Annotated in this window: 50 protein-coding genes (1 of these 50 running past the window's edge); 27 read left to right on the top strand and 23 right to left on the bottom strand. The window is 44.6% G+C overall.

From position 1 onward, the window contains the following. The 6 genes from ribB to ACED25_RS15715 form a co-directional block, all read left to right on the top strand. Positions 1–356 carry the 3' portion of a 3,4-dihydroxy-2-butanone-4-phosphate synthase gene (ribB, locus tag ACED25_RS15740; RefSeq protein ID WP_017097981.1) on the top strand. The gene continues 301 nt to the left of window position 1, outside the view, so 356 of the gene's 657 nt are visible here — the last part of the coding sequence; the start codon falls outside the window, past its left edge; the stop codon is at positions 354–356. 347 nt (positions 357–703) lie between these two features. Then, positions 704–2,239, top strand: a complete 1,536-nt coding sequence (locus ACED25_RS15735) for an ABC transporter substrate-binding protein (RefSeq protein WP_102258231.1) — start codon at positions 704–706, stop codon at positions 2,237–2,239. Continuing rightward, positions 2,232–3,245: an ABC transporter permease gene (locus tag ACED25_RS15730; RefSeq protein ID WP_135385449.1), complete on the top strand. Its 1,014-nt coding sequence runs from the start codon at positions 2,232–2,234 to the stop codon at positions 3,243–3,245. The genes ACED25_RS15735 and ACED25_RS15730 overlap by 8 nt, the downstream gene beginning before the upstream one ends. Then, positions 3,242–4,120 (top strand): ABC transporter permease, encoded by an 879-nt coding sequence (locus ACED25_RS15725; protein ID WP_371695631.1) that lies wholly within the window; start codon positions 3,242–3,244, stop codon positions 4,118–4,120. Before ACED25_RS15730 ends, ACED25_RS15725 begins: the two co-directional genes overlap by 4 nt. After that, on the top strand, positions 4,117–5,577 hold the full coding sequence (locus ACED25_RS15720) for an ABC transporter ATP-binding protein (protein ID WP_371695630.1): 1,461 nt from the start codon (positions 4,117–4,119) through the stop codon (positions 5,575–5,577). Before ACED25_RS15725 ends, ACED25_RS15720 begins: the two co-directional genes overlap by 4 nt. A gap of 410 nt (positions 5,578–5,987) precedes the next feature. Next, the gene (locus ACED25_RS15715; RefSeq protein WP_371695629.1) at positions 5,988–6,836 is read left to right on the top strand and encodes a hypothetical protein; all 849 of its coding nucleotides are present in this window, start codon (positions 5,988–5,990) and stop codon (positions 6,834–6,836) included. A 146-nt stretch (positions 6,837–6,982) separates the two neighbouring features. Here ACED25_RS15715 and ACED25_RS15710 read toward each other — a convergent pair whose 3' ends face one another. Next, the gene (locus ACED25_RS15710; protein WP_371695627.1) at positions 6,983–7,879 is read right to left on the bottom strand and encodes a LysR substrate-binding domain-containing protein; all 897 of its coding nucleotides are present in this window, start codon (positions 7,877–7,879) and stop codon (positions 6,983–6,985) included. A 154-nt stretch (positions 7,880–8,033) separates the two neighbouring features. Here ACED25_RS15710 and ACED25_RS15705 point away from each other — a divergent pair, with 154 nt between their 5' ends. After that, positions 8,034–8,672, top strand: a complete 639-nt coding sequence (locus ACED25_RS15705) for an NAD(P)-dependent oxidoreductase (RefSeq protein WP_371695626.1) — start codon at positions 8,034–8,036, stop codon at positions 8,670–8,672. Positions 8,673–8,749: 77 nt separating this feature from the next. Here the strand turns inward: ACED25_RS15705 and ACED25_RS15700 are convergent, their stop codons facing one another. Together ACED25_RS15700 and ACED25_RS15695 are read right to left on the bottom strand one after the other, a co-directional pair. Then, on the bottom strand, positions 8,750–9,403 hold the full coding sequence (locus tag ACED25_RS15700; RefSeq protein ID WP_371695625.1) for a cupin domain-containing protein: 654 nt from the start codon (positions 9,401–9,403) through the stop codon (positions 8,750–8,752). A gap of 133 nt (positions 9,404–9,536) precedes the next feature. Next, positions 9,537–10,304 (bottom strand): SDR family NAD(P)-dependent oxidoreductase, encoded by a 768-nt coding sequence (locus tag ACED25_RS15695; RefSeq protein WP_061025935.1) that lies wholly within the window; start codon positions 10,302–10,304, stop codon positions 9,537–9,539. Between the two features lie 105 nt (positions 10,305–10,409). On the opposite strand from ACED25_RS15695, the gene ACED25_RS15690 reads away from it, so the two are divergent. Beyond that, complete coding sequence (locus ACED25_RS15690; RefSeq protein WP_004733017.1) at positions 10,410–10,748, top strand: helix-turn-helix domain-containing protein; 339 nt, start codon at positions 10,410–10,412, stop codon at positions 10,746–10,748. Between the two features lie 47 nt (positions 10,749–10,795). Here ACED25_RS15690 and ACED25_RS15685 read toward each other — a convergent pair whose 3' ends face one another. Further along, entirely contained in the window at positions 10,796–11,701 is a 906-nt protein-coding gene (locus tag ACED25_RS15685; RefSeq protein WP_004733015.1) for a LysR family transcriptional regulator, read from the bottom strand. A 227-nt stretch (positions 11,702–11,928) separates the two neighbouring features. On the opposite strand from ACED25_RS15685, the gene ACED25_RS15680 reads away from it, so the two are divergent. After that, positions 11,929–12,648 carry an SDR family oxidoreductase gene (locus ACED25_RS15680; protein WP_009846263.1) on the top strand — a complete coding sequence of 240 codons (720 nt, stop codon included), beginning with the start codon at positions 11,929–11,931 and terminating at the stop codon, positions 12,646–12,648. A 111-nt stretch (positions 12,649–12,759) separates the two neighbouring features. Here the strand turns inward: ACED25_RS15680 and ACED25_RS15675 are convergent, their stop codons facing one another. The 3 genes from ACED25_RS15675 to ompW all read right to left on the bottom strand — a co-directional run bounded on the left by ACED25_RS15675 (position 12,760) and on the right by ompW (position 16,539). Then, positions 12,760–14,673 carry a TRAP transporter fused permease subunit gene (locus tag ACED25_RS15675; protein ID WP_017103532.1) on the bottom strand — a complete coding sequence of 638 codons (1,914 nt, stop codon included), beginning with the start codon at positions 14,671–14,673 and terminating at the stop codon, positions 12,760–12,762. A gap of 73 nt (positions 14,674–14,746) precedes the next feature. After that, the gene (locus ACED25_RS15670) at positions 14,747–15,679 is read right to left on the bottom strand and encodes a TAXI family TRAP transporter solute-binding subunit (RefSeq protein WP_017102057.1); all 933 of its coding nucleotides are present in this window, start codon (positions 15,677–15,679) and stop codon (positions 14,747–14,749) included. Between the two features lie 212 nt (positions 15,680–15,891). After that, entirely contained in the window at positions 15,892–16,539 is a 648-nt protein-coding gene (gene ompW / locus ACED25_RS15665) for an outer membrane protein OmpW (RefSeq protein WP_012601085.1), read from the bottom strand. 400 nt (positions 16,540–16,939) lie between these two features. On the opposite strand from ompW, the gene glgC reads away from it, so the two are divergent. From glgC to ACED25_RS15650, 3 genes are all read left to right on the top strand, one after another. Continuing rightward, positions 16,940–18,160, top strand: a complete 1,221-nt coding sequence (gene glgC, locus ACED25_RS15660; protein ID WP_029223955.1) for a glucose-1-phosphate adenylyltransferase — start codon at positions 16,940–16,942, stop codon at positions 18,158–18,160. 442 nt (positions 18,161–18,602) lie between these two features. After that, positions 18,603–18,959 carry a ribosome hibernation-promoting factor, HPF/YfiA family gene (hpf, locus tag ACED25_RS15655; RefSeq protein ID WP_009846260.1) on the top strand — a complete coding sequence of 119 codons (357 nt, stop codon included), beginning with the start codon at positions 18,603–18,605 and terminating at the stop codon, positions 18,957–18,959. A gap of 283 nt (positions 18,960–19,242) precedes the next feature. Then, on the top strand, positions 19,243–19,398 hold the full coding sequence (locus ACED25_RS15650) for a DUF3012 domain-containing protein (protein ID WP_004732998.1): 156 nt from the start codon (positions 19,243–19,245) through the stop codon (positions 19,396–19,398). Between the two features lie 50 nt (positions 19,399–19,448). Here ACED25_RS15650 and dgcA read toward each other — a convergent pair whose 3' ends face one another. The 4 genes from dgcA to ACED25_RS15630 form a co-directional block, all read right to left on the bottom strand. Further along, complete coding sequence (dgcA, locus tag ACED25_RS15645) at positions 19,449–20,435, bottom strand: N-acetyl-D-Glu racemase DgcA (protein ID WP_371695624.1); 987 nt, start codon at positions 20,433–20,435, stop codon at positions 19,449–19,451. Positions 20,436–20,492: 57 nt separating this feature from the next. Then, entirely contained in the window at positions 20,493–21,500 is a 1,008-nt protein-coding gene (gene dgcN / locus ACED25_RS15640) for an N-acetyltransferase DgcN (RefSeq protein ID WP_371695623.1), read from the bottom strand. A 91-nt stretch (positions 21,501–21,591) separates the two neighbouring features. Continuing rightward, positions 21,592–22,482: a LysR family transcriptional regulator gene (locus ACED25_RS15635; protein WP_371695622.1), complete on the bottom strand. Its 891-nt coding sequence runs from the start codon at positions 22,480–22,482 to the stop codon at positions 21,592–21,594. Positions 22,483–22,621: 139 nt separating this feature from the next. Next, positions 22,622–23,458: an SGNH/GDSL hydrolase family protein gene (locus ACED25_RS15630; RefSeq protein WP_371695621.1), complete on the bottom strand. Its 837-nt coding sequence runs from the start codon at positions 23,456–23,458 to the stop codon at positions 22,622–22,624. Between the two features lie 278 nt (positions 23,459–23,736). Between ACED25_RS15630 and ACED25_RS15625 the strand changes: the two genes are divergently transcribed. Beyond that, positions 23,737–25,797 (top strand): alpha-amylase family glycosyl hydrolase, encoded by a 2,061-nt coding sequence (locus tag ACED25_RS15625; protein WP_371695620.1) that lies wholly within the window; start codon positions 23,737–23,739, stop codon positions 25,795–25,797. Between the two features lie 111 nt (positions 25,798–25,908). Here the strand turns inward: ACED25_RS15625 and ACED25_RS15620 are convergent, their stop codons facing one another. Continuing rightward, a complete protein-coding gene (locus ACED25_RS15620) occupies positions 25,909–26,421 on the bottom strand; it encodes an RNA methyltransferase (protein WP_371695619.1) in 513 nt (170 codons plus the stop codon). Positions 26,422–26,694: 273 nt separating this feature from the next. Between ACED25_RS15620 and ACED25_RS15615 the strand changes: the two genes are divergently transcribed. Then, positions 26,695–28,356, top strand: a complete 1,662-nt coding sequence (locus ACED25_RS15615) for a methyl-accepting chemotaxis protein (protein WP_371695618.1) — start codon at positions 26,695–26,697, stop codon at positions 28,354–28,356. Positions 28,357–28,511: 155 nt separating this feature from the next. Here the strand turns inward: ACED25_RS15615 and ACED25_RS15610 are convergent, their stop codons facing one another. Continuing rightward, positions 28,512–29,381 (bottom strand): LysR family transcriptional regulator, encoded by an 870-nt coding sequence (locus ACED25_RS15610; protein WP_371695617.1) that lies wholly within the window; start codon positions 29,379–29,381, stop codon positions 28,512–28,514. A gap of 320 nt (positions 29,382–29,701) precedes the next feature. Then, positions 29,702–31,339, bottom strand: a complete 1,638-nt coding sequence (locus ACED25_RS15605) for a methyl-accepting chemotaxis protein (protein ID WP_102582891.1) — start codon at positions 31,337–31,339, stop codon at positions 29,702–29,704. Positions 31,340–31,597: 258 nt separating this feature from the next. Between ACED25_RS15605 and ACED25_RS15600 the strand changes: the two genes are divergently transcribed. Then, positions 31,598–32,023 carry a DUF3010 family protein gene (locus ACED25_RS15600; protein ID WP_009846243.1) on the top strand — a complete coding sequence of 142 codons (426 nt, stop codon included), beginning with the start codon at positions 31,598–31,600 and terminating at the stop codon, positions 32,021–32,023. 105 nt (positions 32,024–32,128) lie between these two features. Here the strand turns inward: ACED25_RS15600 and ACED25_RS15595 are convergent, their stop codons facing one another. Next, entirely contained in the window at positions 32,129–33,028 is a 900-nt protein-coding gene (locus ACED25_RS15595) for a DMT family transporter (protein ID WP_371695616.1), read from the bottom strand. Between the two features lie 122 nt (positions 33,029–33,150). Here ACED25_RS15595 and ACED25_RS15590 point away from each other — a divergent pair, with 122 nt between their 5' ends. Together ACED25_RS15590 and ACED25_RS15585 are read left to right on the top strand one after the other, a co-directional pair. Further along, positions 33,151–34,581 carry a PLP-dependent aminotransferase family protein gene (locus tag ACED25_RS15590; RefSeq protein WP_371695615.1) on the top strand — a complete coding sequence of 477 codons (1,431 nt, stop codon included), beginning with the start codon at positions 33,151–33,153 and terminating at the stop codon, positions 34,579–34,581. Positions 34,582–34,832: 251 nt separating this feature from the next. Continuing rightward, entirely contained in the window at positions 34,833–35,996 is a 1,164-nt protein-coding gene (locus tag ACED25_RS15585; protein WP_371695641.1) for an amino acid permease, read from the top strand. A 152-nt stretch (positions 35,997–36,148) separates the two neighbouring features. Here the strand turns inward: ACED25_RS15585 and ACED25_RS15580 are convergent, their stop codons facing one another. Beyond that, positions 36,149–36,586, bottom strand: coding sequence for a MarR family winged helix-turn-helix transcriptional regulator (locus ACED25_RS15580; RefSeq protein ID WP_041473174.1), 438 nt, complete (start codon positions 36,584–36,586; stop codon positions 36,149–36,151). A 127-nt stretch (positions 36,587–36,713) separates the two neighbouring features. On the opposite strand from ACED25_RS15580, the gene ACED25_RS15575 reads away from it, so the two are divergent. Then, the gene (locus ACED25_RS15575) at positions 36,714–37,136 is read left to right on the top strand and encodes an organic hydroperoxide resistance protein (RefSeq protein WP_371695614.1); all 423 of its coding nucleotides are present in this window, start codon (positions 36,714–36,716) and stop codon (positions 37,134–37,136) included. A 116-nt stretch (positions 37,137–37,252) separates the two neighbouring features. Here the strand turns inward: ACED25_RS15575 and ACED25_RS15570 are convergent, their stop codons facing one another. Continuing rightward, a complete protein-coding gene (locus ACED25_RS15570) occupies positions 37,253–39,232 on the bottom strand; it encodes a methyl-accepting chemotaxis protein (protein WP_371695613.1) in 1,980 nt (659 codons plus the stop codon). A gap of 425 nt (positions 39,233–39,657) precedes the next feature. Between ACED25_RS15570 and ACED25_RS15565 the strand changes: the two genes are divergently transcribed. Both ACED25_RS15565 and ACED25_RS15560 read left to right on the top strand, forming a co-directional pair. Continuing rightward, the gene (locus tag ACED25_RS15565; protein WP_012601113.1) at positions 39,658–39,831 is read left to right on the top strand and encodes a hypothetical protein; all 174 of its coding nucleotides are present in this window, start codon (positions 39,658–39,660) and stop codon (positions 39,829–39,831) included. Between the two features lie 126 nt (positions 39,832–39,957). After that, positions 39,958–40,542 carry a TetR/AcrR family transcriptional regulator gene (locus ACED25_RS15560; protein WP_012601114.1) on the top strand — a complete coding sequence of 195 codons (585 nt, stop codon included), beginning with the start codon at positions 39,958–39,960 and terminating at the stop codon, positions 40,540–40,542. A gap of 111 nt (positions 40,543–40,653) precedes the next feature. Here the strand turns inward: ACED25_RS15560 and ACED25_RS15555 are convergent, their stop codons facing one another. Next, positions 40,654–42,519: a fructose-specific PTS transporter subunit EIIC gene (locus ACED25_RS15555; RefSeq protein WP_012601115.1), complete on the bottom strand. Its 1,866-nt coding sequence runs from the start codon at positions 42,517–42,519 to the stop codon at positions 40,654–40,656. 242 nt (positions 42,520–42,761) lie between these two features. On the opposite strand from ACED25_RS15555, the gene ACED25_RS15550 reads away from it, so the two are divergent. Both ACED25_RS15550 and ACED25_RS15545 read left to right on the top strand, forming a co-directional pair. After that, positions 42,762–43,064, top strand: coding sequence for a PTS fructose transporter subunit IIB (locus ACED25_RS15550; protein ID WP_009846233.1), 303 nt, complete (start codon positions 42,762–42,764; stop codon positions 43,062–43,064). 7 nt (positions 43,065–43,071) lie between these two features. Further along, positions 43,072–43,845, top strand: coding sequence for a PTS sugar transporter subunit IIA (locus tag ACED25_RS15545; protein WP_371695640.1), 774 nt, complete (start codon positions 43,072–43,074; stop codon positions 43,843–43,845). Positions 43,846–43,940: 95 nt separating this feature from the next. Here ACED25_RS15545 and ACED25_RS15540 read toward each other — a convergent pair whose 3' ends face one another. Then, positions 43,941–44,780 (bottom strand): helix-turn-helix transcriptional regulator, encoded by an 840-nt coding sequence (locus tag ACED25_RS15540; RefSeq protein ID WP_009846231.1) that lies wholly within the window; start codon positions 44,778–44,780, stop codon positions 43,941–43,943. Between the two features lie 378 nt (positions 44,781–45,158). Between ACED25_RS15540 and ACED25_RS15535 the strand changes: the two genes are divergently transcribed. The 4 genes from ACED25_RS15535 (at position 45,159) to ACED25_RS15520 (ending at position 50,550) form a co-directional block, all read left to right on the top strand. After that, on the top strand, positions 45,159–47,063 hold the full coding sequence (locus tag ACED25_RS15535) for a fructose-specific PTS transporter subunit EIIC (RefSeq protein WP_371695612.1): 1,905 nt from the start codon (positions 45,159–45,161) through the stop codon (positions 47,061–47,063). 131 nt (positions 47,064–47,194) lie between these two features. Further along, a complete protein-coding gene (gene manA, locus ACED25_RS15530) occupies positions 47,195–48,412 on the top strand; it encodes a mannose-6-phosphate isomerase, class I (protein ID WP_371695611.1) in 1,218 nt (405 codons plus the stop codon). A gap of 259 nt (positions 48,413–48,671) precedes the next feature. Further along, positions 48,672–49,112 (top strand): PTS sugar transporter subunit IIA, encoded by a 441-nt coding sequence (locus tag ACED25_RS15525; RefSeq protein ID WP_371695610.1) that lies wholly within the window; start codon positions 48,672–48,674, stop codon positions 49,110–49,112. A 13-nt stretch (positions 49,113–49,125) separates the two neighbouring features. After that, positions 49,126–50,550 (top strand): fructose-specific PTS transporter subunit EIIC, encoded by a 1,425-nt coding sequence (locus ACED25_RS15520; RefSeq protein ID WP_371695609.1) that lies wholly within the window; start codon positions 49,126–49,128, stop codon positions 50,548–50,550. A 107-nt stretch (positions 50,551–50,657) separates the two neighbouring features. Here ACED25_RS15520 and ACED25_RS15515 read toward each other — a convergent pair whose 3' ends face one another. Then, positions 50,658–52,283 (bottom strand): ABC transporter substrate-binding protein, encoded by a 1,626-nt coding sequence (locus ACED25_RS15515; protein WP_371695608.1) that lies wholly within the window; start codon positions 52,281–52,283, stop codon positions 50,658–50,660. 324 nt (positions 52,284–52,607) lie between these two features. Here ACED25_RS15515 and mpaA point away from each other — a divergent pair, with 324 nt between their 5' ends. After that, the gene (gene mpaA / locus ACED25_RS15510; RefSeq protein ID WP_371695607.1) at positions 52,608–53,318 is read left to right on the top strand and encodes a murein tripeptide amidase MpaA; all 711 of its coding nucleotides are present in this window, start codon (positions 52,608–52,610) and stop codon (positions 53,316–53,318) included. A gap of 82 nt (positions 53,319–53,400) precedes the next feature. Here the strand turns inward: mpaA and ACED25_RS15505 are convergent, their stop codons facing one another. The 3 genes from ACED25_RS15505 to ACED25_RS15495 all read right to left on the bottom strand — a co-directional run. Continuing rightward, on the bottom strand, positions 53,401–54,645 hold the full coding sequence (locus ACED25_RS15505) for an ISL3 family transposase (RefSeq protein WP_371695606.1): 1,245 nt from the start codon (positions 54,643–54,645) through the stop codon (positions 53,401–53,403). 287 nt (positions 54,646–54,932) lie between these two features. Next, positions 54,933–56,609 (bottom strand): hypothetical protein, encoded by a 1,677-nt coding sequence (locus tag ACED25_RS15500; RefSeq protein WP_371695605.1) that lies wholly within the window; start codon positions 56,607–56,609, stop codon positions 54,933–54,935. Between the two features lie 825 nt (positions 56,610–57,434). Next, positions 57,435–57,671: peptide deformylase (locus tag ACED25_RS15495; RefSeq protein WP_371695604.1), on the bottom strand; the 237-nt coding region annotated here is incomplete at its 5' end.

Here is a 57,671-nt window from a genome sequence, read left to right as displayed (position 1 = left end):
AAGCAAAAGTCGGCGTAACAACAGGTGTTTCTGCCGCTGACCGTGTAACAACGATCAAGACAGCTGCAAACCCAACGGCTAAGCCTAGTGACCTAGCTCGCCCTGGCCACGTATTCCCACTGCGTGCGCGTAAAGGTGGTGTACTAGCTCGCCGCGGTCACACAGAAGGTACTGTGGATCTAATGCAAATGGCAGGTCTTCAATCGGCAGGTGTACTGTGTGAAGTTACCAACCCAGACGGCACGATGGCAAAAGCGCCAGAGATCGTTGCTTTCGGTAAAATGCACAACATGCCTGTACTGACCATTGAAGATATGGTGATGTACCGCACTGAGTTCGACCTAAAACTGGCTTAATGTTTAATATTTAATGCTTAATGCTTAGTGCTTAGTGCTTAGTATCCCGATATTAACTCAAGCGCATTGACCTAAACAGATCTAGGCTCACCAATGGAGCCAAGCTTATTTTAAACAGGGCATAGTGACTGTCACTCAAACAGCTTTTACAGCTGACTGATACCGTCCAATAAAGCCTGTTAGAATCAGAACCGCATACAAAAATTAGAGCCTCACTGATTTAAGTGGGGCTTTTTTCATACTCACGTCCGATAAAAAACCGAGCCAATTAGCAACTATTATCATTAACAATACATAATTGTTATGTTATAACATCGCAAATAATTACTCATAACTAGGACAAAAGCATGAAAAAGCTTGCCGCACTGGCGTTACTTTCCATCAGTGCACTACTCATATGGATATTTTTACCATCAAAAGAAACACAACCAACAACGCTAAACATTTCTGGCCCCTTTGAATTTACCGACCAAGATTTATCTAAAAACGGCTATTTATTTACACGGTTACAAGTCGTTGAAGCGCTTACTGCTATCGATAAGTCAGGCAACGTCACCCCTTTATTAGCGAAAGAATGGACAACTAACGCAAACAATTTACGCTGGGAATTCACATTGCGCCCAGACGTTGTGTTCCACGATGGCTCCCCGCTTACCGCGCAAGCTGTTCAAACTTCTCTTTCTCACGCTTTAAAAAAACCTGGCGTATTAAAGCGTGTACCTATCAAAGAGGTATCAGCTTCAGACAACCTTCTAGTGATAGAACTATCTCAACCTTATCGACCATTGCTGGCAGTGTTAGCTCATTACACAGCAGCGATTGCAGCACCAAGTTCGTTTGATCAACAAGGAAATGTTGCACAACTGAGTGGTACAGGTCCTTATAAAATCCAAGAGTTACAGGCTCCTCATAAAGCGCATGTTGTCAAAAATGCTGACTACTGGGGCACAAAAGCCTCGATTGAACATGTTCACTACCTTGCAGGTCATCGCTCTGAAAGCCGTGCTTTGTTAGCACAAACCGGTCAAGCCGATCTGGTTTACACACTCGACCCAGCCAGTATCGACCTGCTTGAGTCAGCAAAGAATGTTGAATTGGTGATGGAGTCCATCCCAAGAACGATCCTAATTAAGTTGAATAATGAACACCCACTTTTGAATCATTCAGATGTGCGTCAAGCTATCAGTCTAGCTTTGGACCGAACGGGTATTTCAAAACAAATTGTCCGCGTTCCAGGCTCTGAAGCCTATCAACTGTTTGCCCCTTCTCTTGGCGCATGGCACATCAATAACCTTGAGCAAACTCAGCGCAATATCGACCAAGCGAAAACATTACTTGCAGGGCAAGGTTGGCAGGAAAATGAGGAAGGTCTCCTTTCGCGAGAAGGCAAAACATTCGATATTACTTTAACTACCTACTCAGACAGACCAGAGCTGCCTATCGTAGCTACCGCGATTCAAGCTCAGCTTAAAGAAGTCGGCATTCAAGTGAATGTTTCTATCGATAACTCAAGTGCAATTCCATCAAAGCACAAAGACGGCACATTAGAAATGGCGCTCGTGGCGCGTAATTTTGGCACTACGGCGGATCCTCTAGCCTTACTGATGCGAGATTTTGCTAGCCATAAAGGCAGTGACTGGGGACCAATGAACTGGTCTTCTGATGAGTTCAGCAGCTTACTTCAACGTCTATCGGTTGAACCAAACCAAGAACAATATAATCTAATGACTCAAGAGGCTTCATCCATATTAGCGGAAGAAATGCCGCTGATTCCTGTGACTTTCTACACTCAATTAGTCGCGGTGAATGAACGTGTTAACCACTTCTCATTTGACCCATTTGAAATCAACTATCGCATCTCAGAGATGACGATTAATGATTAATATCTTAATCCGAAGAGTACTCCAAGCCGGCTTTGTGGCTTGGAGTATCGGAACACTCACTTTCATTTTAATGCGCTTGTTACCCGGCGACTTTGCTTTTCGAATTGCAGCGGGTCGCTATGGGTATGATTATGTGGATGCGGATGCGGCACAAGCGGTTTATCAAGAGCTAGGGCTTGATCGTTCGGGCTTGCAGCTATACCTCGAATGGCTATGGGATCTTCTCCATTTTGATTTGGGAACATCATTGATTAGTGGCACCCCCGTCATTGATGAAATCAGCCACCAGCTCGGGCATTCCATTTTATTGGCAGTCGTCGCGACCGTCATTTCTCTTCTCATTGCCATCCCAATCGGTATTTATTGTGGAAAACGGACCGACTCTTTTGCAGACCATTTCTCGCTATTAGGTTCCATCATCTTAAGAGCTCAGCCTGTATTTTTAATAGGTTTGGCCTTGGTGATTATATTTGCGTTACAGCTGAATTGGCTTCCTGTGGCAGGCTTTGGTCGAGTCGAGTTTATCGTTCTGCCCGCCCTCGCCTTAGCACTATCGCTGGCTGCAATGTCTAGTCGCCTTATAAGAAATGCCACTCATGATGCCATCACAGCACCGCACTTTTTATTCGCTCGTTTAAAAGGACTCAGTGAGGCGCAAGCTTTTCAGCATCACGCTCATAAACACATCGCTTTACCTGTTATTACTTTTGTTGGTGTTCAAGCAACCGGGTTAATTGAAGGGATCATTATGATCGAGTCATTATTCTCTTGGCCGGGTATTGGTCACGCATTAGCGCATGCGATTTTCCGTCGAGATATTCCAATGATCCAAGGTTCTGCTCTGCTAATGGGGCTTTTGTTTGTGGTCATCAATACCTTAGTCGATCTTGTTAACTACCAATTAGATCCAAGGCAACGCGCGAATAAAACTTCAGGTTTATTTTCAAAATTCGCGCCTAATAGACCACAAGCAGAATCCGAAAAAAAGAAGGTTAAGATCGTATGAATTTAACAAAGCCGCAATGGTTAGGTCTGATTATCTTAGCCGCTTTATTATGCCTAGTCATGCTAGAACGGACTGTCTATCAAGGTGATATTGCCAAGCAAAATTTAGACCTTGCATTCACAACGCCTTCTGTCGAAGAACCTTTAGGCAGAGACCATTTTGGACGCAGTAATTTAGCGAGATTAAGCCACGCCATTACCACCTCACTTTCCATGGCATTAATCAGTATTACCACGGCTGCGTTGTTAGGGACGTCAATGGGAGTAATAGCCAGCTGGAAACAAGGATGGTGGGATAAAATCTTTTCATTCAAGGTGAACATGATACTCGCCATGCCCGGCTTAATTCTTGTTTTACTTTTTGCGGCTATGGTTCCGGGATCATTCCTCATTCTGTATATCGCCATATCGCTCATGCTGTGGGTGGACTTTTTCCGTGTATCACGCAACCGAACGTTGTCACTCATTCAGTCACCTGCAGTAGAAGCGTCTCGGCTTTATGGGTTCAACCACTGGTATATATTCAAGCGTCACTTATGGCCAGATTGCCGAAATGATTTATTCACCCTGTTCTGTTTTGGTACGGGTAATTCAATACTGGCACTCGCGTCTTTAGGCTTTCTGCATGTTGGGCTCAAGCCGCCAGAAGCTGAGCTCGGCTTAATGATGGTTGAACTATTCCGTTACTACCACCAAGCCCCTTGGGTTTTAATTCAACCGGTACTGACCGTTTTTCTTCTGGTATTAAGCTTTCATTTATTAGCTCAAGGAAAACGTCACACGCAATCCTCAAAAAACCATGCGCATAATGAACCAAGATCTAAACAAGAAAAACTGCAACTAGGTAAACAAGCGGATAAGGGAGTAACAGCATGAACGCAATGTTAAAAATTGAAAACCTGTCGATTCATACTGATACTCAAACCTTAGTCCAGAGCTTAAGTTTAGATTTATATCCTCAGCGTCCGCTCACCATTTTGGGAGAAACAGGCGCGGGGAAAAGCCTAATCGCGGCTGCTATCGCCGGCACATTACCTGATGCCTTAAAACCAGAGGGCGACATTACTTTGTTTGATGAGCTTAACCCTTTAAATCGAGAACAGTTTTGGGGCAAAGAAATAGCTTTGTTACCTCAAGAACCTTGGTTAGCACTCAATCCGCTTCGGACTATAGGATCGCAGATAAGCGAAGTTCATAAGCTGGTTTTAAACGAAGGTCGTTCCCAGAGTGACACACTCACCCATCATGCACTTCAACAAATGGATCTGGGCAAAGATGGAGATAAACACCCATTTGAACTCTCGGGCGGAATGGCGCAACGTGCTGCGTACTTATGTGCGACTCAAGCTGGAGGCAAACTGTTAATTGCCGATGAACCCACAAAAGGCTTAGACGAAAGCCGACGTGATCACGTTGGGCAACTTCTCCTTTCTCACTGCCAACAACTTGAAAATGGCAAACCCGGTGGCCTGCTCACCATCACTCACGACATTAAGCTGGCTAAAATGCTAGGTGGTGACATCATTGTCATGAAAGAAGGCGAAATTGTTGAAAGGGGAAACGCTAAAGCCATTTTAGATCAGCCACAAGCGACCTACACAAAAGCTCTCATCCGAGCGCAACCTGAGTATTGGTCTCTTGATCAGCCAACTTCCTCGCAACCTTCAAATGAATCAAATAGTCACGCTACTCCCTCAGAGGTTGGCATACAAAGCGGGCAGAAGCCATTGCTTGAAGTTGAAGGTTTAGCTATTTACCGCGATCAAAGAACACTCTTTTCAGATCTGACGTTCTCATTATCACAAGGTGAAATACTGGGAGTTTATGGTGACAGCGGGTGCGGAAAGTCTTCTCTCGCCGATACTTTACTAGGGTTGCATCACGACTTTTCTGGCAATATCGACTGGCTTCAAAAAATCGAAAAAGGACAACGCCTCAAGCTTTACCAAGATCCACCCAGTGCGCACTCCCCTCACACAACACTAAAAACGTTGCTTGATGACTTGTGTGCGCTTCACAAGCTAAATCGCTCCAAGATCCCCGTACTTCTAGATAGATTGAGCCTTAACTCTGCTTTGCTTGAACGTCCATCAAGCCAAGTATCCGGAGGAGAATTGCAGAGGTTTGCGATTTTACGAGCGCTACTGATGAGCCCAAAACTGTTAATTGCAGATGAACCCTCATCACGATTAGACCCCATCACAGCAGCCCAAACGCTAAAGCTGATTGTTGAAGTATCGAAAGAAGCTAACTGCGGCCTAATTTTGATCAGCCATGATCAACTGGCTTTGAGTAAGCTATGCAATAAAGTGATCGACTTATCGCGCTATTGATTTATCTAGCTATTGATTTCTGGATCGATCGACTTATTGGGCTATTGGGCTATCGACCTAAACGAGCTTCGCGGTTATCTGTCTTCTCAGTGGTACATTCGCCGTAAATCTTTAGTCATACCTTCACTATCTACTCACTGAATGTACATCTCTGTGTAACCCAATCTGACTAACCTTGCATAAGAGGTTAGCCAGATTGTAGCTATTTGTGCTTCAGCCATAGCAAAGTCTAGAAACTATAAAAACCTCTAACCTCTTCTATCGCACTCACTCGAATGGTGAGGTGATGCACCAGTATTGGTCATCCACAAGCGGGCTTAAAATATAAGTCGTTGAAATATAATGTTTATCAATTTTGGCACAAATCGTGAACTACCACTAAGTAGGTATTAAGATATTAGGAGTTGAATATGTTGGTCGTTATTTCAGTGGGTTTATCCCTATTAGTACTTGCAGCGCTGTTTCATTTCTCAAAGAAGAGACAAACAGCGCTATCACACCGGTTTGAAACCTTAGTTCTACTCAGACAGTTATTGTTGCTATCACGTAAACATCGCGCTGCAACGCATTACGCTCTGGCGTATAAATTGTCTAGCGACTCGATTCGTAAAGTGAACGAGATTTACGACAACATACTTGAGGTCTCTGAATTGCTTCAATCTCATGTTTCGTTTGATAGTCGCCCTATGTATCGCATCTATCACCTTAAGCTCATTGCCATGCACAGCGACTGGCAAAACCGCAGCTTGGTGCGTAACCAATCGATTCATGGCAAAACAATTCGCCACAGCATGTTCTTGATGGATGAAGTGATGATCATCTGGCTGATCCAGTCTGAGCGAGAAGACATGAGTAGTGAATACCACATGAATTGGCAACAGATCTTAGACTGCATGGAGATCTTGACCAAGCTGAGAATGTGTATACCTGATATGGAGAAGCCTGAGGAGTATGCGAGATTCAAATTCTACGCATCTCAGACACACCGCAAACTCAACCAATTATCGATTATCTGCCCTATCAGCAGTGGGTCACCCATTTGTACACGTGCGATGCATGCACTTACCGAGATCGCATCAAGTACTAAAGCGACCCAGCCAGCAGATAGCATGTACGAGTTAACCAGTGATATCTCTACTGTGGTATCGCAAGTCTACGACCAAGTATTATCAGACATTACCAAAAGCTTGTATCAGCCTTTACCTAGCATCAGCGATAAGGTGATAAATACCCGATTATCCGTACATCATTACATGTAAAGACTTCGTGAGAGGAGAGCGTGCTGGAACTCTGAATTATTGAGTTCAAATCCGATATCACCTTTGATATCGGATTTTTGTATTTATGGGCTTATATATTTATTTGGTTCTATTTTAGGACGAGACAAGTTATGAGCGATGTAAGCTTAAACGTCTCCAGATTTGATATCGCTAGACCAAGCTTCTGCCGCAAAATCAATGAACTGACGAACAACAGGCAGCTGATAACTGCGAGACAAGTACACCGCCCAAAGCACACTACTCGGTGAAACAAAATCATCCAAAATTCGTTTCAGCTTCCCTTCAGCAATCAACGGATTCGCTAAATCACAAGGTAATCGAACAACCCCTTTGCCATGCTGTGCGGCGCGAGCTAACACCCCAACATCGTTGGCCTTAATAGTCCCCGACACCTCAACCGAATAATGTTGGTTATCCTTAACAAAATCCCACTTAGAAACACTCAAATGACGAAAACAATTGTGTTGTCTAAGCGCTTCAACCGTTTCAGGTTCACCGTGTTTGTCTAGGTAGTCTTGTGAGGCACACACCACCGAATCAATTTCCATTAGCTTTCGAGCAATCAAACTATCGTCAGGTTGATCGGTATAGCGCAGCGCAATATCGATTCTGTCGTCCACCAGCTGAGCAAAATGGTCAGAAGCAAAAAGCTCTGCTGTGATACTGGGATGAAGCTCTGTGAACTGTTCAACCACATCCAACAACATGTGCTGAGTCAAGCCAATTGGGGCTGCTATTCGAATGGTTCCGGAAAGAGCATCGGTTTGATTAAGTGCAGTGACTTCTAGCTCCGCCGTTTCATGGAGTATTTTTTCGCAACGTTGTAGCGCAATCTCCCCTGCTGTCGTCAAACTTACCTTACGAGTCGTTCTGTGTAATAGCCTCTGCTTTAACCACCCTTCGATCTCTTGGACATGCCGTGAAACCTGTAAACGGCTCATGTCCAAATGCTCTGCTGCTTGAGTAAAACTGGCGCAATTTGCGACTTCAACAAAGCTACGCATCGCCTTCAACCTGTCCATCCCACTCTCCCTTACCGACTTAACCAAGCTTATTAGATAACTATATAGATACAATCTACATCATTTTACGATATTTATTGCAACCTAGTGAGCTATTAGACTGCAATGGCTGTCGAGAAACAGACTCAATAAATTAGATAATTGGAGAGACATTATGAAAATTGCAGTATTAGGCGCATCAGGTTGGATTGGTAGCCACATCGCTCAAGAAGCTCAATTTCGCGGACACGAAGTTGTTGCTGTTGTAAGAGATGCAAGCCGCGTAGAAATCAGCGATGTTGAAGTTCGTTCATTTGATTTACAAGATGAAGCGGCAAGTCTAGCGACCGCTTTCTCAGGCGTTGATGCGGTAATTGCTTCGATTGGTGGACGCGCTCTAGGCAATCACGACATCGTAATAAACACAGCAGCTAAGTTGCTTGATACATTGCCAAGCATTGGCATCGAACGTCTACTTTGGGTGGGAGGTGCAGGCTCATTAGAAGTGGCGCCAAACGTACCGTTAGTTACCGTTCCTGACTTCCCTGCGGACTACAAAAACGAAGCGCTAGCACAAGGAGAAGCCCTTGAAGTGTTCAAACAATCTAATGACAAGGTTAACTGGACATTCGTGAGCCCTGCTGCGGAAATCTTCCCGGGCGATAAGCTATCAACCTACCGCACAGGTGGTGATCAACTGCTCACTGACGAAGATGGCAACAGCAAAATATCCGTCAGCGACTACGCTATCGCGATGATTGATGAGCTCGAAGCTGGCAAGTTCCCACGCCAACGTATTGGTGTCGCTTACTAGTCAGCTCATATATAAAAACTAAAAAAGCCGCTTGTTCAAAACAATGCGGCTTTCTCATCTTTATATTGAGCATTCCTTTAATCCAATGGCAAATGACCCGTTTTCACTAGGATAACCGTCTCTTCTTCCACATAAGGGAAATGCTCGCTCATATGAGGGCTACGCATCCAAGTGTGTTTTGGATACACGCCATGTTCATCTTTAAAAGTGCCTGACAACACAAAGATCTCTTCACCACCAAAATGACGGTGTGGCTGAAAGCGCTCACCAACGGGCCATTTCACCAAGGCCACATTTTCGTGCTCAAAACCATGCAGCGGCATCACTTGTAAGCCACCGATGCCCGGAAGCCATTCCGTTTCTAGAGTATTAATGCGCACTTGAGTTAAGTCTCTCGCATCAAACTGGTTGAGCTTCACCAAGATCATGCAGCCATTTTTGCTTGATGGAGAATGCGCACTGCCCGGGGGATTACGGATATAAGTACCGGCAGGGAAATCTCCAGTTTCATCTGAGAACACACCGTCTAACACGAAGATTTCTTCGCCTTGTGGGTGCGGGTGCTCAGAAAACGAAGATTCAGGATCGTACTTCACAACACTGGTTGTGTGGCCCGACTCTTTATCTTCTCTTTCTAGCGGCTTACGCCATACCCCTTTGGCAGGGCTCGCGATCCAATCTAATGTCTCGGTTTCTATAACCAGTCTCTTTAAAAAGTCCATGTTGAACATAATGGCGACCTTACTCTTGTTATCGTTTTAATTATTATTGTTGTCTTTTCGTTTCTATTCTACGCGAATACTCATCAAGGAGGCCATCTCGCTGCTATTTGCCTACGCGACAGCCTCCTGAAAAGAAGCCTAATTAATTGCGGCCAGCGATCACACCGCCATCAACATCCCAGATTGCACCCGTGACCCAATCAGCACTGTCTGACAGTAAGAAAGAGATGCTATTGGCGATGTCTTTCGGCAAACCAACTCGACCAATCGGATGGAATGCGTTGAAACCTTCTAACGCTTGATCCACATCTTCAGGTTTGATGAAAGATTCGTAAATCGGTGTTTTAACCACAGCCGGGGAAACCGCATTCACACGAATGTTATGCTCAGCCAGTTCCATTGCCATGTGTTGTGTTAATGCGTGCAGGCCAGCTTTAGCCATTGAATAGGCAGAAGATGGCGTCGCTTTGATTGCTTGCTTACCCCACATAGAACCAACGTTAACCACACTGCCACCGCCGTTCTTGATCATCAATTTACTTATCGCTTGAGTGATGAAGAAGGTTGCTTTATTAAGCTGCATGTATTGCTCGTAATCAGATTCTTGGTGCTCAATAAACGCTTTAGGGTTGAAGTAACCTGCAGCATTAACAAGGTAACCAATACCTTCTTCGAGCGACTCTAAATGCGCAATAAGGCGAGACACACTCGCATCATCATAAAGGTTAGCTTGCCAACCAGAAGCGTGGCCTAGTGATTGAAGTTCTGACACCGCTTTATCTAACTTAGTTGGGTTATTGCCGACAACCAACACATGGATGTTTTGAGCGACTAACTGCTTCGCTGTTTCAAAGCCCATACCGCTCGTGCCACCGATTACTACTGCAATACCATTTTTAGTGAAGTTCATTTTGTTATCTCCTAAGTCATGTGAACGTGGTAATCTTAGGCCTTGAACTAACACTATGAATAGTAAGTACAAATCGGTTAGGTAGGTACTTATTGGTACATCTTTATGAAAAATCAGGAAAACTTTTTTTCAAGAAAATCAGCACCAGAGCGCTCAGCTCGCATGGTAGAAACCATCTACGGCTGTAAATGGTCGCTAACGGTCTACCAATTGCTCGCAAATGGCATTAATCGCCCTGGTGAAATGGTGCGCTCGGTCGAAGGGTTATCGACCAAGGTATTGAATGAATGTTTGAAGCGAAATGTAGAATTTGGGATTTTAGATAAGCAAATGTTCAACGAACTGCCACCAAGAGTTGAATACCAAGTGACTCCGTTCGGCGAGAAGTTTTTGTTGATTCTAGACCAGCTGGAAAACCTACAAAACGAAATCGACGAGATGTAAGCCCACGCTAATCCGCTCTATTCCAAATAATGGACAGCACGCACTATTTAGCTGACTGGCATTTGCTCAAAACGGCCTTTCACAAAATCAATAAAGGTTCTAATTCGACTTGGTTGATAGCGGTCTCGATGGTAGATCGCTGAAAAGTCGACCTTAGGCACCACCCATTCTTCAAACACTTGCAGCAATTGCCCGTCGTTGAGTTCTTGTAAGCAATAGATGGTTGGTACACGAATAATTCCGTTGCCCGACTTCGCGCCCTGCACCAACACTCGGCCATTTTTACATTGCAGTCTGCCCGTCACATGCACATCGACCGTTTTCTTGGTGTCATCTAGCGCTTGAAAGCTCCACTTACGCACAGATCCCGTTAAGCAGTCATGGTGGATCAGATCTTTAGGATGACTTGGCTTTCCTTTACGAGCGAAATACTCAGGGCTCGCGAGCGTTCCCATCTCGATGTCTAATAGCTTTCTAGCGATAAAGCCCGCATCTTCTAAGCTCCCCATACGAAAAGCGATATCAAAGGCATCTTCAATCAAATCGACTCGGTTACTACTGAAATCAAGGCTGATGCTGATGTCTGGGTAGAGCTGCATAAACTCATTGACTAGATCCGCGATGATCACCTCACCCAAATAACCGCCAACACAGTTTACTTTTATGTCGCCACGTACTTCTTCGACATCGTCGACAGCAGCAATCAAGGCTTGGTCTATATTATCTAAGGCTTGTTCACATCTCGCGTACAGATCTTGCCCCGCATGCGTCAGTCTTAAGGTTCGAGTAGTACGGATAAACAGTGTCACACCCATCTGCTTTTCTAAACTACTTACTTGGCGCGACACGTGGGAGCGCGACACATCAAGCTCCTCCGCCGCTTTGGTGAAGTTACCTAAACGAGCGATAAGCACGAAAGAACGAATATCAGACAGGTTAATTTGATTGAGCATGGTCGCCAGCTTAGTTGTGAGATTTAAAAAGTGATGAAGTAATAAAGTGCACACATTTATTGTTGCACTACAGCAACAGTGTTTCAAGTAAAGCGCTATATATCAACAATGCTATTTTCCTTAATATACCTCCATCGCAACGAAGCAAGGCAACAAGCACTTGATTCGAATGCCCTTAAACAATACGTCGTAGCCAACCGACGCAATAAAAGTACAGAGGAAATAAAATGAAAAAACTAATCGTAATTACAGGTGCAAGCTCTGGTATTGGTGAAGCAATCGCTCGTCGTCTAAGCGATGAAGGTCACCCTCTTCTACTTTTAGCTCGTCGTGTTGACCGCCTTGAAGCGCTTAACTTACCAAACTCTCTATCTGTGAAAGTAGACGTAACAGACAAAGCGTCTTTTGATGCAGCAATCGCACAAGGTGAAGCGAAATTTGGCCCTGTAGACGCGCTTATCAACAACGCTGGTGCAATGCTTCTTGGTCAAATTGATACTCAAGATGCTCAAGAGTGGAAGACAATGTTCGACGTGAACGTGATTGGTCTTCTAAACGGCATGCAATCTGTACTTGCTCCAATGATGGAACGCAATACAGGTACTATCATCAACATCAGCTCAATTGCGGGTAAGAAAACATTCCCAAGCCACGCGGCTTACTGTGGTACTAAATTCGCGGTACACGCTATCTCTGAGAACGTTCGTGAAGAAGTAGCAGCTTCAAATGTTCGTGTTACCACTATCGCACCGGGTGCTGTAGAAACTGAACTTCTGTCTCACACAACATCTCAAGAAATCAAAGACGGTTACGATTCTTGGAAAGAAGACATGGGCGGCGTACTGGCTGCTGACGATATTGCTCGCGCGGTATCGTACGCTTACCAACAACCACAGAATGTATGTATCCGTGAGATTGCTCTAGCACCAACTAAGCAACAACCGTAAGTTTCAGTGATTAACTTACGTAACGTCTTTGTTTAATTGACGTATAGAGAAAGGGACTTTTACTATACATAGTAAAGGTCCCTTTTTTCTTTTGTCCGAACTCGATAAACACTAGGTTTGTTTTGCGACCTCTCGACCACGCCATTGAATCACAATCAGTGCGACAATAATTACAATCCCCAAAGGTCCTAGCCCGAATGGATTGAGTAACAATAGTGGAATGGCAAGTAATGCTGCTAAGCGCTCAACCATGCTCAGTGAACGAATCAAATACCCTTCAATTGCGATCGCTATCGCGACAATAATAGTCAGCGTCTGGACGATTGACAAAAGCAACGCTGGCATTCCGTCGTCAGGATTCACAAGGCTTGTGTATGCCATCATAATTGGGATGATGAACAGACCACCCGCCAACTTGAACGCTTCTACCGAAGATTTCATTGGGTTAGCATTCGCTACACCAGCCCCAGCAAAAGCAGCCAAGGCTATAGGTGGCGTTACGTTCGAGGTTTGAGACAGCCAAAATACGATAAGGTGAGCAGTTAACAATGGTAAGCCAAAATCGCTTAGCATTGGTACAGCCATAACCGCCAACACAATATACGCCGCTGTTACAGGTAAGCCCATACCCAAAATTAAAGCCACTAAACTGATTAAGCCCAATGCAATAAGCATGTAGCCACCAGAGAAGTCCATCACAAACTGAGTAAACTGCAAACCGATTCCTGTTTGCCCTACCACACCAACAATAATGCCCGCCGCACCACACGCTGCAGAAATCGGCAACGCCATCAGTGCACCATTTTTCATCCCTTCAATGAATTTCTTCAATCCGATTCGACTGTGTTTACGCAGCGCCGCGGTTAGTAGAATTGCACTGCAACCCGCAACACCAACTAGCAACGGTGAGTAAGCCATCATTAAGAGTGCCGTTATCAAGATCAACGGAATCAGGTGGTGAGCGCCATCTTTCATCACCGAAATCACGGCTTCTGTTCTGCTTACAGCTTTGAGGTTCAACTTGCACGCCATTAGATGAACGTAAAGCAAAGTACAGAAAAAGTATAAAATAGCAGGAGCAATCGATGCGATCATGATTTCGCTGTAAGGCACACCAGTAAACTGCGCCATCACGAACGCACCAGCCCCCATAATTGGTGGCATAATTTGCCCACCCGTAGAGGCGGCAGCTTCAATACCTGCGGCTTGCTCTGGTTTATAACCGAGCTTCTTCATCATAGGGATCGTAATTGAGCCTGTGGTCACCGTATTCGCTATCGCAGAACCAGAAATAGAACCCAAACCTGCCGATGCCAATACCGCGGCTTTCGCAGGGCCGCCACGGTATTTACCGGCGATTGAGAATGCGAGATCAATAAAGAATTTACCGGCTCCGGTCACCTCTAGAAATGCACCAAACAACACAAAGATGAATACCGTTGTCGCGGCGATCCCTAACGCAGAACCAAATACACCATTAGCGGAGTAAATCTGGAACTGAATCAGCTCTTGTAGCGTGTAAGCCTTAATAGAAAAACCACTTGGCAGCATGTCACCGAACGCGCTATACGCAAGGAACAACACTGCGATTAACACCATCACCCAACCAACAGTACGTCGGCATCCTTCTAGCAGCAGTACCAACAAAGCACTACCAGCAAACATGTCAGCAAATTGAAGGCCATAAAACAGATGATTGATGTCGTTATAATCGAATATCCATAAACGGTAGCCAGCAAACACCACCACGGCACACAAGATCACATCGATCAGCTTGCCCACAATAAAGAGCTTGTTCTTTCGGTTAGAGATCAATGGAAAGTGAAGGAAGATCAATACCAATACCCAACACAAGTGGATGGGTCTAAAATAGGTTGCCGAGATCGTTGAACTCACGCCTTGCCATATCTGAAAAGCCGACAGTGCTACTGCAACAACTAAAGTCAAATAGCCCATTGTTTTCACGAGTTTTTCATAGGGTAATAGTTGGGGTGACGCATTTTGATTATCAGGGGTAATATCCATATTAATGCCTGCTGGATAAGAACGAATTGATAAAAAGGGCAAGTGAGATTTCACTTGCCCTGAGGTAGAGATGTTACTTGCTTACCGAATCTAGGTACTTCTGAGCACCAGCATGAATCGGTACGCCTTGCAGTCGAGAAGCATTCTCTGGTGTGGTCATTTCAGCCATTTTCACGACTTTACGAATATCACCGATGTTCTCAAAAGCGGCTTTAGTCAGATTGTAAGCCATGTCATCACTCATGTTGGCATTAACCACCAATACGTTCCACACACTAAGTGTCGATACTGGATCAACCTTATTGTAAACACCTGCTGGAATGTCGTAAGCACTGTAGGCTGGATATTGTCTCATGAAGTTAGCACTCTCTTCTTCAGAGATAGAAATCACCTTAACGTCGTGAGTTAACGCAATCTGTGTTACAGCGCCAACACCTTGACCACCAACAATGAAACCCACATCGATTTGACCATTCGCCAAAGCATTAGTGGTTTCTGAGTAATTAAGGTAAACCGCATCAATATCTTTTTTCACATCAATACCCATCGACTCAAGTAGTGCTGCAGATGTTACTGCCGTACCACTAGCAGGGGCCCCAAGGGAAACACGTTTACCTTTGAGTTGCGATAATGAATCAATACCAGAGTTTTTAAGAGTGATGGTATGAACTAGATTTGGATATAGAGCAAACAGCGTTTTCACTGGCATTTTCTTAGGAAATTTACCTTCGCCATTGTAGGCATCCAGAACCACGTTACCCATTGCAATCCCGGCGATCATATCGCCACGTACAACCTTGATGGTGTTCTCGACTGACGCTGCTGTCACTTCTGCTTTTGCATTCACATCCGGTACGTTTTCAGACCAGACTTTAGCTAATGCGCCACCAAATGGGTAATAGATACCACTTTGACCGCCTGTACCGATTGAATAGTTTTCTGCACTTGCCATCGTAGGCAGAATCGCGAGTAAAGCTACTAATAAGTTACGTTTAAGCACAATCATCTCCTTGATTATTAACCGTAATTAGATATACACCTAACTACAGGCTTTATTTTCTGTTCGTTTTTTGAGCCGTTCAAACATTACATGCGATCGAATATTGTGCAATTAAATACTATGCAATTGTGAAGCAAGTGTTAAATTGATCACTTATCAATAAAAAAGCGCCCAAGCTGGCTGGTGCTTGAGCGCTTTTAACAAACTAAAGATGTTGATTAGAAGTTGTAACCACCACCAATCATGAATACCCATGGATCAATATCAACGTCTGTTGAGTACTGTTTCCCACCAGCCTTGTACTTGGCTGTAGTATCGATGTCTGCGTACCAGACGGATGCGTTTAAAAACCAGTCGTCGTTGATCATGTAATCCATGCCAACATTCGCAGCCAGTCCCCACGAATCATCAAGGGACAAGTCACTTAAACCAGCATCTTTAGCCGCACCATTGAGCTCTTCGTCAAAGAATACGGTGTAGTTAATACCAGCACCTACGTAAGGACGGAACTTGCTGTTTGCTTCGCCGAAGTAGTACTGAACCATCAACGTTGGTGGTAAATGTTTTGTCTCGGCGATATCACCTAAACCACCATGGTTTGTAGAAATTGTATGGGAGAACGGCGTCGCTGCAAGAATCTCGAGACTGATGTTGTCTGTAAACATGTAGCCAAATGTCAATCCAAGTTGGGTGTTTGAATCCACACCAAATTTTGAACCCGATGTCTCCAAAACATCTCCACTGCTATCGTTAGGAGACACTATTGCGGCACCAGCACGGATGATGAAATCACCTTCTTTATGAGCAAAAGCACTAGTTGACATAAGAGCCGCAACAACCGCAATACCACATACTGTTTTTTTCATTATAATTTCCTTTTGAGAGCTTAATCGTTATTGGTGAATGAGTAATCATTTCTTATTTTGCGTGCAAGGTAGCATATAATAACCCTACTTTATTGATGGAAATCAATTTGTGAAAACTTGTGAGAACTTATGTAAATTTGCATCAATTTGATCACTTTATCGCTTCATTTTATTGACAGTTTTGTAATGCGACTTTCCCGTGCGTCATTTTGTTAATTTAACCCCTTCACCTTGCCCGGGTCTATTTGGATCAAAATAGAGCAAGCCAACACCTCGTACGCATCAACTTGGTGCAATCTCGCAGAATTCATTCTCATCTCGTTTAATATTCAATGAGTTACATTTGGCTCAACGCTTGCAAGTCTATGTTCATAATCATAAATACATTGAGGTTCTGACCATGCAAGACACTCTTACAATCGTTCTGGCCGGCGGTGTAGGCTCTCGGCTTTCTCCCCTTACCGATAACCGTGCAAAACCTGCGGTACCTTTTGGCGGTAAATATCGAATCATCGATTTCACGCTCGCGAACTGCTTACACTCTGGGCTGCGCCAAATTTTGGTGCTGACTCAGTACAAGTCTCACTCTTTACAAAAACATTTAAGAGATGGTTGGTCGGTGCTTAACCCCGAGCTCGGCGAATACATCACCAATGTCCCCCCACAAATGCGTACAGGTGATAGTTGGTATAGCGGTACTGCCGATGCGATTTATCAAAACTTGTATCTGCTTTCTCGTAGCGAAGCTAAGCATGTAGTGGTGTTATCAGGCGACCATATCTATCGCATGGATTACGCGCCAATGCTCAAGCAACATAAAAAGAACGAGGCCGATCTAACCGTAGCGTGCATGGAGGTTTCGATTGATGAAGCCAAAGAATTTGGTGTGATGGAAATAGATGAATCTCTAGAGATCAATAACTTTACCGAAAAGCCACATTACCCTGCATGTGTCCCCGGTAGGCCGACTCGAAGCATGGCTTCAATGGGTATTTACGTCTTTGATAAAGAGGTGTTAACACAAGCGCTACTGGCGGATGCCGAAGATCCGAACTCAAGCCATGATTTCGGTAAAGACATTATTCCTAAATTGGTCGGCAACAACAGTGTTTACGCGTATAAGTTTGGCGACGAAGAAGGCCGAGTGACCCAAGATGCGTACTGGAGAGATGTGGGTACCATCGACTCTTACTACCAGTCCAATATGGATCTGTTAAAGCCAGCCTCACCTATAGATTTATACCAACCAGATTGGGCGATTCGCACCTACGAGCCGCAACTGCCACCTGCACGCACCATTGCTTCTGTAGAAGGAAACCAAGGAATATTCATCAACTCGATGATAGCGAATGGCGTAGTGATCGAAGGTGGCTCTGCGCAAAACTCTATCTTCTTCCCGAAAGTGAAAGTCAGTAATGCCGCGATTGTGATTGATAGTATTCTGTTTGAAGATGTTGAGATTGGGAAAAATTGCCATATTCAAAACTGCATCATAGATAAGAACGTCAAAGTGCCAGATGGCACCCAAATCGGTATTGATAACCTTGCCGACGCTAAACGCTTTCACATATCGAAACAAGGCGTCATTGTGGTGCCCTCTTCTTACCAATTTGAAGAATAGCTATCGCTAAAACCAGATGGCGCTATAAGGGCAGCCAAGAGTTGCCTTATTCAATAGTCGTATTCACGGAGCTTTGCTTTTTTATATAAACCACACTTTTTATATCAACTGCAGTGATTTAAAAAGAAAGCATTATCGGCATCAAACTAGCAATGATTTACAAAACTTAAACTAGAATAAGTATTTGAGCTGACGTTTGGTTAAGGCGATAAAACCTAGGCTGGCAAGGTAGATTAGAGGAATGCTTCGCGAGTGAGGTATTTTTGAACATGTATTGAAAACACGAAACATAATATGCGATCAGTTCTTCGGACTTTCAAGGGAGTAAAGGGAGATTATTTGATAACACTGAAGTGAATCACACATGTGCTATTTCGCAGTTGGTTAAACTAACCGATGTTTGCTACGTTTAAATGACACAGTCATTGGAAAGGTATGATTTATGAAAATAAATGTTCAAACACATCATGTATCAATTAACGACGAGTCACGCAAAGACATCGAAGGTAAATTCGAGAAGATATCTAACCATTTCCCATCACTGATCAGCTGCGACATCATCATCACAAAAGAACATGGTCAACACCAGGTTGAAGTGTTCACCAACTACGAAGGTGTACGTGTAAACGCAAAAGCTACAGATGACGTTATGTATCCAGCTATCGCTTCAGCACTCAAGAAACTTGAAGCAGGCCTAAGTAACCGTAAGGGACAATTGAAATCAGACTTACACGAGAAACCAACGAGCACGAAGCCAGAAATTGCTTCAGACATCATCCAAGAGATGAAACTGGTATAACTCGACTAATAGTTAAAGCGCACTGACGAATAGAAGCGCACAAGAATTCCAAAGCCAGCATGCGTTGCTGGCTTTTTCGATCTACACCTCAATCAATTTATCAATCAACCTATTGCTTTGATTTGACTGTCACGACTGTCTAACACGCGTTCGCTTCCAACCTTAAAACACAGCCCAATCCTAGATCGTTTTGACCAACTTATGTCACTGACTGCTATAACAATCCTTAGTAGTATTTGATACAGTTATAAGCAAGAATTTAAACAACAAAGGAATGTTTATTATGAAAAAAATTGCATTAATTCTATTTCTCGCGACTCAACTTATGGCCTGTACAGAAGTGGGCAGTGAAGCTTGGTGTACTGATATGAAAGAGAAACCGAAAGGCGACTGGACTGCCAATGAAGCCGGTGACTTTGCTAAGCATTGTGTCTTCTAGTCACTTTATTTTGCCCATTTTTTATTTCTAATGGGCAATCCTAAATCATCTTAGATAATGATCATCCCATCTCGATAAGTCAGTGCTGGCGAAACGTCTTGCCCAAGTAATACAGGGCCATCGAGGTCGACGATTTCAGATTGAACGGCGATAGGCAGCGCCGCTCGCATTGCCAATGAGGTGCCTAGCATACAACCCGACATCAGAGTAAATCCTAGCCTTTGAGCTTCTTCAGCAAGTACCAATGCTTCGGTCAAACCACCCGTTTTATCGAGCTTGATGTTGACCATTTCATACTTACCCAACAGCGATGAGAGCTGTGAAGTGGTATGACAGCTTTCATCAGCACACAGTGGGATCGGGTGCTTGATGTGTGCCAGTGATGCATCGTGCTGCTGTGGAAGAGGTTGTTCGATCATCGCAATATCAAACTCTGTTAGTTGATTAAACAACTCTTCGAGATTCAGCCCCGTCCACGCTTCATTGGCATCCAGTACAATCTGAACATCGGGTGCCACTTCTCGTACCGCGCAAACACGCTCTATCACTTGCTCTCCATCAAGCTTCACTTTTAAGAGTTTCGCTCCATTTGCGACATAGTCTCGAGCCTGAGTCGCCATCGCTTCTGGAGTGCCAATCGAGACTGTCATTGCAGTCACTATTTGAGCAGGTAACTCAAACAAGCTATTTGGAAACACCTGTTCTTTCTGCTTAGCTTCGAAATCCCAAAGCGCACAATCGACCGCATTTCGCGCTGCCCCTCCGGTCAATAAAGACTGAAGATGATCTCTTAGCTCTGCGGGATCGGTAACGCCTCGCTCAAACATACCTTCAAGGGCACTAGACGCTTGTTGGATTTGCGCTAACACAGACTCCGATGACTCGCCGTATCGTGGGTAAGGCGTGCATTCGCCCTGAGCTTGTTTGCCATAATGTTCAATATAAACACGAACAACGTGACACTCAGTTCGGCTGCCACGAGAGATGCGAAAAGGTGTTTGCATCGCGATAGTAATAGGTTCTGCTGTAATCTTCATAATTTCACTCGATTGATGTTCGCTTTAACAAATGGAAACGTAGAAATGATGAAATCGTTAAAGTGAATGTCGCAAATGATCAGTAATATTTTGTACACCAAAACGAACCGGGTCCGTCACGGGTACTTGATAGAGTGTGGTCCATTCTTGGCATAATGTCTCAGCGTCTTCAGTGCTAATCGCCGACGTGTTCAAACAAATGCCAACCAGTTTCACGTCTGGATTGGTCAGTCGCGCTGCTTGCAAGTTGGCTTCAATCGTCTGTTCTATGCTTGGCAATTGAGCATGAGGAAGGTTACGAATATGAGGTCGCCCAACTTCATGACACAGCACTAAGGCATCCGCTTGTGCGCCATGTAAAAGACCCAAACTCACGCCTGCAAACGAAGGGTTGAACAAAGAGCCTTGCCCTTCAATGATATCCCAATCGTGGTCGGTAAAATCAGGGCTAATCGCTTCAACTGCGCCAGAAATAAAATCCGCAACCACAGCATCAATCGAAATACCGCAGCCTTCAATCAAGATACCCGTCTGCCCTGTCGCTTTGAACTGAGCGGATGTACCTGACTCTTTAAGCGACTTTTCGATAGCTAAAGCTGAAAACATTTTGCCGACTGAGCAATCTGTTCCGACAGTAAGCAGGCGCTTACCTTGACGAGGCTTACCGTTACCAACATTAAGAACACCGTCAAAATGACGTACATCATGAAGCTTAGTCAATCCTTGTTGTCGCATGTCAGCAAGCGGTGAAAATTCACTCAGTCGTTGGTGCATGCCAGATGCAATCTCAAATCCCATTTCTGCAGCTTCCATTATGGTTGGCTGCCAAGAGTCAGGAATAACACCACCTGGGTTTGCTGTGCCAATCACTAGCGTTTTCGCGCCCTGTGCTTGCGCCTCTTGTAAGGTCATATCCGTTAAACCAAGTGAAACGGTAACGTCTGTTAAACGAAGCTGACCTAGGCAAATTTCTGGTCGCCATTGATGAATACCGCGAGCTGTTTTTGCGGCAAGTGGGTCAGTAACGTCCCCAAGAAAAAGAAGGTAAGGTTGAGCGATAGACATGAGTATTCCTAATTAATAAATCCTTGTATGGGTTTACTTTAATTAAGAACTTAGAAGCTGCCGAATACCTATTTATGACGAGCCTATAACCTTAAGTTATAGGGTGAGTGTGGCTCTTCAATGAAACGATAAATTGCTTAACGGAAATCGACTGAGGGGTGTGCTCTGCGCAAAGCATCGAGACCGAAAATTGGATATCCGGCTGCAGTGAAAGCACACAGACCGCATCGTCATTTTGATACTGTTCTGCCGTCCACGGATCCACAATCGCAAACCCCGCTTGGTGCTTCACCAGTTCCGCCGCCGCGCTATATCCACGCACAGATATCGGATGGTGATAATGCTCATCTCGCGCAATAAGGCTTTGATGTAACAGGAGGCCTAATGGATCGCGGCTATCAAGCCCGATGATTGGCAAGGGATAATTGATCAGATCATCAAGGGTTAATTCAGTAGGTAACTGTTCAACTGTGTGGGAAGGAACCAGAACCTTGAGTGATTCAGTTAAGAGTGTTTCACTTAATATAGCCGGCGGTGTTTCGTCCCCAAACGCGATAGCAATATCGAGCTCATGCTTTAATAGCCCAGCACAAAGTTCATCACGGTTTGCAGTCAACAACTCAAAAGAGAGCTCTTGTTCACGAGACATTTGGGCTATTACCGGAGTCAGCAATTTGGTCGCCAGTATCGGCGGCGCACCAATACGTAAATGTTGATGTCCTTGCTTAACCTTATTCGTCAAAGAACGAAATTGACCTAACTGCTGATACACCTTTTCCGCTTCAGGCAGCAAGGTTCTCGCTTCAACCGTAGGCACCAACCGACCTTTCACTCGCTCAAACAATCCAAAACCAAGTTGTTGCTCTGTGTGTGCCAGAATACGAGTCACATTAGGTTGTGACACATGCAGATTACGCGCAGCCCCAGATACGGTTCCGGTTTGCATAATGGCGTAAAAGACTTCCAACTGTCTTAGGTTCACATTGATGTCCTTATGGTTCGCGAAACAAATCTAGGGGTTGGCTTTTCTTGTATTAGCTAAGCTGTTTATCGGTCTAGCTGTTTAATTAGCTGTCTGCCTGTCTATTTATCTACTTGGCTATTTGGCTATTTGCGTGAGTTTATTTTAGTAACTCAGCTATCGTAGGTTGAAGAACCTCAGCCCAAGCTTGGTAAGCCTTCGCATTCAAATGCAAGTCATCACATGAGTATTCATTCGATAAAAGCTTGTTAGGTGACAATACAGAATTCACATCTAAGAACGCAATGCCTTGCTGAGAACAGTACTCGCTTATTTTGCTATTAAGCAGCTCCACCGATGGGTTCAAACCTTGCAGTTTAGAGCCAACATAAAGCGTTGATTGCACCAATATACGAATATCGTTTTCTTGCCACACTTCAAGCATATCAATGTAGTTCCGGTAGATATGTTCGACATCATAACCCTGAGCCAAATCGTTTATCCCTGCCATAAAGCACACCAGCTTTGGCTTCACATTCAACGTGGTATCAATACGGCACAACATGCCAGTTGTAGTGTCACCCGCTAAGCCACGGTTGACCATCGAAACATCGCGAAAGATATCCGCCCAAGGTGCCCATTCGGTGATCGAATCACCAAACATCACTAGGTCTGCATTTGGGGAAAAATGGCGGTGATTGTCCGATGTCATGATGTAACGACTCATACTGTGGCCTCGTTGCTGAATCTCAGACTGAAGAGCAACCGCTTTGAGAATATCACTGTCCGGTGTAGTGCTATCAAATTGAGCCAGCAACCCTTCGATGTGAGGCTTAAAAGGGCTAAGACGAGTGCTCAGTTGGTGGTGTTCTTTATGGGAAGATAACCTCTCTAGTAATGCATACAGAGAGCGGTTTTGACCAACTTCTTGGAATAACTGATAGAGATCGAGGACAGGGTGTTGCTGCAGCGCGGCAAGTAATTGCTTGTCTTCCATGGTGTTATCTAACCCTTCAATTATCTAATGATGAACCCAAGATAATATCCGATTGCTTACGGGATAGATAACATTAGAAACAGAGAATGACTTAATCTCTACAAGGCTGGTTACATACCGCATAAAAATATCTTCCTGTACAAATCTCGTTCCGACTCAAAAATCAGCACTTCATCATAATATGTATAAGAAATTAGCCACATATTGTGACCTCAGTCTCTCAGCCTACCGTCTACTCCTATTACCACTATTTAACGGAGGATTTATAGAAGATCAGGATGGTGAATAATAGGTTAAATCATAATAATAAGGACCTTTACGTGAAACTTTCTCTATCCAATACCGCGTTGGCCGTTACCGCCATCCTACTTGCAGGTTGCCAATCTGCACCTGAATCAGTTCAAGAACCAACAGCATACCAATGCCAAACGAATACGAATGCCGACGTGAATGACTTGAGGATCTATCAAGTGATGGTCGAAAGCTTTGTCAGTGGCGATGACTCAATTGGTCATGGGACAGGCTATGGAACCAGTCACCATAACGGAGATATCCAAGGTATTATCGACTCACTTGATTACATTGAATCTCTTGGCATGAACGGTATTTGGCTAACCCCAATCTTTAATTCAGAGCCTATCGAAAACCAAGACCATTGGGCCGATAGACTGGATGCAACCGGTTATTTTGCCACCGATTATTTCAATATCGATCCGAGATTCGGAACGATGGAAGAAGCTAAAACCTTAGTTGAAGAAGCGCATGCTCGTGGGCTTTATGTCTTCTTTGATGGCGTATTTGGCCACCACAAAAAAAACGTAGTGCCGTCACCAACAGGTAAGCTGCCCCAAGGAGAGGATAATCCAGTCTCATACCCTGAGAGCCTAGCCTTCTATCAAGAAGTTGCCGAGTATTGGATCAAAGAACTCAAAATTGATGGTTGGCGCTTAGATCAAGCTTATCAAGTGCCAAAAGAAGCTTGGAGTCAAATCAGAGAAACGGTAGACACCGCTTCTTCTCAAGTCGAATACGTAAACAGCGAAGGTAAAACCGTGAACCCTCTGGGTTATATGGTCGCGGAAATTTGGGCAGGTGAGAACCGTATTATTGAAACAGGCTACGGTTCAAATGAAGCACCGGCCTTATGTTCTGCGTTTGATTTCCCTATGCGCTACCGCCTGACGGAGACCTTTGCTGTAAACGAAGCTGGCGTGGGGAACAAAGGTGGAGAGTGGCTTGCAGAAGGCATGTCTTTACATTCGTTATACCCAGACCACGCAAAGCCAAATTTAATGATCGGTAACCATGACCTTGTGCGCTTTGGTGACTTATTACAGCGCGGTGATATCGCTTCTCCACAAGACAAAGAGTATTGGCAGCGCTATAAAGCGGCATTTTCATTCCAAGCAGCTTATACCGGCCCAATTACGACCTACTATGGGGACGAGATTGGCGATCAGCTAGAAGGTTTTGCAGACAAAGTATGGGCTGATGACTGTGCTATTAATGGTCTATGTGATGATCACGTAGCCCGTACTAGCGGTAAAGTAGAAGGTGTCACAGCCCAACTCAATGCGCACGAAAAAGACTTAAAGCAATACGTGACAAACTTGATGAAACTGAGAGAAACGCACCCCGCTCTATCACAAGGTAAACGTACAAACCTGATGGCCAATGATGTCGCGTATGTCGATCACAAAGCCTATGAAGGCGATGCTGTTGTCTACGCAGTGAACGTTACCAACAAAGAACAAACCATAAAACTAACCAAAGAAAAAGTCGGCTCCATAGCTGATCTGACGGATATTGAATCCAAGCAATCGATCTCAGCTATCGATGGCCACTACTCTATCGTTCTAAGCCCATTTGAAGCTCGTTTCTTGTCGATAACACAGCCAAGTGAAAAAGGGCCAATTGCGGCGATACTAGCGACAGGAAATGAAGTTGGACAAGGTTTCATGGCTCAATGTGACAATCCAACAATAAAAGCTGAAGGCCCTATTTCGAGCCCGCTTTATGTGGTTGGCAATTTTGCTGATTCAGGTTGGAAACACGTGGGTCAACGAGAGTTTGAATATAAAGGTGACAACACTTACCAAGTCGTCACCACTGAAAAACCGGGCAGTTATCGCATGCAATATGCATCCAAGGCTTGGTCACCTCAGTTCACAGCGGATGGGCTTAACCTAAAGTTAGGACAACTTAACTCGTTAATTAAAGGTGGTTACGGTCAAGATACCGCTATCACTATTCGTAATGCTGGGCAGTATGTATGGAGCTTACAATTCGATGATGCGGGGCAACCACTGCAAATTATGGCTTCCAAATGTGCTGAATAGCCAAACCTAAGATCCGAGATCAACCAAGTAAAAACCCCTTATTCCTACGAATAAGGGGTTTTCTTTAATCTGCATTGGATATTAAGAGACCAGACACGATTAGAACGATATCTACCCCTGCTTCACTTGCAGGTGATTACGATTATCGCGGCTTTTCTTGATCAGGTCGTTGCTCTCGTCCATTTCATCTGACTTAGCAAGGCGATCATAAAGTAGCACATTCACTGTTGCTGCTAGATTCATGCAACCAACAGTTGGTACATAAACAACATGGTCAGCTCGGTCAGCGACATCTTGAGAAATAGAACCATCTTCAGGGCCAAAGATATAGATAGCGTTCTCTGGGTGTTTAAAACGTGGCAGTGGTGTCGCACCCTCAGCCAACTCCACACATACGATCTTAGTTTCTGAATTAAGGTTATCTAAAAACGACTCGACACCAGTAAGCGGGATAGTGCGCGTTGCACTCTTGGTATCGGTGTAAAATTTTGCAGCCTTGTCGTAGCGTTGCCCTGTGTATTTAACTTCGTCGACTTGGTAGCAACCCGCCGCACGCATAACCGCGCCAACGTTTGTCGGGCTCTTTGGGTTAGTTAAACCAATAGTCACATGGCTTTTGTTCATGAATCTTTCTCACTTAACGAATAGACATAGCAGGGTGCTACAAAGCGTCGCATTCTACCAAAGCAGCGCCAAATTCAAAAGCATCGAAACGAACGGCTCTTTTTACAGATAAGTACTTAGTTGCACCACCTATCACTTCAAAACCTAACCGCCATCATATTTATCAAACAAAAAGGTTTTAGGATAACAATTCAACAACAAGTCCGTTTACATTTCGAAACCACATTAATAATGTGTTGAAAATTGCCTGAGACAATCACATAGGAAGTGCTAATGACCCTCACCATCAAAAACCGCCTTTATATTCTCTCTTTTATCCCTTTGCTACTAATGGCAATTGGGATGATGAGCGTGACGTATATGAAGAGCACTGAGCTAACCGCACAACAAGTAGAATCGACGCGTAGCAATATGATGGCGATGAAAGAAAAGGAACTCAAAGCGTACCTGCAAATGGCTAAGTCTTCGATATCTCCTTTCTTAGAAAAAGGTGCCACACTTGAAGAAGCATTACCCACATTAAAAACTCTAGAGTATGGTGAATCTGGTTATATTTTTGGCTACAGCTCTAAGGGTGTAAGAATCGTCATCGGACAAGGTACCGATGGCATTGGTAAAAATTACTACGACCTTCAAGACAAACAAGGCAATTACCTAATCCAAGACCTGATTAAGAACTCAAAAATTGGGGAGTTCACCACTTACTACTTTCCCAAGCCAGGTCAATCCATTGCGTTACCAAAACTCAGCTACTCAATCTTTATTCCACAATGGGATTTAATGCTTGGAACTGGGTTTTATACTGACGATATTGACGCCGTGATCAGTGAAATGAAAGAGAGCTCGAATGCTGCGCTACAAAGCTCACTGACTGCCATTGCAATTTTCTGTGGCTTGATTGCCTTAGTGGTAGCGGTTTTCGCTGTTGCAGTGAACCGTACAATCATGCAACCACTCGAGCAATTTGACCGTTCGATCAGTGCCTTTGCAAGTGGTGAGGCCGACCTAACGGCTCGAATGGAAACATTCAAAGCGCCTGAGTTCGCCAAACTTAGTGAGAACTTTAATGCCTTTGTTGCTAGCCTACAGGCCATCATTCGTAGCGTGAGCGATGTGGGTCAGCAAGTTGTATCAGAAACGAGTAGCATGTCTTCTCGCGCAGCTCAGGTCGACGAGATAGCAACAGGTCAACGTGAAGAGACAGAACAAGTAGCAACGGCGATGACCGAGATGACGACAACTGCGCAAGAGATCTCAAGCAACGCAAGCCAAGCCGCTGACTCAGCTAAACTTGCAGAGAACAATGCAAAAGAAGCTCAGCAAATAGTCAATGCTGCTGCAGGTTCCGTAGCAGACCTTGCAAGTGAAGTATCAGAAGCAAACACTGTGGTATCTCGCCTTGAAGGAGATGTACAGAACATTTCATCTTCACTGACTGTCATTCAAGATATAGCGGAACAGACCAACCTATTAGCACTAAATGCTGCGATTGAAGCCGCGCGAGCTGGTGACCAAGGCCGAGGTTTTGCCGTAGTTGCGGACGAAGTTCGTAAGCTTGCAAGCCGCACACAAGAGAGCACGGGCGACATTCACAAAATGATCCAACAGCTAAAATCCGCTTCAGATGCCGCGGTGAAAGCAATGGATTCCAGCCAAAGCAGAAGTGCTCAAACGGTAGAAGAAGCGAACGCAGCAGCTGCAGCACTTGCTAAAATTCAAGATTCGATTGATACCATCATGGACATGAACTCACTGATTGCAACGGCGACTGAACAGCAGAATATTGTTGGCCAAGAGATATCTCAACGCATTGTTGTGATTTCAGACCAAAGTTCTCAATCGGCATCGCTAGCAAACCAAAACCGTACAGGTAGCCAAAACTTAAACAGCCGAGCAAACGAGTTGTACCACTTGGTTGATCGCTTCACGGTTTAATGCTTAATGCTTAATGCTTAATGCTTAATGCTTAGTGCTTAGTGCTTAGTGCTTAGTGCTTAGCAAGTAAAAGCTATAGAACATCAATAAAAATGGGCTTCAGAATCTTTGTTCTGAAGCCCATTTTCTTGTCCATAGTGTCTTGCCAGATAGAACTAGTCTAATTGCTCAGACAAGAAGTCGACTAACAAGCGAACCTTTGAAGACAAATTACGGTTCTGTGGGTAAAGCGCCCAAATCCCCTCTTTATCGTCTCGGTAATCAGATAACACCTCAACCAATTCGCCAGACTCAAGATCTTCACTCACGTAATATTCTGGTAGCTGCACTAAGCCAATACTCTGTTTCGCTGCGTCTTGTAAGGCTAAGCCACTGTTACATTTAATGCGTCCATTAACCCGAACTGAGCGAGGTCGCCCATTTTCTTTAAAACGCCAATGCTCAAAGCCGCCGACTAAACATTGATGATTACTTAACTCAGAGAGCGTATGCGGTTCACCGTAGCGTTCAATGTATTCAGGGCTTGCGCACACGTAGAGTTGGCGTTGAGACAGCTTCTTTGCCACAAGGCTCGAATCTTCTAAGCGACCAAGACGAATAGCGACATCGACACCCGAATCAATAAGGTCGAGCTTTTGATTGGTCAACATCAGCTCAAGTTCGACTTGTGGGTGGAGCTTTAAGAACTGATGAAGTATCGGGGCGAGTTGACGCTCACCATAAGTCACAGGTGCCGTTACTTTCAGTAAACCTTTTGGCGTGGATTGCATCTGCGTGACGGCTAACTCAGCAATGTCTAAACCCTCGACCAACAACTTACATTGCTGATAATAGAGTTGCCCAGCCTCTGTTAGAGAAACCTTACGAGTCGTTCGATTGAGTAGTTTTACTGCGAGGCGTTCCTCGAGATTTGCCACTCTACGACTGATTTGAGCCACTGACGTAGCGAGTTTCTGTGCGGCACCAGTAAAGCTTTCGCGCTCTGCCACTGCAACAAACTCACTTACCCCTTCCCAATTGGCCATGCCTCTACCCTATTTTGAACTATGGTTACCCATACAGTGTATTGAAGATATAGATCAGTGTCACCTAGCTTAATATGCGCCATGCACATACAAAGGCCTTCATTGAAGCTAATATCGCATTCCCCACAAGGCTCCTATCGACCTAATCTACAAAGTTCGAACCGACCTTGTATTACAAATACTGTTATCAAAAAATACTCGCACCAAAAAAGAAAGCCCGCACTCATTGAGTACGGGCCTTATTATTGTCTATTACAGATGCGTGAGGGTTAAAACTAGAAACGATTAGCCACTCACTTTTGCCTGTTCAGTCTCAAAGATTACACTTCAAACTGAGAAACTAGGCTATCAAGTGCTTCACACTGTTCTGCTAGTGAGATGCATGCGTTCTCTGCATTGTTTGCCATCTCAACCATTTTCATGGTGCTTTCCGCGATACGTTGAACATTCTGGTTCACTTCTTCAGACACCTGAGACTGCTGAGAAGCCGCTGTTGCGATTTGCGTATTCATCTCATTCATCTTGCCGATTGAGTTACGAATCTCGCTCAATGATGAAGCTGCAGTGCCCGCTTGAACAATGGTTTTCTCGCCACTTGCCTTGCTTTCTGTCATCACGCCAACGGCATGTTTGGCGCCAACTTCTAAGCGTTCAATCATTGATTGGATTTCACCCGTACTGTCTTGAGTTTTGCTCGCAAGCGCACGGACTTCATCAGCAACTACCGCAAAACCACGACCTTGTTCACCAGCACGCGCTGCTTCAATCGCCGCATTTAATGCCAATAGATTGGTTTGCTCTGCAATGCCTTTGATCACGCCAAGAATAGAAGCAATGTTCTTCACATCAGTATCCAATTCCTGAACTACACCACCTGCATTCTCGATATCTTGCGCAAGGCGTTCAATTGAAGTTACGGTTAAGCCCAAAGTGCTGTCTGCTGATTCCACTTCATTGTTCGCAACGTTACTTGCGGTTGCCGCATCTAACGCGTTACCACTTACCGTTTCACTGGTCGCTTGCATTTCATGAACGGCAGCCGCGACTACTTCACTTTCTTTCTGTTGATTCGAAGAAAATTCAGCCACATTCTGCGTTATTGATTTGATGTTTTCCATCTCTGCACGTACGGCATTTGATGTCAGAATCACTTGTTCAACAGTGGTATGTATCTTACTAACAAACTTGTTAAACGCTGAACTTAAGCGAGCAATCTCGTCAGAACCTTCAACTTTCATTCGCTGAGCCAAGTTACCGTCACCCGATGCGATTTCATTCATCGCTTTCTCTACGCTCTGAATCGGCTGAACGATAAAACGGTTCGATAACCACATCGAAAACAAAGCCGCAAGTACCGCCACGGCCATACCTACTTCGATGATCAGCTTACTTTCTTCAATCGAGTCATTAGCTTGCTGGCGAAGCTCTTTTTGTTTGACTGCAATCAGCTCTCTAATATAGCCGAGTTGATCGTGAATGATCGAAAACTCAGCGTCTAACGCTGGCGAGTAATCGAGGTTATATTGAAGAGCATTGGCAGGGTCTGCAAACATTGGCTCATGCAGCGCTACCCACTTTTTCATCGCCTTAACCAATTTTGCTAGCTCGTCTTGAGAAGATGAGTCTAAGACACCTGCTGTATATAGGGTTTGAACACTTTCAAAGCGTGGGACGGCTTTGTAAGCGTTGTCTTTGAATTCGAATTGTTGATATTCAATTGCCTTTTGATCTTTCGCCAGCAACAGACCTTGGGCAGATGCAATGACTTGATAGATATCTCGATACCCATCTTCTAGGTTGTCGAGAACCGGTTGAACCACATTATTGAGCTCATGGTTAATCGCTGCTTGCGCGTTAGATTTAATCACGTTAAGCACAGTAACTGTTGAGAAAACAATCACGATAACCATTAGAGGGATCGCAATTTTACTCTTAATAGAAAGGTTTTTGATATTCATAGAGGGTTTATAACCACACATTAAATAGGGACGCGCGCATAATATACAGTATCGATAAAAAAGCCAGCTATAGTTTTGTGAATCTCATCGCATATAAAACTAGACGATGAAAACGAGTGCTTCGCATTTAACCAGACGTCAACCTGAAAAAGTTAAAGTGGACAATATTGAATTTATTTACCTTAGACATGTTCTATTACTGGAGAAGTCATCGAAATAACACCATAATATAGGGCTCTAAAATAAGTAGGTAAGAACATGAAAATTTGTGGTGTTGAAATCAAAGGTAACGATGCAGTCATCTGTCTTCTATCTCTATCAGACGGTGTATTTAACATTCCTGATTGCCGAGTTTCTAAAGTTGCTATTAGTGACGCAAACGACACACAGAATATGAAAGATTTTCAATTTTCTTTTGCAAAGTTAATGGAAGATTACCAAGTAGAAAAAGTGGTAATTCGTCAACGCCAAACTAAAGGCAAATTTGCTGGCGGTGGCTTCGGCTTCAAACTAGAAGCGGCAATTCAGTTGATCGACGGCCTAGACGTAACCGTTGTATCTCCGAATGAAATCAAAGAAAGCCTTAAGCGTAACCCTCTTATGATGAAGTTCAAAGAAACAGGCCTTAAGCAGTACCAAGAAGCACCGTTTACCACGGCTTACGCTTGTTTAATGCAGCGCTAATCAATAGTCGCTAGCCAATATTGATACAGAAAGAGCCTGAATATTCAGGCTCTTTTTTGTTTCTATCACTCGGCTTTAAACCCAGTTAGTTTTGATGAAATACGCTTACCGCTCTAACGCTGTTCGCCTGCGAGCCTTAATCCATTCTGGCTTCCTCACCACCAAATAAACCGCGGCGGCAGACAAGGCGAAGCCCATTGCACCATAGATGTCGAACGACTCTCCAAAAATGAGCCACGCTTGAATGGCTGTTGTGGGTGGAACTAAGTAAAACACCGATGCCACACTTGAAGAAGCGCCATGCTCTACCATGTAAAGCAGCAATAGAATAGCAATGCACGATAAAACAATCACTAGCCAAGCCAGAGTTAACGTGAACTCGATAGTCCAGTTCACCTGCATAGTTTCGTAGCGCATTGCAAAAGGTAAGAACAATGCTGCTGCAGCTAAGTACTGCACCATCGCGCCACCGACCATATCTGTACCCTGACAAAAGCGCTTCTGATACAAAGTACCGACCGTAATACCCACCAAAGAAACCAAACATAATAACGTTGCCAAGCCTTTTTGGTCGTCTGACTGCCACTCAATATTGCCCATTAACACCAAGCTAATACCCGCGAAACCAAGGGCTAAGCCTAGCCATTGTGCGACGTTAAAACGCTGCGAGGTACAGCTGATCATTATCAATGCCGTCAGGATCGGTTGTAAGCCAACAAGTAGAGAACTCAACCCGGCGGGCATACCCATATCAATCGCGAGATAAGTGCCACCAAGGTAGAAGCCATGAATCAAAATACCCACCACACAAGCGTGAAAAAATGCTCGACCACGAGGAATACGACGCTTAAGGATTGCAATCAAAACCAAGAATAGCGTCACGTTGGCTACCATCCTAAGTGAAAGTAACGTTGCTGGTTCAGCGTATTCAACACCAAGACGAGCGCCAACAAAGCCTGACGACCACAATAGTACAAACACAAACGGAATCATTTTAATCAGCATTACAAACCTCTGGTCAACTCTTCATCAATGCTGTTACCTTAGTTGGGTACAGATAACTAATAAAGATACAGATATAACACTTTAAATGGTTACAGATTAAGTGTGAGTTACAAGGGGGAAACGTGGAAGCAAAACTCAGCGGCAATAAATATCTCGCGATAGAACAACACATTAAGGCTCAGGTCGATAAAGGGCTCTTTCACCCAGACGACCGCTTGCCTTCCATTCGTCAACTCAGCGAACAACTCGGAGTGAGCAAAAACACCGTAATTCGCGCTTATCAAGAACTGGAAGCGACAGGCTGGGTTTATTCTGTGCCTAAATCAGGCTATCGCGTAAAAGCACCGAACACCACCATCTGGGATGCACCGAGCCAGCCTCAAAAAGTCGACCTCTTGTCGGTCACCAAATCTGTACTCTCCCGTCCGAAAGGTCGCTTGAAACTGCTTGCTGGTTCTGCACACCCGAACATTAATAACCCTGCCATTCGTAGCTTGTACGCCGAAATAGGTCGCCATAGCCGTTTGCAAACTCAGCTTCCCGGTTATTACCAATTACCTCCCGGCGATGAGCAATTAGTGAAGCAGTTGTTAAAGATCACCCATGATCTAGGTGTACCTGCGGGATCGAAAGAGATTGCAATTACACATGGTGCTCAACAGGCGATCAGTCTGGCTTTACGTGCATTAACCAAACCGGGAGACATCGTGGCGGTCGAGTCGCCCTGTTATTTCGGTAATCTACTTTTACTTGAATCACTTGGCTTGCAAGCCCTTGAAATACCAAGCAGTGTGAGCCACGGAATCGACATTCCTTCACTACAGAGTGCGTTGGACAAATGGGAAGTGAAAACCTTGCTACTAACGCCAAACTTTACCAATCCAACCGGTTCACGGATGCCATTGGCGAACCGAAAAGCATTACTGGAAATCACAGGATCTTTACCGATTATCGAAGACGATGTGTTCGGTAGCTTGGCATTCGACACACCCATTGCCAGCCTCAAAGAGCTTGATGACCAAGATCGAGTCATTTACGTCAACTCTTTGTCCAAGACCTTAGATTCTCGCTTGCGTATTGGCTGGTTACTCTCAGGTCGTTACCAAGCTCAAGTTGAAAAATACCTGTTATGCGACAACATGGGCAGCTCCAATTTAATGCAATCCGCGGTGGGTCAATTTCTCACTACCGGTAAATATCGCAGCCACTTATCCAAAATGAAGCGGCTCTACCAAACCAATCAAAAGCAATTTCAAAGCCTGTTAATACAAGCACTAGATAGCTATCCTCACCTTGTCGGGCAATACCACCTATCAAAACCGGAAGGCTCTTTTTTAAACTGGATAACACTGCCTGAATCGGTCGATAGCTACGCGGTCTATCAAGATTGTTTGAAGCACAAATTGGGAATATTACCTGGCACAGTCTTTGGGACAAACGATCAATATAAACACTGCTTGCGCTTCACGGTAGCGAACATCGAAGAGAATAAAGAGTGGAAAGAAGGGGTTGTGACACTAGCGAAAATAATCGCGAAACATACTTCTTTCTGATCGAATATTTCTGACTGCTAGATCATTCAACAATGAATAAACGTTAACTAAAACAACAAATACAATCACCAAGAAAATGCGTCAAACGATCACAGATAATACTCCGAAATACCTTTGTAAGTTTTTTAGAAAAATTCAAAAATAATTAGAATTTAACCCCTAACTTTACTGAGTATTTTGTTAGTCTTGGAAACAATTATTTACAATCCAAACAAAAATTAATTGGATCGCTAGAGGTTGTTTTTTTGAATATGAAATTATTCGGCAGTTCCCTAATCCTTTCGGGAACTGCATTAGGGGCTGGCATGCTTGCTATTCCCATGGTGTTGGCCCAGTTTGGCTTCATGATCAGCTCAGTGCTGATGCTACTTATCTTTATCGGCACCACTTACTCTGCACTCCTACTGGCAGAAGCGTGTACCAAAACGAAAGACAACAGTGGCATGAGCAGTGTTGCTTACCTCACTCTGGGCAGCAAAGGTAAACACTTTATCAATGCACTCTTTTATCTGCTGCTGGTATGCATGCTGATCGCCTATATCTTGGGTGTTGGCGACATCATTCATAAGCTACTGCTCGACGTCGGCGTAGACATCTCTGCATCCGCTGCTTATACCGTTTTCAGCCTATTGATGGGTGTGATTGTAGTCGCGGGTAAGTCTTATATCGATAAATTAAACCGTGGTCTATTCATCATGATGGTGGTGATGCTCTTCATTGTTATTGCCTCTCTGTTTAGTAATATCCGTCTAGATTACCTAACTCAAACTAGCCAATACACGGCCAATGACGTGGTGCAATACAGCGCGGTTATCTTTACTAGCTTTGCCTCTATGGTGGTGATCCCGTCACTGGTTATTTACAACCGAGAAGCGACTCAAAAGCAGATCCGCAATATGATTCTGCTGGGCTCGGTGATTCCACTAATCTGCTACCTAACTTGGTTGTTCGCGATTATCGGTAACCTTGGTACAGACGCTGTCAGTCAGTTCCATAACATTTCAGAACTGATCTCAGCGTTTAGCGGTCAATCTTCTTGGTTGAAGGTAGTCATTGCGCTGTTCTCAGCACTGGCACTGGTGACCTCTTTCCTTGGTGTATCCATGGCGCTGTATGACCAAAACAAAGACGCAGTCACCAACAACAAAGCATTAGCTTATGCTCTGACCTTTGTATTGCCTTTGGTATTAGCAGAGCTGTTCGCAAGCCAGTTCGTGAGCATGCTGGACTATGCAGGCATGGTGTTGGTGTTCCTAGCTATCTGGGGACCACTCGCAATGGTGGTTAAGGTTCGTAGGCCTGACTTCCCTCACCTACAAACCGAAGGCAGCTATACAGCAGCCGGTGGCGATACGGCACTGATGGCAACATTCGGTTTTGGTACGTTGATTTTTATCTCTTGGTTTATGGGGTAAATCCCAATTGAATACACTATCTGCTGCCATTTAAACGACAGCAGATACAAAAAGCCCGTTAACCTTACTTGAATTAGCGATCGCAACTAATTAACAGTAGGGCTAACGGGCTTTCTTATTTTCTGATTACCATGGCCAAAAACTAAAAGTGCTTACTTGGTCAAATTACCAAGCAATTGCTCACACTGTGCTTTTAGCGATTTAAGCTCATCTTCATTCATCTTAGAAAGACATAGCATTTCAACTGGCACGGTCTGCGCTTGCTCTTTGAGCTCTATCCCTGCAGGCGTCAGTGTAGTAACTCGAACTCGTTCATCTTCAGCACTGCGAGTTCTAAGCACGTAACCTTTCGTTTCCAAGCGCTTGAGTAAAGGCGTCAACGTACCTGAATCCAAATGCGTTTTTGCGCCTAGGGCTTTGACATTTATCTCTTTTTCTTCCCACAGCACCATCATCACAATGTACTGCAAGTAAGTAAGGTCAAGCGCTTTCAGTAAAGGTTGATACGCCCTACTCATTGCATTCGATGCACTATACAGCGCAAAACACACCTGATTATCCAGCTTTAGATAGTCATCTTGGTCGCTCATGATCACCTCACCAATAAATTAAATTGCACACAATATACTTGCGCGCTCTAATTTTATCAATTAAGCTAGCTTTAAAATTAAGTTGCACACAATCTAATTTCACACAATCCAAATAAGGACTAAGACAATGACAACACTCTACACAACTTCTGCTACAGCTACTGCAGGTCGTAACGGCCAAGTTTCTACTGATGACAACCTGCTTTCAGTGGCGTTGAGCTACCCTAAAGAGATGGGCGGTTCAGGTGAAGCGACCAACCCTGAGCAACTGTTTGCTGCGGGTTACTCTGCGTGTTTCTCAAATGCGCTACTTCATGTCGCTAAAGAGATGAAGGTTAAGATTGCATCAGCACCAACAACCGCAACGGTTGGCATTGGCCCAAATGAAAACGGCGGCTTTGCTTTAACTGTTGCTCTATCGATTGAACTGGATCTAGAGCAAGAACAAGCTGTGACGCTTGTGAAAACGGCGCACCAAGTTTGCCCTTACTCAAACGCGGTTCGTGGCAACATTGATGTGAAATTGTCGGTTAACGGACAAGCGCTTTAGCCGCTTCATCCCCCCTCCCTCCCAAAAAAAAGAAAAAAAAGTACCCCGCTAAAAAAATGTCCCGCACTAGGCGGGACATTTTTTATATACGATAGAATGCTTCTAGCTCTGAACTGCTAGCTCTTAAACGTATTCGAGAGCTCTTTCAGCGATGTTGCCAACTCAGCCTGCTCTTTCGCTGTTGCAGCAATTTGCGTTGCGCCTGTCGTAGATTCTGTCGACTTCTGCTCTACCGCGACAACGTTCAGAGCAATATCTTGAGTCACTACTGCTTGCTCTTCAGTTGCGGTTGCGATCTGCTCTGCCATGCTGAATATTTCGCTCACAGCCCCTGAAATATCTTGCAGGGTCTGTTCTACTCCTCGTGAGTCTTCAACTGCTCTTGAAGACATCTTCTTGCTGTTATCAATCACATTGAACGCTGTTTGCACGTCCGATTGTAGCGAGTTAATGAAGCCTTCAATTTCCGAAGTGGACTGTTGCGTACGCTGAGCCAAAGTACGAACTTCATCGGCTACGACAGCAAAACCACGACCTTGTTCACCAGCTCGAGCGGCTTCAATCGCTGCATTTAACGCTAACAAATTGGTTTGTTCGGCAACGGATTTAATCACATCAATCACACTGTTAATATTGTTGCTGCTTTCGTGTAGATGAGTGATTTTTTCAGCGAGGCCGTTAATCTCAGAAGCCAAGGTTTCTATCGACTCATAAGATTGTTGAACCGTGCTTAAGCCTTGCTGTGATTGTTCATCAGCGATCTTCGCTGAACTTGCCGTTTGCTGTGTTTTAGCCGCGACTTCATTCACCGTCGCTGATAGCTCTTCTGTTGCTGTCGCAATCAAGCCAATCTGGTCTTGCTGTTCAACTAAGGTGCTTGAGTTGTATTGGCAAGTTTGCGCCGTCTCTTCTGCTGCTGAAGCAAGTGTCAGGCTAGATTGAGATAGGTTATCGATAACTTGAGAAAACTTCTCTAATGTTTCATTAAGCGACGATGAGATTTGACCCAGCTCACTATTACCTTCGTAAGTCGCACGAACGGTTAAGTCATTGTCATTTCGGACTTTAGAAAGCACTCGCGTTAGATCTTTAACTCGAGTCGTTAAATCAGTTATGGCTTTGAAGCTAACAAAAGTTGCGAACAAAGTGATCACAACAAACATCACAATGCTGCCCATCATTGCTGATTGAGCTTGCTGAGTTTTCTGGTCAGTCAGTGTAATAAGAGACTGTGCTAACTGATTTTCGGTCTTCTTCAGCTGAACAATTCGTGCCGTCGATTGAGCAAACCAATAAACAGGATCGACATCAAAACCACTCATTTTCGATTCAGCCACATCACGAAGTTTTTCCACTTCAGCCACCGAGCGATCATTCAGTTGCTGTTTAAAGAAATCAACGTTATCTGGATTACCCAAAACTTCAAAGTTCGCAAAATATGTATTTTGCTCGGTTACCAAAGAGATGAATTTAACCAGCATACCCGGGCCAAATTCATTTTTAGAAAAGGTGTTGTTGAGAACCGCACGTTCGATACCCGCACGCTCTTTGCCTTGTAGAAAATTATAGTAGGCGATGGTTTCTGTCGTGATGGTGGCATCAGTACTTAGCTCAGCAATTAATGCAGATACACTCAATAACTTAGCATTAAGTTTGGTGTAGTAACCTAATGCTTCAGAAAGCGGAATTGATTGAGAATCCACTCTATTGCGAATCGAAGTAATTTGGTTGAGACTTTGGCTGATTTCAGTATTCAGACGCGCGATCTGCGATAAGCCGATTTCTTCAGACTGCCAGTACTCGGTTCTTTGATTGCGTTTGCTGTCTGCGTTAATTCTTTGTGCTTTTAGCTCACTGCCAAACTTGTTTCCCTGTGACCCGATAAAACCAGCCGTCATACCACGCTCTTTCTGTAACTCGTGCACCAACTCACTGTACACTACCGACAAACGCGTAAGTTGGTTTAATGACGACATTTCACTGGTGGTTTCTACGCCTTTTGAAATGGCAGAAACACTAAGCCATAAAAACCCTAAGATCGGTAAGATAAGCAAAGCGATGATTTTTTGCTTAAATGACATATCGGTTAAATTCATTATTATTTCCCTAACAACTAACAAATCTTCTCAGTCATCGAATTTGGCTTCCTTCTAACGGGTGCGCCTTAATTGTGACTCTATAATTATTCAAGCTGACCTATGTAAACCATGACCTAACTACACAGTTCAGCGCAGAGGACGTTAACATTTAACCTTATAAAACTCATTGGTTTATGAATAAAACTGTTAACTATCTGACTTAACCAGACGAAAAATACGTGTAACAACATTTCTCTGACGCAGTGACTAAAAATTGACACATGCTGCATAATCATAAAGTGGTAGACCAGCACTCACTGTGTAACCCTTACCAAGCTGTTCACTCACGAGCATCTATATATTCAGTCTCAAATATGTATACTGCCGAGCTTATTAAGTAGAAGCTCGCAGTAAATATGCGACAACGGCTGAGAGGTATTTTTATGGATTGCCCCGCTTGCGAAGAACACATTGGATGGGAATGGGTAGAAGAGGAAGCAATCGAACCCAATGAAGAATTCGATTGCCCAGAGTGCAAAGAAACGCTGATGTACACCATCGATGAAGGTACCTATTACGGCGCACAACATAAAACCGTCGAAGTTGTTGATGATTAGAGTTTTTATTACCGATTAATGCTATCGATCTTTGCGAGATTGCCAGAGTAACCAGACACTCCTTTACTAGAACGAGTGTTCATCTTAAAATATTGAACATATGTTCAGATTAATGAAGCAGATGTTATGGCCAAGACAGCGAAGTTCGATAGACAAGACGTAGTAGATAAAGCGACTAACCTGTATTGGGAAAAGGGCTTTCACGCAACTTCTATGCGCAACTTACAGGACGTGATTGATATGCGTCCCGGCAGCATCTACGCGGCTTTTGGCAGCAAAGAAGGCTTGTTTAAAGAAACATTAGCTCGTTATACCGAACTCGGCATTCTCAACCTGAACCGCTTGTGCAGCGAAACCGACTCTCCAATCAAAGCACTAGAAAACTTCGTAAAACGTGCCGTTGTCGAATCGAAACAAAGCGCGCCTAACGGCATGTGTATGCTGGCTAAAACAGTAGCTGAACTGACGGATGAGCACGCTGAATTATTAGAAGAAGCCAAGAAATCACTGAAGATCATGGAAGGCGAGTTCGCTAAGCTGATTGCCGAAGCGCAAGAACTTGGTGAGATCAGCAAAGAACGCGAACCTACTCGACTTGCTCGCCACGTTCAGGTTCAAATTGCAGGGCTACGCACTTATGCAAAAACCTGCGATGACACAGAACTACTCAACTCAATGGTTGAAGACATCTTCAAGTACCACCCTTTTTAGCAACTGAGCGGATATAGGCTCAGATCTACAAAAAGACGCCCAAGTATTACTACTAATACTTGGGCGTCTTTTTATTTATTGCTTTTCAGCCAATCTTAAAGCCGATGGCTTTTATACTTTCCTCATAATCAACGCCTGCGCATTAAGCATCGCTTCCTTAGTGCTGACGTCTAAGGTTTTCACTTTCGCAAAGCGTTCGATCTCTTTAATTGCCACATCATGAGCAAAAATCACCAACCTCGCCCGTTCAATATCTTTTTGTGTGATGCGATTGCCGATTCCGTTGGCACCCTGCGTTTCGACTTTAATCCGAACCCCAAGATGATGGGCCGCCTTTTCTAACGATTTAGCAGCTAAGAATGTATGGGCAACACCAGATGGACAAGAAGTGATCGCCAATACATCCGCTTGTCCTTCTTCCGTTATCGAGCCACCCGTAAACTGATTAGAACTTGCTTCGCCTTCGACCACGTTCTTTTTCAGTAGTATCACGATCAGAGCCGTCGTCAGTGCTCCTGCTAATGTCCCGACGATATAGCCAATTTTTCCATCAACCACAGGCAATACGATCCAGCCGCCCCATGGTGCATGGTTGATAACATGGAACATAAAGCCAACCACGTTACCGACAATGCCACCAGCAACAACAGCAGGCAGAACTCGCGCAGGGTCGGCGGCAGCAAAAGGAATCGCACCTTCACTGATGCCGATCATTCCCATGATACCGGCGGCTTTTCCGGCTTCACGTTCGTCTCGTTTGAATTTCTTAGGTGATATGAAAGTGGCAAGCGCCATACCTAATGGTGGCGTACAAATGGCAATACCGACGCCCCCCATCAACCAAGGTTGAGTATTCACCTGCGTTTGAGCAAACAGCGTCGCCACTTTGTTGATTGGGCCGCCCATATCAAAGGCCGTCATCGCCCCTAAAATACTGCCCAACACCACTTTTCCTGAGCCCGCCATGCCTGTCAGCATTTGGTTCATCTCAAGCATCACATACGCGATAGGAGAACCAATCACCCACATCACCGCCCCACAGGTTACAAAGGTGCCGACCAATGGATAGATGAAGATCGAACTCAGCGAGATCATACTGTCTGGCAGTTTGATCTTCTTAAGTAGATTCACCACAAAGCCAGCGAAGAATCCGACCACAATTGCACCAAGGAAGCCGGTACTGTACTGATTCACTGCGAGCCAAGAACCAATCATGCCCGGAGCTAAGCCCGGTTTGTCGGCCATTGAATATGCAATGTAACCACCGAGCACAGCGGTAAACAGGGTTAGCCCCGCGATACCCATTTGTGCTATGTCAGCCAGAACACCGCTCTCAGGCACAGCGCCATGGCCAGACATCATTACCGACAAAGACAAAAGTACCCCACCCGCGACCACGAATGGGATCATGTGCGAAGTACCGTACAACAAGTGTTCTTTAAGACGATTAAGAGATTGTGCCCAAGGGCTTAATGGTTCGCTGTAAACTTCATGATGACTAGAAGCGTAGCTATCGAAAGATTCAGAATTCGCTTCGAGAAACAGCTTTTGAGCTTCCTCGACCGACTCTACCGCCTTTAATTTTGTAACAAAACCATCTTCGATCAATCGAGTTGAGATCTGAGCCAGAACCTCAATATGATGATCATCGCTATTGTCTGGCGACGCGAGCATAAAAAACACATCCGACAGTTCGCCGCCGTCTGCGCCATAATCGATACCCGTTCGGCTAATACCTACCGCCACAGCAGGTTTAGCTACAGCAGTGCTTTTCGCGTGTGGAATCGCAATACCATCATCAAAGCCCGTATTGCCGATGGCCTCACGCTTCCAGATATCATCAAGGAATTCACTTTTATTGGAGAGCTTGCCCGCACGGTCAAGCAGTTCGACAAGCTCTTCAAATACCGCCTGTTTTGAGTCTGCCTTTAAATCCAGACAGATAATCTCCGGCTCTATAATGTCAGTGATGTCCATGTGCTGCCTCGTCCGAGTACCAATTTAAGTAAATGAGATAAAGAGGTTAATAATATGAAAAGACTAACGAGGCAAGGCCGCTCGATATATAGGACGAAAGGTGCATTAACTGGATAATTGTAACCAAGAAGCAAGAGTGTGACGTTCACCTTTGAATTAAAAACGGGAATCCATAAACTTCCTAGATTCAGATAGTCCCATCGATCCAAGTAACTGTCGATCTAAGCACACCGAGAATAATAATGAGAATTGTAGCGGTAACTGCGTGCCCTACAGGCATTGCGCACACCTATATGGCAGCTGATGCACTAAATAAAACAGCCCCAAAATTCAATGTTTCAATCAAGGTTGAGACTCAAGGCGCTATGGGGATTGAAAACTTACTGACAGGCCAGGATATTACCCTCGCAGACAAAGTGTTGATCGTCTCTGATATCGACATCGAACAACCAAGTCGATTTGACCCAGCGAAAACCGTATTCATTCCAATGGAAGAGGTGTTATTGAGTGTCGATAAAGTCTTTATCAAGCATTGTCGAACTTAAACCTTTCATGAATGAATATCAGATCACCTTCTTCGTTGACGATCCTGCCGCGAACTCACACGTCGCGCAGCCGTTGACTCGTTTAGCGAAGAAGTTCAAAAGCAACATCCGCATTATCAACATCACTCAAAATCGAACCGCTGATCTCTCCAAATCTGTCGCGATATTACAAGTGGGTTTACTCCAGGGGGATTTGTGTCAGATAACCGCGGTAGGGATTGATGCTGAACTCGCATGTTTTGTAATAAAAGACGTGATTGCTGAGCATTACGACATGGTTGGCTCACAAGTGAATCATGAGTTCTCTAACGATTTAATCCAACGTATGCCTCAGATATGCCCGCCTTGTGACATCAAGTGGCACCACGCTAAGGCGCAAACTCAACTGACAAAATTTGAGTGCTTGAAAGGGCTCGCTCACCTCGTTTATCCAGAAGATCCAGATGAGCTGATTTTGGCTTTCATTAAGCGAGAAGAACGCTCTTCAACCTGCGTGTCACCGGGTATCGCACTGCCCCATGTGATGTTTGAATCTACTCAAGATCTCTCGATCGCGGTGATCGTCAGTGACAACCCGATTGACTGGGCATCTCAAATTGGCCAAGTACACGTTGCTATCGCTTTAGTACTGCCAACCAAGCCGCAACGTGAACACATTGTGGCGGCTACCAACCTAACTAGAAACCTACTTCACGATCAGGTCAACGAGCGTTTGCAAAAGACTCGAAGCAGTGTCGATTTACAAGCCTTGCTGATGTATATCTCATCTCGCCTGCTTTAGTGCTTGTAACCCGTTCACGATCCTTACTCAATAGCCCAGCCGCTCGCTCGCTTGTCTGCCTCAACAAGTCAGGTTTATGAAATTGAGCTGACTCGTTAGATAGAGCCTCGATATTCAGTCGGCGTTCTACCGGTGCGATTCTTAAATACTCGACAGAAGTAGTTCACATCCTTAAAGCCGCAACGTAATGCCACTTCATTGAGCTTGAAATTGTACTTCTTGAGCATGAATTTGGCGCGGTCAACACGGACTCGGGTGATGTATTCTGCCAGCGTCATGTGGCCTTGTTGACGGAACATTCGCGACAAGTGATTGGATGAAATACTAAAGCGTGAGGCAATGCTGTCTCGGGTGATCTGGCGGTGGAAGTTTTCTTGAATGTAGATACAAATCCCCTGATACACATCCTGTACTCGGCTATGAGATTTTTCTACGGGCGCTTCCAGCATGGTTTTACTGTATTGCAGTAGAGCTTGCAGCAATAACTCATCCATCGGCTGCTTGTTACTCTCTCTCGCTAGTGAGCTGAGCGCCTCCAAAATGTTATCAATTGCAAACCCAGAGCGAGTCTGAATACTGTGTTTTTGGATATCGTAAAAGCTCTCCTCGCCTTTGCGCTTACTCACCAAACTTAAACCAAGCTGACGACGACCAAACAACATGCTCAACACAGAGCAATCAGTATCCCAATTCGGCTTATTCCAGCAGTTCGGTGGGATGAAAATCGCGTCTCCGGCTTTGGCGATAACGTTGGTTATTTTGCGATCATGACTCTCCATTTCATTAATATACTCTCCGTCTAGCACCAGCTCTAAACGTGGAAAGTTCACCTGATAACTGCATGCTGAAGGCGTGTGAAAATCTCCAGCAAACCAGATGTTATGAAACGGTTCTCGCTCATTTAATACAGACGAGATTAAGTCATGAAATATCATTATTCGAACTCTAATGGGCAGCAATAAGGCTACGGGAATAGATATACCCCTTAGTGAAACATAGCGCTATTGAGCAAAATCACAATTTGAGATCTAGGTTACAAAAATCCAGTCACGGAAATAAATTTCCAGTAACAAAACTGACCTAGCACGTTCCTGCCCTGATAAACAAATACGCTACAGCCCTTATAAATAAAAGCCTCAACACATCTTTAACTCTGTCAACATCGTCCTAAAAGCGCCCACTCGACCGATCAAAATCACACTCCACTTATAACGCAACAATCATCCAGTAAATGCATTTTTTCTTCACTACAGAAGGTAAGCCGTAGATTCCAGAATACCTCTAACAAAATAAAAACAGAGTAGGGGTTCATTATGATCACGACATTGATCAATCAAGATTTGATTAAGCTTTCGCTTAGCGCTAATTCAAAAGAAGACGTATTTAAAGAGCTGATAGACGTGCTTTACACACAAGGCCGAATTTCAGACAAAGTACAGTTTCTTGCCGACATTAAGGCGAGAGAAGAACAAGGTAATACCGGATTTGAAGAAGGCATTGCCCTGCCACATGCGAAAAGCAGCGCGGTGATCAAACCCGCGGTTGTTATCGGCGTCCATCAACAGGGCATCGAGTACGGCGCCGATGACGGTCAGCCATCAAAACTCTTCTTCATGATTGCGTCTCCAGATGGCGGCGATGATCACCACATCGAAGTATTGGCAGAGCTTTCTTCAAAACTGATTGAAGAAGGCTTTATCGAAAGCTTTATGAATGCTCAATCTGAACAAGAAGCTTTGGAACTACTGCTTACCAAACCTGAGCCATCAGAAACGGAAACCAACGTTGAGAAACAAGGCTTCATCATTGGTGTGACAGGCTGCCCAGCTGGCGTTGCACACACTTATTTGGCAGCCGAAGCGCTAGAGAAAGGCGCGGCGGCTCTTGGCTACGACATCAAGGTCGAAACTAACGGTTCTATTGGTGTTAAAAACAGCCCAACTCAAGAAGAGATCGAACGCGCAGACGCGATTGTCGTCGCTTGTGACAAACAGGTCGACATGGCTCGCTTTGCCGGAAAACGCGTTATCAGCACCAACGTGAAAGCGCCAATCAAAGACGCGCAAGGCTTGATTAAGCAAGCACTCAACGCACCTAGCTACCAAGCTGAACAAGCACCTACCAACCAATCTGTTGCAGAAAAAGCCTCACAAGCGCGTTCAGACCTTTATCGTTACTTGATGAATGGCGTATCACACATGATCCCATTCGTGGTGACGGGCGGCCTATTGATTGCCCTAGCACTAGCCATTGGCGGTGAGCCAAGCGAATCTGGCATGGCGATTCCTGCTGGCAGCATGTGGAACCAAATCCTAGAAGTGGGCGTGGTTGCCTTCACATTAATGATCCCAATCTTGGCTGGCTACATTGCTTACGCGATTGCTGACCGCCCTGCCCTAACCCCTGGCCTTATCGGTGGTTGGATTGCTAACAACGGCTCTTTCTACGGCGCTGACGCAGGCACAGGCTTCATCGGCGCAATCATTGCCGGTCTATTGGTGGGTTACTTCGTTAAATGGATCACCTCGTTCAACTACCACAAGTTCGTTCAACCGCTTGTGCCTATCATGATCGCTCCGATCACTGGTTCTCTATTCATCGCGGGTCTGTTCATCTTTGTTATCGGCGCGCCAATCGCTGGGCTGATGGATGCTCTTACTGCACTACTAACGAGCATGAGTACAGGCAACGTGGTTCTGCTAGGCATCGTACTGGGTGGTATGGCTGGTTTCGATATGGGCGGCCCATTCAACAAAGTAGCGTTCCTATTCTCAGTCGGCATGATTGCCAGCGGTCAAACTCAATTCATGGGTGCGATGGCGTGTGCAATTCCTGTGGCTCCACTGGGTATGGCCATCGCAACCAGACTTGGCCGCAAGTTCGACCTGTTCGAATCTTCTGAAATCGAAGCAGGTAAAGCAGCAGGCGCAATGGGCTTGGTGGGTATATCAGAAGGTGCGATTCCTTTCGCGGCTCAAGATCCGATGTCGGTTATCCCTGCCAACGTACTTGGTTCAATGACTGCCGCTGTTATGGCGTTCTCATTCGGTATCACCAACAGCGTGGCTCACGGTGGTCCGGTTGTTGCTCTACTAGGCGCAATGAACTACCCAATGCTGGCACTTCTGTGCATGGCATCAGGTGCGGGTGTGACTGCGGTTACTTGTATCGCGCTTAAAAATCTACGCAAAGCCAAGCTAACGACAGCAGCGGCTTAAGCCATTTCAACTCCAATGGCTTGAGCCCTTCTACTCTCCTTTTTTTAGCCGCTAATACTTTAGTTGCTAGTTTTTTACTAATGAGTAAGTCGAGTAGAGCTCAAGCCATGTTTCCCTTCATGGTGATTTCGATGTCTGATTTTTCTTTAGCGAACGACTCGTTCGTACAACGCTTTTTCTACCCTATGACCAACGTGATTCAAAACTACGCATGGGGTAGCCCTTCTTCGTTTAGCCAGTTGTTTGGTATTGATAACCAATCTGGTGAGCCGCAGGCGGAGATCTGGATGGGTGCTCACCCGAATGGTTGCTCAATGGTGAACGACAACGGGCAGCAGACCACATTATCGAGCTTGATCTCTAAGAACCTTAGCCTGTTTCTAAGCGAGAAAGTCGCAAGTCGTTTTGGCGAACTGCCTTACCTATTCAAGGTGTTAGCGGCTGAGAAAGCACTCTCTGTTCAAGTTCACCCGAACAAGCAACAAGCGGAATCTGGATATGCACTAGAAGAGCAACAAGGCATTCCAATGACAGCGGGTAACCGTAACTACAAGGATCCTAATCACAAGCCAGAACTGGTGTATGCATTAACCGACTACACCGCAATGAACGGTTTCAGGTCTATCAACGAGATCCTTGAGCACTTCCACTACCTCGATATTCCTGAGTTGCATTCGATGGTCAACGATCTCGAGGGCGACCAAACACCGAATGGCTTAGCCTGCTTCTTTGCAAGCTTGTTGTCTTTGCAAGGAGAACAAAAAGGCATGGCGCTGACCATGTTGCTGGTGAAGGCGAAGCTTTCAGATACACCTGTGTTTCAGTTGATTTCAGAACTGGAAGAGCAATACCCGGGTGATGTCGGGTTGTTTGCTCCACTGCTATTGAACGTGATCACTCTAAAGCCGGGGCAAGCCATGTACCTGGATGCCGAGACACCCCACGCTTACATCAAAGGCACGGGCTTAGAAGTTATGGCGAATTCAGACAATGTACTCCGCGCAGGCTTGACGCCTAAATACATGGATATCAATGAATTAGTCTCTTGTACTCAATTCAATGAAAAGCCTGCGGATAGATTACTGCTCAGCCCGATAGAGCAAGGTGATGTGATGGAATACCAAATTCCAGTCGAGGATTTTAAGTTCTCTATCGTCCAAAACTCACATCAAAGAAAGATCACCACCGAAGGTGCCGAGATCCTACTGCCACTCGACGAATCTATGGTGCTCACTCACCAGTGCGGCGAAACCTGCGTGATAGAGAAAGGCCAGTCCGTGTTCATTCCGGCTTATGCTAAGAGTTACAAGCTGGACTGCGTTGGACGCGTAGCGCGCGCTTACAGCTAGTTCCCTGACAAATCAGTACAAAGTCTTACTGCCCTGCTCATGCGGGGCATTTTTGTTTCTGAGGAGGTCGCTCGGCGTGTCAAAAACATAATCAAAAACGCCATCAAATATGACCTATCTCACACTGGATGAATGATGCAAATCACACTTAATTTTGCTGGATACAAATGTACAGTGAAGGGCTTTTATTTGCTATTTCGCGAATCGGGTTAATCCATTAATTTTAATTCAAGAACTTCAATAGTGAATGAGTTAATAAATGATCACACAGCTAACTAACGTCAACTTAATTAATAACAACCTTCAAGCGAATAATAAAAAAGAACTGTTTGAAGAATTGGCAGGCATGTTATTTGAGAACAGCCGAATCAGTAATAAAGAAGCCTTCTTGGCAGACGTTGAAATTCGTGAATCTCAAAGCATCACTTCAATGGACGGCATCGCTTACCCACACTCAAAAAGCAAGGCAGTAACAGAGCCAGCTATCGCTGTAGGTGTTAAGCGCGAAGGCATTGAGTATGGCGATGAAGACGGCATCAACCCAACCGTATTTTTTATGATCGCATCACCAGACAACGGTGCTGACCATCATATTTATGTACTACAAGAACTGTTTGGAAAATTCAGCGATGAATTTATCCAGAATATCCATAACGCAAAAGATGAACATCAAATCCTTAATATTTTAATTAATTCATAAGGCGTAGAAAATTATGAGCACCCTAACAACTCAAGCTACGAATACCAGTAGTAATTCTAATAACAAAAACAGTAGTAGCGACTTTAAAAAAATCCTTAGCACCATGAAAGGTCACCTGCTTTTCGGAACCTCACACATGCTGCCTTTCATCGTAGCCGGTGGTGTTCTATTGGCTTTAGCGGTAATGGCATCAGGCAAAGGCGCTGTACCTGCAGACGGCCTGCTAGCAGACATCTCTAATATCGGTATCAAAGGCCTTGTTCTTTTCCCAATCATTCTTGGCGGCTTTATTGGTTACTCAATTGCAGATAAACCAGCACTGGCACCTGCGATGATCTCTTCTGGCATCATGGCTGACATGGGCGGCGGCTTCCTTGGTTGTATCGTGGCTGGCTTTATCGCCGGTGGCGTGGTGTCCCAACTTAAGAAGATCCCGCTTTCTACCAACATGACTGCGCTAGGTGCTTACTTCATCTACCCGCTTCTAGGCACGTTAATCTCTGCCGGCATCGTACTGTGGGGCATTGGTGAGCCAATCAAACTGTTCATGTCTTCAATGAACGAGTTCCTAGCTTCAATGGCTGGCGCGTCTAAGATGGTTCTGGGCACAATCCTTGGTGGTATGACGGCGTTTGATATGGGCGGCCCTATCAACAAAGTAGCAACGCTATTTGCTCAAACTCAAGTAGACACTCAACCTTGGCTAATGGGCGGTGTAGGCATCGCGATTTGTACACCACCTCTAGGTATGGCATTGGCGACTTTCCTATTCAAAAACAAGTTCTCTAAACAGGAGCAAGAAGCAGGTAAAGCAGCGGCAATCATGGGTTCTATCGGTATCTCTGAGGGTGCTATCCCGTTCGCAGCGAACGACCCAATGCGCGTACTTCCTTCAATCGTTGCCGGTGGTATCGTGGGCTGTGTATTCGGCTTCATGACAGACGTTCTACTACACGCACCGTGGGGCGGCCTAATCACTGCACCTGTATCAAGCAACATTCCAATGTACGTGGTCGGTATTGCACTTGGCTCGCTAACCACAGCGGTTATCGTTGGCTTCTGGAAACCTGTCGCGGTTGAAACCGAAGAAGACATGATTGAAGCACCAGTACAAGCTCAAACAGCTCCTGTAGCAGGCGAAGGCGAGTACGACATCGTAGCCGTAACATGTTGTCCTTCAGGTGTTGCACACACCTTCATGGCAGCGAAAGCACTAGAGAAAGCAGGCTTAGCAGCAGGCCTTAAGATTAAGGTAGAAACTCAAGGTCAAAACGGTATTCAGAACCGCATCAGCGACCTAGATGTAGCGAACGCGAAGCTAGTTATCTTGGCTCACGATATTCAAGTGAAAGACGCTCACCGCTTTGCTAACGCGAACGTAATTGAATGCTCAACCAAGGAAGCAATGAAGAAAGCCGCGGACATGGTGGCTATTTAAAACCTGAAACAAGTTAGAAGATAAAATTACTACCCCCTAGTAACTAAAATCCCCATTCGCCTTGTCAGCGAATGGGGATTTTATATTTATATAATGTTCAAAGCTTTTTACTGCTTGATATAAAGATCCTTAGAATAGATGCGGCCTTCTACGTTGTTCTTAGCAAAGCCACCGACACTTGGTCGCACTAGGCGAGCTTGCATGTAGTAGTAGATTGGCGCGATCGGCATGTCTTCAGCCAGTAACTGCTCCGCTTGGTCATAGAAACCTTGGCGTTCTTGCTCATTAGTTGCAGCCAATGCGCTATCCATTGCTGAGTCGTACTTTTCGTTGTTGTAACGAGCAAAGTTGCCTGAAGATTCAGAACGCAGAAGGCTTAAGAAGGTCGACGCTTCATTGTAATCACCACACCAAGATGCTCGCATCACATCAAAATCACCTTGGCGACGTGATACTAGGTAAGACTTCCACTCTTGGTTTTCCAACTCAACTTGCGCGCCTAGATTACTTTTCAGCATGGATGCAATCGCCACCGCAATCGACTTATTCGATTCACTGGTGTTGTAAAGCAATTTAAAATCTAGCGGGTTAGAAGCATCGTATCCGGCTTCTTTCAGCAACTCTTTCGCCTTTTGGTCACGCTCCCTTTGAATCCATGTACTGTACTCAGGCTGAGTAGCATCAAAACCTGCCGTGTATTCATGAGCAAAGGTATAAGCCGGTAAGTTACCTACTTGAGTCACTCCATTAGTAATCACATTACGCATCATGGAATAAGACACCGCTTTACGCACTCGCGCATCATCAAACGGAGGGCGTGTGGTATTGAACGCGTAATAGTAAGTACACAATAAAGGTACCGCTGTATACGCGTCTTGATATTTCATTTTTAGTTGCTGCGCCATGTGTGTCGGCACATCAGACGTGATATCGACCTCGCCCACCGCATAACGGTTGATCGAAGCATTCTGGTTCTCAAACGGAATGTAAGTCACTTGGGTTAAGTGCGTATCTGAACTGTCCCAATAGTTAGGGTTCTTCTCCAGTTCAATGCGCTCGTTAACCACCCACTCGCCTAAAACAAACGCACCATTGCCAACAAACTGCTTCGGATCGCTCCACGGCTTATCGCTGTTTTCTAGCGTTGCCTTGTGAACGGGCATCATTGAAGTGTGGCCTGTCATCGCCACAAAGTATGGCACTTTACTATCGAGTTCGAATTTCACCGTGTGCTTATCAACAGCCGAGATACCGAGCTCTTCAACGGGCTTCTTACCTTCTGCCACATCAGCGATATTTTTGATTTGAGTTAGCTTGAGATACCACACATTTGGTGAAGCGAGTTTCGGGTCAACCGCGCGTCTTATCGCATACACGAAATCATCGGCCGTCACCGGATCGCCATTCGACCATTGCGCATCTTTACGCAGGTGAAATACAAACGTCTGGTTGTCTTCGGTTTCCCAAGATTCCGCGACACCCGGAGTTATATTGCCATCGCGATCTTGGATCACTAAACCTTCAAACAGGTCACGTAGAATGTGCATTTCAGGCAAGCCTTCTGCCTTTGCCGGATCGAGTGTCGCAGCTTCTGCATCATTGGCTCGCACCAAATGTTGCTCTTTTGCCAGTGAAACACCAGCAGGTAAGGTTTCAGCAACGGCAGTCACTGAGATAAAAGGGGTCAATAAAGATGAAATGAGTAAAGCCGTTGAATGTTTCTTAAAATCCATGTTTTTTGCTCTCCTAGCCTATCTTTGAAGCAAAGTAATAAAATTAACAATGCGACGGTTGACGTGTTTTGACGCTATGGTTTATTTAATAGAGGTCATCTAAATAGTAGTTATACCAATCACAGTAAGTAAGTGTTCAAAAATAGCGCAGGAAAAAAGCTTGAGAACAAGGCTGCTCTTTTCAATAAATAGTTTCGATAAGTAGTTATTCTACAATCAAAAAATCTAACGACGTTATCGAGATTTTTAACAAGCTAGGGTGAACAGTTATTTACTACGATTGGTATTACTATTTGATAGTACTTGATCAATCAGGAGATTAAGGTGAGTTTAATTCCAAGAACGGAAAGAGCTGCGTTTTCGATAAAGCCGCTGTCATATGGAAAATCGGTGTTGGGTGCGCCTTTGCTCTATTTCCCCGCACAAGTAGAAAGCGAATCTCGCGGGCTGATCTTAGCGGGCACACACGGCGATGAGACCGCTTCTATTGCAGGTTTATCTTGCGCCCTGAGAAGCTTGCCTGCCGCCAACTTACGACACGATGTGATTCTGTCGATGAACCCAGACGGCAACCAGCTTGGCACTCGCGCTAACGCCAATCAAGTCGATTTAAACCGCGCCTTTCCAACTCAAAACTGGACAGAAAATGGCACCGTCTATCGCTGGAGCTCTCACACCCCAGTCAGAGATGTAAAAGTTAAAACCGGCCAAGCCGATCAGCTTGAACCGGAAGTGCAGTCGCTCATTAACCTCATAGAACAACGCCAACCCAAGTTCGTCATCTCTTTCCACGAACCGCTCGCGATGGTCGACGACCCAACCCAATCAGAACTCGCCTCTTGGCTAGGCAAACAGTTCAACCTACCACTCGTCGAAGACGTTGATTACGAAACCCCAGGCTCATTCGGCACATGGTGCCAAGAAAGAAGCCTACCGTGTATTACCGTAGAACTGCCGCCAGTGTCTGCTGATTTGACTATCGAGCAATATTTGGATGCGTTTGTGGCTGTGTTGGGGTGTGAGGAGATTGGTTAGACAAACACGCTTTTGGACAAAAGTAAGTTACAAATGTTGTCCAACAGTGAGATGTCGGATAACCTCTGCGGCTCTTCTCCGCTTAGATGAGCTTGACAGAAGGGTATAACATTGAATTCACCTCAGGTACTGAAAGCTGTTTAATCTTCAGTTTGAAGTATTCGGTATCTCTTATCCCTCGTGCTCTTCTGCGCAACAATCCTATTGATACATTGCCTGCCTCGATGATAGAGCTGGTTAGTCGGTCATACTTTGCAAAGTTACAGATGCCTTCTTTGTGGTCTTGCAGCATGGATACAAAACCTTGCACGCTCATTATTCTTGTCGCTTTGGCTAACTGACACCAAGCGTCTAAACGGTAAGCCATTTGCTGATAGGTTTCCGCTCGCCAGATACTTTTTAGCTGCTCTTTAAGAACGTAGATTTCACTCAGACGGCGATTAGCTTTGAGTAACATTTTCAGTTTGTCCGTTTGGTTTTCTGACAGCCTTTCTGGATTCTTTAATAGAAGGTAAAGCGAGCCTTTAATCAGCGTTTTATCTTCTCTACAGACCGCTTTTTTGAACTCATACGAACGCTCTCGTCGAATGAGTTGGCTATATTGTTGGACGACATGGAATCGGTCAAAAACGATGTCAGCATTCGGCAGGTTTTCTCTGACGGCTTTTTGGTAAGCCTTCCCCATATCCATTGCAACGGCCTGAATCCCTTGGGCAGTTTGTTCGGTAAGTTGTGTGAGAAAGGCTTCGAGAACGCGGTGTGTACGACCATGTTCGACCCAAATCAATTGGCCGTTATCCATGTTATACACCACAGTCATATAGTCGTGCCCTTTGGCTTTTGCGACTTCATCAACGCCAATCCGTTTTAATCCACGGAGTTTTGACGGCTCAGAGGGTGGCAACGTTCGATGCAGCGCCGCTTTGTCAATATTCTTAATCGTTTCCCAGCGAAGTCCATAGTGTCTCGCAATCACACTGATGGGCATGTGACGGCACAAACCACTAATTTGTTCACAGAATCGTTTGGAATAACGTACACCTTTTTCTACAAAGTCACACTCTTCAATACGTCGCTCACCTTCGGTTGTACGGATTTGCGCAAGCTCAATATGAATTCGACAACATCGGCCACTTATCGGCAAGTCATAAATGGTTCGAGAAACGTAAGTATTGACGGTGCAAGCTTGGTTAGACTTGGGGTCGGTCACTTTAAATCGTCGGTCTCGACGACAGTAAACGTCAACAGTTTGAGTGGATTCATCGACCTTAATCGACTGGATTGCCTGCCCCTGAATATGTAAAAGCTGAGAAAGTAACTGGGTCAAAATAGGACTCATCCATACTGGCTAAAAAAGGGTTATTAGTCAGTATGGTAGAAGTCATAAGTATTGCGTTATGACTCAACAAAGCGGAGAAGAGCCCCTCTGCTAACGCAAAGCATTCGAATTGACTGTAAAACTAGTGAGAAAATTTACTCATCCGCTACACATGCAACCTACTGCAAATATGGTGGATGGAAAACTCCTATATCAGTCAGGTCATCCATCAAGATGATAAGTTCATTGAGTTAGCCTTTTTTGAGTTCTCATTGCCATTTTCACAGATTGAATTACTAAGGCCATTGAAGACTTGCTCGTTTTATGTGTTCCTTTAAATGCTTTAATAGTGATTGGATTTTCGGATCTGATTTTCTCCAAAATCGTTCAAATACAGGATCATTCTCTATAGGCTCTTTCTGTGGTGTGAGTATATTTGGCAGGATCAATATATGACAATGGCATTCACCATCAAGAATGTCATTCACAGTTATTTGTGAATCTAATATTTCTTTTCTCAATCGTACAAATTGGTCAAATCTATTGATGGTTTTGTTTGATTTCCATATAACGAATAGGCTAACTAACTCCATCATATGCAATAGAGATGGGCGATATACAGATTCGTATTCCCATAGGCTCAGGGATTCGTTGTTGACTTTCGAGCTTCCATCCTTTAATGACTTCCAAAGGCTATAGAGGCGATTAGCCCCCTGCAAAGAACCGCGAATTCGAGGGAGTTTTCGTTTACAAAGGACAACAAATAATACACTTAAGTTATTGGCAGCACTATCAGATAAGCTGGGTATACGATCGATTAGCAGGGGTTTTAGATGTCTAGCGATAGACCATATTTGTTCATCAAAAGTGTTATTCGACAAGGTCTCTTTAATACTAGGAATTGACTCTATTATCAGACTTGTTAACTCCTCTCTTCCTAGCGATTTTACGTACCAAGACATGTCTTTTGTTAGCGAGCTGAAAACTTGCTCACACTCATCATTCTTGTAAATTGAATCCTCAAATTCACGTTTGGCTAACAGCTTGTTGTAATGGCTGTTGCATAAAATGGCAGTTTTTAATACGTCACAAAAGTGGTGGTGTGGATCATCATACTGTACTTGCGTCTCAATTTTTTTATGGGCGCTTGTAATGTGCTGTTTAATGCTTCCAACTGTTTCCTCATGCCTTTCTTCATCATCCAAACCTTCACACCATTTTTCAACTAATCTGTCTCGTACTGAAAAATCAATCAGATCAAGAGCAGTAGGAATGACTACTATATTTCTCGAGGATTGAGAGTCACCGTCAGGGCTACTTTGGTCGAGTTCATAGTATAAAGTCATGAAAGTAGCAGAAGCTTGTTTTGATACTTCACTATCTAACCCATTGAAAGCAACAATAGTGTCCATATGGTAATGAGTACGATCTGAAAGGGATGCTCGTCTAGCGTGATCCTTCCACTTTTCATTCACACGAGATAACTTGTAATTTAGAGTTAGTAATTTGAAAAAGCTTGAGCGGTATTTTTTATTATCTTTCGCCCCAAAGGTATCCCTATGTTTTACTGGAAATAGAGATAGCACATCCTTAAAAGCCCTATCTTGTTTGAAACTGTCGGATTCCTGCGAGGCCTTGTTGTATCTATGGCATAAATATTGATTGAGGCGTTGATATTTTAAATCTTCTTCTGGTATAGGAAGGGGGTAGCTTAGCTCAAAGGGAGATATATAGTTGGCCATCAAGTACCTGTCGAAAGGGTTGGTGGAACGGCAATTAATGTCTTCTAACGTTGATTCAGGCAAAGATTCTATACTGCCAATACCTAGCAATTCTGGTTCCTGTTTGTTTAAAAGTGCATTATACAGTTGAATATACAGTGGAGAATAAGCTTGAGGGTTGGGGATGTACTCTTCACTACTACTACACTTGATAAATAGTTCAGTGTAAGCGTTCAAGTCGTCTTTATTCATTAAGTAATCCTCTACGATGAAGGAAGGTTAGAATGACAGTGTTGGCGGTTATTGCTGCATTACTTTGAGAAAGAGAGCACTATTTTGGTAGATAGTACTCTCATTTATGGTCCTCACTTAAGCTAAAGCTGGGCCTCTCCCTCGACTAGCGTTAATTCTGCTTCGTACGAAAGACTCATTAAGATTTAGCTTCTTGGAAATAGTTTTGACATCGTGACCTTTATCGTACAGCCCCTGCATAATACGTTGCTTCTCTACAGGCGATAAGCCCGTAAAGTTAAGTTCATGAAGGTCATCACTGAAAGTTCTAAAAAAGGACATAATTTACCTTTGCTCTCTTGGGGACGTGTGTCCGTTAATTGGAGGTTCATTATGTTCTTACGAAGACGAAAAGAGAGGGGACAGTTGTTTGTTCAACATCAATAATTGTAGTGGTACGGTGAATTTACCATAGCCCGAGGTATCACCTAGCTTTACTTCAATGTTTGGGAATTACTAAATATAAGCTCAATTATGCTTCTGCGAACTGGGTAGTTAATCGGTTAAACTTACAATGGGGCAGCTCTGAGTTAGTCACGATGGCTAGCTCGTGTGATCACCAAGCGATTCTGTCGTACCGTAATTATCAACCGATAAATGTCTAATGGCCTAGCCAATAGTGGTTGGCTGCGGAGAGACCACAATAAGAGATCTTCTATATGTGTTTGTCGTAAGCAATGTTTAATGACCGAAATGACAAAGCGAAGCAGATAACTTTGTTGTTCGAAAAGCATTGGCTACTCACGCAGCCAACAGGATGTAATAACCTATATTGATAGACGGAAGTTAAGAGTGCGCTTTAACGTACTTTTTAACCTTTTTCATAGCCATTTGACGCTTAAGTGGTGAAAGATAGTCAATAAACAAGTTACCCGACAAATGATCTATTTCGTGCTGCATTACGATAGCTAGAAACTCATCACTTTCGATGGTCATTGGTTTACCTTCGCGATCTAAAGCAGACACAACAACTGAAGTAAAACGCTCTACGTCGGCATAATAGTCAGGAACTGATAAACAACC

Origin of the sequence: Vibrio sp. 1F263, from assembly GCF_041439035.1 — a bacterium.
Classification (GTDB): Bacteria; Pseudomonadota; Gammaproteobacteria; order Enterobacterales; family Vibrionaceae; genus Vibrio; species Vibrio tasmaniensis_A.
Note: the sequence above shows the minus strand (reverse complement) of the source record. Positions and strands in the feature narration are given on the sequence as shown.

Coding starts and splice junctions, on each gene's coding strand:
- ACED25_RS15600 (WP_009846243.1), top strand. CDS start 31,598: ATGAAAATTTGTGGTGTTGAAATCAAAGGTAACGATGCAGTCATCTGT.
- ACED25_RS15720 (WP_371695630.1), top strand. CDS start 4,117: ATGAACGCAATGTTAAAAATTGAAAACCTGTCGATTCATACTGATACT.
- ACED25_RS15620 (WP_371695619.1), bottom strand. CDS start 26,421: ATGAACAAAAGCCATGTGACTATTGGTTTAACTAACCCAAAGAGCCCG.
- ACED25_RS15730 (WP_135385449.1), top strand. CDS start 2,232: ATGATTAATATCTTAATCCGAAGAGTACTCCAAGCCGGCTTTGTGGCT.
- ACED25_RS15575 (WP_371695614.1), top strand. CDS start 36,714: ATGACAACACTCTACACAACTTCTGCTACAGCTACTGCAGGTCGTAAC.
- ACED25_RS15700 (WP_371695625.1), bottom strand. CDS start 9,403: ATGTTCAACATGGACTTTTTAAAGAGACTGGTTATAGAAACCGAGACA.
- ACED25_RS15520 (WP_371695609.1), top strand. CDS start 49,126: ATGAGCACCCTAACAACTCAAGCTACGAATACCAGTAGTAATTCTAAT.
- hpf (WP_009846260.1), top strand. CDS start 18,603: ATGAAAATAAATGTTCAAACACATCATGTATCAATTAACGACGAGTCA.
- ACED25_RS15515 (WP_371695608.1), bottom strand. CDS start 52,283: ATGGATTTTAAGAAACATTCAACGGCTTTACTCATTTCATCTTTATTG.
- ACED25_RS15690 (WP_004733017.1), top strand. CDS start 10,410: ATGAAAAATCAGGAAAACTTTTTTTCAAGAAAATCAGCACCAGAGCGC.
- ACED25_RS15725 (WP_371695631.1), top strand. CDS start 3,242: ATGAATTTAACAAAGCCGCAATGGTTAGGTCTGATTATCTTAGCCGCT.
- ACED25_RS15630 (WP_371695621.1), bottom strand. CDS start 23,458: ATGGAAGACAAGCAATTACTTGCCGCGCTGCAGCAACACCCTGTCCTC.
- ACED25_RS15675 (WP_017103532.1), bottom strand. CDS start 14,673: ATGGATATTACCCCTGATAATCAAAATGCGTCACCCCAACTATTACCC.
- ACED25_RS15585 (WP_371695641.1), top strand. CDS start 34,833: ATGAAATTATTCGGCAGTTCCCTAATCCTTTCGGGAACTGCATTAGGG.
- dgcN (WP_371695623.1), bottom strand. CDS start 21,500: ATGTCTATCGCTCAACCTTACCTTCTTTTTCTTGGGGACGTTACTGAC.
- ACED25_RS15650 (WP_004732998.1), top strand. CDS start 19,243: ATGAAAAAAATTGCATTAATTCTATTTCTCGCGACTCAACTTATGGCC.
- ACED25_RS15610 (WP_371695617.1), bottom strand. CDS start 29,381: ATGGCCAATTGGGAAGGGGTAAGTGAGTTTGTTGCAGTGGCAGAGCGC.
- manA (WP_371695611.1), top strand. CDS start 47,195: ATGTCTGATTTTTCTTTAGCGAACGACTCGTTCGTACAACGCTTTTTC.
- ACED25_RS15735 (WP_102258231.1), top strand. CDS start 704: ATGAAAAAGCTTGCCGCACTGGCGTTACTTTCCATCAGTGCACTACTC.
- dgcA (WP_371695624.1), bottom strand. CDS start 20,435: ATGAAGATTACAGCAGAACCTATTACTATCGCGATGCAAACACCTTTT.
- ACED25_RS15525 (WP_371695610.1), top strand. CDS start 48,672: ATGATCACACAGCTAACTAACGTCAACTTAATTAATAACAACCTTCAA.
- ACED25_RS15570 (WP_371695613.1), bottom strand. CDS start 39,232: ATGAATTTAACCGATATGTCATTTAAGCAAAAAATCATCGCTTTGCTT.
- ACED25_RS15705 (WP_371695626.1), top strand. CDS start 8,034: ATGAAAATTGCAGTATTAGGCGCATCAGGTTGGATTGGTAGCCACATC.
- ACED25_RS15540 (WP_009846231.1), bottom strand. CDS start 44,780: ATGATATTTCATGACTTAATCTCGTCTGTATTAAATGAGCGAGAACCG.
- ACED25_RS15715 (WP_371695629.1), top strand. CDS start 5,988: ATGTTGGTCGTTATTTCAGTGGGTTTATCCCTATTAGTACTTGCAGCG.
- ACED25_RS15565 (WP_012601113.1), top strand. CDS start 39,658: ATGGATTGCCCCGCTTGCGAAGAACACATTGGATGGGAATGGGTAGAA.
- ACED25_RS15595 (WP_371695616.1), bottom strand. CDS start 33,028: ATGCTGATTAAAATGATTCCGTTTGTGTTTGTACTATTGTGGTCGTCA.
- glgC (WP_029223955.1), top strand. CDS start 16,940: ATGCAAGACACTCTTACAATCGTTCTGGCCGGCGGTGTAGGCTCTCGG.
- ACED25_RS15695 (WP_061025935.1), bottom strand. CDS start 10,304: ATGAACTTCACTAAAAATGGTATTGCAGTAGTAATCGGTGGCACGAGC.
- ACED25_RS15580 (WP_041473174.1), bottom strand. CDS start 36,586: ATGAGCGACCAAGATGACTATCTAAAGCTGGATAATCAGGTGTGTTTT.
- ompW (WP_012601085.1), bottom strand. CDS start 16,539: ATGAAAAAAACAGTATGTGGTATTGCGGTTGTTGCGGCTCTTATGTCA.
- ACED25_RS15500 (WP_371695605.1), bottom strand. CDS start 56,609: ATGAATAAAGACGACTTGAACGCTTACACTGAACTATTTATCAAGTGT.
- ACED25_RS15680 (WP_009846263.1), top strand. CDS start 11,929: ATGAAAAAACTAATCGTAATTACAGGTGCAAGCTCTGGTATTGGTGAA.
- ACED25_RS15550 (WP_009846233.1), top strand. CDS start 42,762: ATGAGAATTGTAGCGGTAACTGCGTGCCCTACAGGCATTGCGCACACC.
- ACED25_RS15615 (WP_371695618.1), top strand. CDS start 26,695: ATGACCCTCACCATCAAAAACCGCCTTTATATTCTCTCTTTTATCCCT.
- ACED25_RS15535 (WP_371695612.1), top strand. CDS start 45,159: ATGATCACGACATTGATCAATCAAGATTTGATTAAGCTTTCGCTTAGC.
- ACED25_RS15685 (WP_004733015.1), bottom strand. CDS start 11,701: ATGCTCAATCAAATTAACCTGTCTGATATTCGTTCTTTCGTGCTTATC.
- ACED25_RS15710 (WP_371695627.1), bottom strand. CDS start 7,879: ATGGACAGGTTGAAGGCGATGCGTAGCTTTGTTGAAGTCGCAAATTGC.
- ACED25_RS15670 (WP_017102057.1), bottom strand. CDS start 15,679: ATGATTGTGCTTAAACGTAACTTATTAGTAGCTTTACTCGCGATTCTG.
- ACED25_RS15560 (WP_012601114.1), top strand. CDS start 39,958: ATGGCCAAGACAGCGAAGTTCGATAGACAAGACGTAGTAGATAAAGCG.
- ACED25_RS15545 (WP_371695640.1), top strand. CDS start 43,072: ATGAATGAATATCAGATCACCTTCTTCGTTGACGATCCTGCCGCGAAC.
- ACED25_RS15625 (WP_371695620.1), top strand. CDS start 23,737: ATGGTGAATAATAGGTTAAATCATAATAATAAGGACCTTTACGTGAAA.
- ACED25_RS15555 (WP_012601115.1), bottom strand. CDS start 42,519: ATGGACATCACTGACATTATAGAGCCGGAGATTATCTGTCTGGATTTA.
- ACED25_RS15605 (WP_102582891.1), bottom strand. CDS start 31,339: ATGAATATCAAAAACCTTTCTATTAAGAGTAAAATTGCGATCCCTCTA.